Origin of the sequence: Marinomonas algicola (genome assembly GCF_014805825.1) — a bacterium.
Classification (GTDB): Bacteria; Pseudomonadota; Gammaproteobacteria; order Pseudomonadales; family Marinomonadaceae; genus Marinomonas; species Marinomonas algicola.
On record NZ_CP061941.1, the window covers coordinates 2,018,505 to 2,076,175 of the forward strand.

At 40.2% G+C, this 57,671-nt stretch carries 52 protein-coding genes and 1 pseudogene (2 of these 53 cut by a window edge); 27 read left to right on the forward strand and 26 right to left on the reverse strand.

Going from position 1 to position 57,671, the window contains the following annotated elements:
- The 3 genes in view from topA to IEZ33_RS09170 are tightly spaced (at most 2 nt apart) and all read left to right on the forward strand, a layout consistent with a single transcriptional unit that may run on beyond the window.
- Positions 1 to 726: the end of a type I DNA topoisomerase gene (topA, locus tag IEZ33_RS09160; protein ID WP_191603345.1), read on the forward strand. 1,905 nt of this gene lie to the left of the window's left edge; only the last 726 of its 2,631 coding nucleotides appear in the window; the start codon falls outside the window, past its left edge; it ends in the stop codon at positions 724 to 726.
- On the forward strand, positions 723 to 1,190 hold the full coding sequence (locus tag IEZ33_RS09165) for a DUF6586 family protein (protein WP_191603346.1): 468 nt from the start codon (positions 723 to 725) through the stop codon (positions 1,188 to 1,190). The genes topA and IEZ33_RS09165 overlap by 4 nt, the downstream gene beginning before the upstream one ends.
- Positions 1,191 to 1,192: 2 nt before the next feature.
- Positions 1,193 to 1,477, forward strand: a complete 285-nt coding sequence (locus tag IEZ33_RS09170; protein ID WP_191603347.1) for a hypothetical protein — start codon at positions 1,193 to 1,195, stop codon at positions 1,475 to 1,477.
- A 69-nt stretch (positions 1,478 to 1,546) separates the two neighbouring features.
- Here IEZ33_RS09170 and lexA read toward each other — a convergent pair whose 3' ends face one another.
- Positions 1,547 to 2,167 carry a transcriptional repressor LexA gene (lexA, locus tag IEZ33_RS09175; protein WP_191603348.1) on the reverse strand — a complete coding sequence of 207 codons (621 nt, stop codon included), beginning with the start codon at positions 2,165 to 2,167 and terminating at the stop codon, positions 1,547 to 1,549.
- A gap of 68 nt (positions 2,168 to 2,235) precedes the next feature.
- Between lexA and dinG the strand changes: the two genes are divergently transcribed.
- From dinG to IEZ33_RS09240, 13 genes are all read left to right on the forward strand, one after another.
- Positions 2,236 to 4,365, forward strand: coding sequence for an ATP-dependent DNA helicase DinG (gene dinG, locus IEZ33_RS09180; protein WP_191603349.1), 2,130 nt, complete (start codon positions 2,236 to 2,238; stop codon positions 4,363 to 4,365).
- A 121-nt stretch (positions 4,366 to 4,486) separates the two neighbouring features.
- The gene (locus tag IEZ33_RS09185; protein WP_191603350.1) at positions 4,487 to 5,794 is read left to right on the forward strand and encodes a DEAD/DEAH box helicase; all 1,308 of its coding nucleotides are present in this window, start codon (positions 4,487 to 4,489) and stop codon (positions 5,792 to 5,794) included.
- Positions 5,795 to 5,853: 59 nt separating this feature from the next.
- Entirely contained in the window at positions 5,854 to 7,287 is a 1,434-nt protein-coding gene (locus IEZ33_RS09190) for a protein adenylyltransferase SelO (protein ID WP_191603351.1), read from the forward strand.
- 36 nt (positions 7,288 to 7,323) lie between these two features.
- A complete protein-coding gene (locus IEZ33_RS09195; RefSeq protein ID WP_191603352.1) occupies positions 7,324 to 8,355 on the forward strand; it encodes an NAD(P)H-dependent glycerol-3-phosphate dehydrogenase in 1,032 nt (343 codons plus the stop codon).
- On the forward strand, positions 8,348 to 8,626 hold the full coding sequence (locus IEZ33_RS09200; RefSeq protein ID WP_191603353.1) for a DUF4389 domain-containing protein: 279 nt from the start codon (positions 8,348 to 8,350) through the stop codon (positions 8,624 to 8,626). The genes IEZ33_RS09195 and IEZ33_RS09200 overlap by 8 nt, the downstream gene beginning before the upstream one ends.
- Positions 8,619 to 9,104 carry a phosphohistidine phosphatase SixA gene (gene sixA / locus IEZ33_RS09205; protein ID WP_191603354.1) on the forward strand — a complete coding sequence of 162 codons (486 nt, stop codon included), beginning with the start codon at positions 8,619 to 8,621 and terminating at the stop codon, positions 9,102 to 9,104. The genes IEZ33_RS09200 and sixA overlap by 8 nt, the downstream gene beginning before the upstream one ends.
- Positions 9,105 to 9,124: 20 nt before the next feature.
- The gene (locus IEZ33_RS09210; protein ID WP_191603355.1) at positions 9,125 to 9,985 is read left to right on the forward strand and encodes an alpha/beta hydrolase; all 861 of its coding nucleotides are present in this window, start codon (positions 9,125 to 9,127) and stop codon (positions 9,983 to 9,985) included.
- A 51-nt stretch (positions 9,986 to 10,036) separates the two neighbouring features.
- Positions 10,037 to 10,840: a DUF4892 domain-containing protein gene (locus IEZ33_RS09215; protein WP_191603356.1), complete on the forward strand. Its 804-nt coding sequence runs from the start codon at positions 10,037 to 10,039 to the stop codon at positions 10,838 to 10,840.
- A gap of 138 nt (positions 10,841 to 10,978) precedes the next feature.
- Positions 10,979 to 11,752 carry a hypothetical protein gene (locus tag IEZ33_RS09220; RefSeq protein ID WP_191603357.1) on the forward strand — a complete coding sequence of 258 codons (774 nt, stop codon included), beginning with the start codon at positions 10,979 to 10,981 and terminating at the stop codon, positions 11,750 to 11,752.
- Positions 11,753 to 11,825: 73 nt separating this feature from the next.
- Positions 11,826 to 12,731 carry a 50S ribosomal protein L3 N(5)-glutamine methyltransferase gene (gene prmB, locus IEZ33_RS09225; protein WP_206696927.1) on the forward strand — a complete coding sequence of 302 codons (906 nt, stop codon included), beginning with the start codon at positions 11,826 to 11,828 and terminating at the stop codon, positions 12,729 to 12,731.
- Between the two features lie 17 nt (positions 12,732 to 12,748).
- Positions 12,749 to 13,846: a chorismate synthase gene (gene aroC / locus IEZ33_RS09230; protein WP_191603359.1), complete on the forward strand. Its 1,098-nt coding sequence runs from the start codon at positions 12,749 to 12,751 to the stop codon at positions 13,844 to 13,846.
- Positions 13,847 to 13,976: 130 nt separating this feature from the next.
- Positions 13,977 to 14,276, forward strand: coding sequence for a hypothetical protein (locus IEZ33_RS09235; protein ID WP_191603360.1), 300 nt, complete (start codon positions 13,977 to 13,979; stop codon positions 14,274 to 14,276).
- A 156-nt stretch (positions 14,277 to 14,432) separates the two neighbouring features.
- Positions 14,433 to 15,350, forward strand: coding sequence for a LysR family transcriptional regulator (locus IEZ33_RS09240; RefSeq protein ID WP_191603361.1), 918 nt, complete (start codon positions 14,433 to 14,435; stop codon positions 15,348 to 15,350).
- 18 nt (positions 15,351 to 15,368) lie between these two features.
- On the opposite strand, the gene IEZ33_RS09245 is transcribed toward IEZ33_RS09240, so the two are convergent.
- The 4 genes from IEZ33_RS09245 to kynA all read right to left on the reverse strand — a co-directional run bounded on the left by IEZ33_RS09245 (position 15,369) and on the right by kynA (position 18,524).
- Positions 15,369 to 15,644 carry an Lrp/AsnC ligand binding domain-containing protein gene (locus IEZ33_RS09245; protein ID WP_191603362.1) on the reverse strand — a complete coding sequence of 92 codons (276 nt, stop codon included), beginning with the start codon at positions 15,642 to 15,644 and terminating at the stop codon, positions 15,369 to 15,371.
- A 65-nt stretch (positions 15,645 to 15,709) separates the two neighbouring features.
- The gene (gene kynU, locus IEZ33_RS09250) at positions 15,710 to 16,987 is read right to left on the reverse strand and encodes a kynureninase (protein ID WP_191603363.1); all 1,278 of its coding nucleotides are present in this window, start codon (positions 16,985 to 16,987) and stop codon (positions 15,710 to 15,712) included.
- Positions 16,988 to 17,013: 26 nt separating this feature from the next.
- Complete coding sequence (kynB, locus tag IEZ33_RS09255) at positions 17,014 to 17,676, reverse strand: arylformamidase (protein ID WP_191603364.1); 663 nt, start codon at positions 17,674 to 17,676, stop codon at positions 17,014 to 17,016.
- A 2-nt stretch (positions 17,677 to 17,678) separates the two neighbouring features.
- Positions 17,679 to 18,524 carry a tryptophan 2,3-dioxygenase gene (gene kynA / locus IEZ33_RS09260; protein ID WP_191603365.1) on the reverse strand — a complete coding sequence of 282 codons (846 nt, stop codon included), beginning with the start codon at positions 18,522 to 18,524 and terminating at the stop codon, positions 17,679 to 17,681.
- A gap of 340 nt (positions 18,525 to 18,864) precedes the next feature.
- On the opposite strand from kynA, the pseudogene IEZ33_RS09265 reads away from it, so the two are divergent.
- Positions 18,865 to 22,821: pseudogene (locus IEZ33_RS09265) on the forward strand (Dyp-type peroxidase).
- 109 nt (positions 22,822 to 22,930) lie between these two features.
- Here the strand turns inward: IEZ33_RS09265 and IEZ33_RS09270 are convergent.
- From IEZ33_RS09270 to IEZ33_RS09280, 3 genes are all read right to left on the reverse strand, one after another.
- Positions 22,931 to 23,779: a universal stress protein gene (locus tag IEZ33_RS09270; protein WP_191603366.1), complete on the reverse strand. Its 849-nt coding sequence runs from the start codon at positions 23,777 to 23,779 to the stop codon at positions 22,931 to 22,933.
- A 10-nt stretch (positions 23,780 to 23,789) separates the two neighbouring features.
- Positions 23,790 to 25,277 (reverse strand): SulP family inorganic anion transporter, encoded by a 1,488-nt coding sequence (locus IEZ33_RS09275; RefSeq protein WP_191603367.1) that lies wholly within the window; start codon positions 25,275 to 25,277, stop codon positions 23,790 to 23,792.
- Positions 25,278 to 25,988: 711 nt separating this feature from the next.
- Positions 25,989 to 26,474: a GNAT family N-acetyltransferase gene (locus IEZ33_RS09280; protein WP_191603368.1), complete on the reverse strand. Its 486-nt coding sequence runs from the start codon at positions 26,472 to 26,474 to the stop codon at positions 25,989 to 25,991.
- A 595-nt stretch (positions 26,475 to 27,069) separates the two neighbouring features.
- On the opposite strand from IEZ33_RS09280, the gene IEZ33_RS09285 reads away from it, so the two are divergent.
- Entirely contained in the window at positions 27,070 to 27,279 is a 210-nt protein-coding gene (locus IEZ33_RS09285) for a cold-shock protein (RefSeq protein WP_191603369.1), read from the forward strand.
- 464 nt (positions 27,280 to 27,743) lie between these two features.
- Here the strand turns inward: IEZ33_RS09285 and IEZ33_RS09290 are convergent, their stop codons facing one another.
- A complete protein-coding gene (locus IEZ33_RS09290; RefSeq protein WP_191603370.1) occupies positions 27,744 to 28,877 on the reverse strand; it encodes an OmpA family protein in 1,134 nt (377 codons plus the stop codon).
- A gap of 181 nt (positions 28,878 to 29,058) precedes the next feature.
- On the opposite strand from IEZ33_RS09290, the gene IEZ33_RS09295 reads away from it, so the two are divergent.
- Entirely contained in the window at positions 29,059 to 30,309 is a 1,251-nt protein-coding gene (locus IEZ33_RS09295; protein ID WP_191603371.1) for a tyrosine-type recombinase/integrase, read from the forward strand.
- Positions 30,310 to 30,345: 36 nt separating this feature from the next.
- Here IEZ33_RS09295 and IEZ33_RS09300 read toward each other — a convergent pair whose 3' ends face one another.
- The 3 genes from IEZ33_RS09300 to moaC are packed head-to-tail and all read right to left on the reverse strand — an operon-like array spanning position 30,346 to position 31,544.
- Positions 30,346 to 30,810 (reverse strand): molybdenum cofactor biosynthesis protein MoaE, encoded by a 465-nt coding sequence (locus IEZ33_RS09300; RefSeq protein ID WP_191603372.1) that lies wholly within the window; start codon positions 30,808 to 30,810, stop codon positions 30,346 to 30,348.
- A 1-nt stretch (position 30,811) separates the two neighbouring features.
- Complete coding sequence (locus tag IEZ33_RS09305) at positions 30,812 to 31,069, reverse strand: MoaD/ThiS family protein (RefSeq protein ID WP_191603373.1); 258 nt, start codon at positions 31,067 to 31,069, stop codon at positions 30,812 to 30,814.
- The gene (gene moaC / locus IEZ33_RS09310) at positions 31,056 to 31,544 is read right to left on the reverse strand and encodes a cyclic pyranopterin monophosphate synthase MoaC (RefSeq protein WP_191603374.1); all 489 of its coding nucleotides are present in this window, start codon (positions 31,542 to 31,544) and stop codon (positions 31,056 to 31,058) included. The genes IEZ33_RS09305 and moaC overlap by 14 nt, the downstream gene beginning before the upstream one ends.
- Positions 31,545 to 31,720: 176 nt before the next feature.
- On the opposite strand from moaC, the gene IEZ33_RS09315 reads away from it, so the two are divergent.
- Together IEZ33_RS09315 and trmJ are read left to right on the forward strand one after the other, a co-directional pair.
- The gene (locus IEZ33_RS09315) at positions 31,721 to 33,049 is read left to right on the forward strand and encodes a J domain-containing protein (RefSeq protein ID WP_191603375.1); all 1,329 of its coding nucleotides are present in this window, start codon (positions 31,721 to 31,723) and stop codon (positions 33,047 to 33,049) included.
- Positions 33,050 to 33,080: 31 nt separating this feature from the next.
- Complete coding sequence (gene trmJ, locus IEZ33_RS09320) at positions 33,081 to 33,809, forward strand: tRNA (cytosine(32)/uridine(32)-2'-O)-methyltransferase TrmJ (RefSeq protein WP_191603376.1); 729 nt, start codon at positions 33,081 to 33,083, stop codon at positions 33,807 to 33,809.
- 86 nt (positions 33,810 to 33,895) lie between these two features.
- Here trmJ and IEZ33_RS09325 read toward each other — a convergent pair whose 3' ends face one another.
- Positions 33,896 to 35,041: a M14 family metallopeptidase gene (locus IEZ33_RS09325; RefSeq protein WP_191603377.1), complete on the reverse strand. Its 1,146-nt coding sequence runs from the start codon at positions 35,039 to 35,041 to the stop codon at positions 33,896 to 33,898.
- A 41-nt stretch (positions 35,042 to 35,082) separates the two neighbouring features.
- Between IEZ33_RS09325 and IEZ33_RS09330 the strand changes: the two genes are divergently transcribed.
- The gene (locus tag IEZ33_RS09330) at positions 35,083 to 35,595 is read left to right on the forward strand and encodes a hypothetical protein (protein WP_191603378.1); all 513 of its coding nucleotides are present in this window, start codon (positions 35,083 to 35,085) and stop codon (positions 35,593 to 35,595) included.
- A 76-nt stretch (positions 35,596 to 35,671) separates the two neighbouring features.
- Here the strand turns inward: IEZ33_RS09330 and IEZ33_RS09335 are convergent, their stop codons facing one another.
- Genes IEZ33_RS09335 through IEZ33_RS09350 form a run of 4 tightly spaced genes read right to left on the reverse strand, consistent with a single transcriptional unit; the run spans position 35,672 to position 42,668 of the window.
- Entirely contained in the window at positions 35,672 to 38,407 is a 2,736-nt protein-coding gene (locus IEZ33_RS09335; protein ID WP_191603379.1) for a hsp70 family protein, read from the reverse strand.
- The gene (locus tag IEZ33_RS09340) at positions 38,407 to 40,155 is read right to left on the reverse strand and encodes an Hsp70 family protein (RefSeq protein WP_191603380.1); all 1,749 of its coding nucleotides are present in this window, start codon (positions 40,153 to 40,155) and stop codon (positions 38,407 to 38,409) included. Before IEZ33_RS09340 ends, IEZ33_RS09335 begins: the two co-directional genes overlap by 1 nt.
- Before the next feature lie 4 nt (positions 40,156 to 40,159).
- Complete coding sequence (locus IEZ33_RS09345) at positions 40,160 to 40,768, reverse strand: DUF2760 domain-containing protein (protein WP_240009676.1); 609 nt, start codon at positions 40,766 to 40,768, stop codon at positions 40,160 to 40,162.
- Complete coding sequence (locus IEZ33_RS09350; protein WP_191603381.1) at positions 40,761 to 42,668, reverse strand: ATP-binding cassette domain-containing protein; 1,908 nt, start codon at positions 42,666 to 42,668, stop codon at positions 40,761 to 40,763. The genes IEZ33_RS09345 and IEZ33_RS09350 overlap by 8 nt, the downstream gene beginning before the upstream one ends.
- A gap of 229 nt (positions 42,669 to 42,897) precedes the next feature.
- Here IEZ33_RS09350 and IEZ33_RS09355 point away from each other — a divergent pair, with 229 nt between their 5' ends.
- The 5 genes from IEZ33_RS09355 (at position 42,898) to IEZ33_RS09375 (ending at position 49,373) form a co-directional block, all read left to right on the forward strand.
- Positions 42,898 to 43,998, forward strand: a complete 1,101-nt coding sequence (locus IEZ33_RS09355) for an efflux RND transporter periplasmic adaptor subunit (RefSeq protein WP_191603382.1) — start codon at positions 42,898 to 42,900, stop codon at positions 43,996 to 43,998.
- Positions 43,999 to 44,010: 12 nt separating this feature from the next.
- A complete protein-coding gene (locus tag IEZ33_RS09360) occupies positions 44,011 to 47,199 on the forward strand; it encodes an efflux RND transporter permease subunit (RefSeq protein ID WP_191603383.1) in 3,189 nt (1,062 codons plus the stop codon).
- Positions 47,200 to 47,410: 211 nt separating this feature from the next.
- Complete coding sequence (locus tag IEZ33_RS09365; RefSeq protein ID WP_191603384.1) at positions 47,411 to 48,178, forward strand: motility protein A; 768 nt, start codon at positions 47,411 to 47,413, stop codon at positions 48,176 to 48,178.
- A gap of 3 nt (positions 48,179 to 48,181) precedes the next feature.
- Positions 48,182 to 48,961, forward strand: coding sequence for an OmpA/MotB family protein (locus tag IEZ33_RS09370; protein WP_191603385.1), 780 nt, complete (start codon positions 48,182 to 48,184; stop codon positions 48,959 to 48,961).
- Entirely contained in the window at positions 48,951 to 49,373 is a 423-nt protein-coding gene (locus IEZ33_RS09375; protein ID WP_191603386.1) for a hypothetical protein, read from the forward strand. Before IEZ33_RS09370 ends, IEZ33_RS09375 begins: the two co-directional genes overlap by 11 nt.
- Before the next feature lie 46 nt (positions 49,374 to 49,419).
- Here the strand turns inward: IEZ33_RS09375 and IEZ33_RS09380 are convergent, their stop codons facing one another.
- The 9 genes from IEZ33_RS09380 to IEZ33_RS09420 form a co-directional block, all read right to left on the reverse strand.
- Complete coding sequence (locus tag IEZ33_RS09380) at positions 49,420 to 50,592, reverse strand: O-succinylhomoserine sulfhydrylase (protein WP_191603387.1); 1,173 nt, start codon at positions 50,590 to 50,592, stop codon at positions 49,420 to 49,422.
- Positions 50,593 to 50,672: 80 nt separating this feature from the next.
- Positions 50,673 to 52,181: an amidophosphoribosyltransferase gene (gene purF / locus IEZ33_RS09385; RefSeq protein WP_191603388.1), complete on the reverse strand. Its 1,509-nt coding sequence runs from the start codon at positions 52,179 to 52,181 to the stop codon at positions 50,673 to 50,675.
- A gap of 56 nt (positions 52,182 to 52,237) precedes the next feature.
- Positions 52,238 to 52,771, reverse strand: coding sequence for a CvpA family protein (locus IEZ33_RS09390; RefSeq protein WP_191603389.1), 534 nt, complete (start codon positions 52,769 to 52,771; stop codon positions 52,238 to 52,240).
- Positions 52,772 to 52,835: 64 nt separating this feature from the next.
- Complete coding sequence (locus IEZ33_RS09395) at positions 52,836 to 53,468, reverse strand: SPOR domain-containing protein (RefSeq protein ID WP_191603390.1); 633 nt, start codon at positions 53,466 to 53,468, stop codon at positions 52,836 to 52,838.
- 12 nt (positions 53,469 to 53,480) lie between these two features.
- The gene (folC, locus tag IEZ33_RS09400; protein ID WP_191603391.1) at positions 53,481 to 54,704 is read right to left on the reverse strand and encodes a bifunctional tetrahydrofolate synthase/dihydrofolate synthase; all 1,224 of its coding nucleotides are present in this window, start codon (positions 54,702 to 54,704) and stop codon (positions 53,481 to 53,483) included.
- Between the two features lie 4 nt (positions 54,705 to 54,708).
- On the reverse strand, positions 54,709 to 55,572 hold the full coding sequence (gene accD / locus IEZ33_RS09405) for an acetyl-CoA carboxylase, carboxyltransferase subunit beta (RefSeq protein WP_191603392.1): 864 nt from the start codon (positions 55,570 to 55,572) through the stop codon (positions 54,709 to 54,711).
- A 33-nt stretch (positions 55,573 to 55,605) separates the two neighbouring features.
- Positions 55,606 to 56,412 carry a tryptophan synthase subunit alpha gene (trpA, locus tag IEZ33_RS09410; protein ID WP_191603393.1) on the reverse strand — a complete coding sequence of 269 codons (807 nt, stop codon included), beginning with the start codon at positions 56,410 to 56,412 and terminating at the stop codon, positions 55,606 to 55,608.
- Between the two features lie 2 nt (positions 56,413 to 56,414).
- Entirely contained in the window at positions 56,415 to 57,626 is a 1,212-nt protein-coding gene (trpB, locus tag IEZ33_RS09415) for a tryptophan synthase subunit beta (RefSeq protein WP_191603394.1), read from the reverse strand.
- Positions 57,619 to 57,671, reverse strand: partial view of a phosphoribosylanthranilate isomerase gene (locus IEZ33_RS09420; RefSeq protein WP_191603395.1) — the final stretch only. It continues 565 nt past the right edge of the window; 53 of the gene's 618 nt are visible here — the last part of the coding sequence; its start codon lies beyond the right edge, outside the window; it ends in the stop codon at positions 57,619 to 57,621. Before IEZ33_RS09420 ends, trpB begins: the two co-directional genes overlap by 8 nt.

The following is a 57,671-nucleotide window of genomic DNA, read 5'->3' on the forward strand; positions in this document are numbered from 1 at the left end:
GAACGTTGTAAAGCCACAATTAATTTAACGCGCGGGGAAGAAGCGGTTGCGCTTTATGATGAGGAAGCTGAGTCAAAAGCACTTATAACGAAACGTCGTTGCTCAATCTGTAGCTCAGCAATGGACAGTTATTTGGTGGATGAACAAAGAAAACTTCATGTTTGTGGTAATAATCCAGCTTGTAGTGGCTATGAGATAGAGCATGGTGCATTTAAAATTAAGGGTTATGATGGCCCTGTTCTTGAATGTGATAAGTGCGAATCTGAGATGCAATTAAAAAATGGCCGCTTTGGGAAATATTTTGGTTGTACCAATGAAGAATGTAAAAATACTCGCAAGCTCTTGAAGAGCGGTGAAGCGGCTCCACCGAAGATGGATCCGGTCCCTATGCCTGATTTGATTTGCCTAAAAGTTGAAGATCATTATGTTCTAAGAGATGGCGCAACAGGCCTGTTTTTAGCGGCGAGCCAATTTCCTAAAAAGAGAGAAACAAGAGCGCCGCTTGTTGCAGAACTTTTGCCCTACATGGACCAAATTGATTCTAAGTATCATTTCTTTTCTGATGCACCGGTTGCCGACTCAGAAGGCCGCCCAGCGGTCATTCGTTATAGTCGTAAAACAAAAGAACAATACGTTATGACAGAAGAGAATGGTAAGCCTACTGGTTGGAAAGCGTTTTATGTGGGTAATAAGTGGGTGATTGAAGAGGGTAAAAAAACGAAATGAGCAACCCAAGTGAAGCGAGTGTGACAAATCAAAGGTTAGATGTTGCACGTCGCTTCTTAAATATGAAAAATGAAGCGGCTGAGTTTTGGATGGAAAGAGCGTATGAGTACTCTGCTCTTTTTCATCTCAAGAGTGCGTTAAACGGTTTGTTGCAAGAAGTTTGTGCAAATTATTCGTTAAAAAAAGAAGCGGATCTTTGTGTTCTTTTGGGTGCGGCAAAAGAAAAAGGTATGTCAATTCCTGTATTACAGGAGCTAAATGCTTTATCATCCGACCCCATTAGTTGGCTTACCTTGATGGAAAAAGACTATAATGTCGCTTTAGAGTGTCATTCTAAGTCGCCAACCGTTGTTTCAAGTAATGTTATAGTGAGTAGTCAAAGCTTAGAAAGTTCGATAACATTCTATTTAAAGTCAATATCTGATCTCGTATTGAGATATAGAGAAGAGTCCGCAGAGTATTAAGAATGAATGAAGCTTATTTAGAAATTGTTGAATTAGATAACGGTGATATTGTATTGCGCCCAGTAAATACAGAGGAAAATGAAACTTCAGAGCCGTTAGCTGTGTTAACTATTTCCGATGATACCAAGGCTTTTTTGCAGAACCGGTATTTCGACCTTGCAAAATGTATGTTTCATGCTGGAATTGATTTTGTCTACTCTGAAGACTTTAGTGACATGCCTGAAGACGATCAAGATATGCTCGATGAGTTTGAGACGAATTTGAGCGTGCCTTCAACTCTGCATTAGTATTCCTGCTTGCCCTTCACAAATACCTATTTATGAAGGGCAATAATGAAACGTATAGCTTGATGGAACTTATATATTTTGCCTGATAACGCCGACTGAAATCCCCTCAATAGCAAATTCAGTACTTTCTAAATCAACATGTATGTCGTTAAACTCTTCATTTTCTGCGATCAGGTGGACAATTTTTCCCTCTTGCTCGAAGCGTTTTACGGTAACTTCATCATCAATTCTAGCAACAACGACTTGACCATTTTTCACAGATTCTGTTTTATGTACGGCAATTAAATCACCATCTAAAATACCGATGTCTTTCATGCTCATCCCTGTAACGGATAAAAAATAATCTGCTTTGGGGTAAAACATCTCAGGAGGGATTTGAACATAAGAAGAAACATTCTCTTGAGCTAATATTGGGTAGCCAGCGGCCACTTTACCTATAATAGGTAATCCGAGCTCCGAAGGAGGGGCTTCTGGACTTTCTTCTATCAAACGCAATCCTCGAGACGCACCAGGTAAAATTTCGATAGCACCTTTTTTGCATAATGCTTTAAGATGCTCCTCGGCGGCATTAGGAGATTTAAATCCCAAATGCCTCGCTATTTCTGCTCGCGTTGGCGGAAAGCCATTTACAGAAATAAATTCGCGTATCATGTCCATTACTTCGGATTGTCTTTTTGTTAATTTAATCATAAGGCATCTGGTTGTTTGTACAGTTACTGTTATTATATACAGCTTTTAAAGATGTTCTCAATTAAATAATGCTATCAGATGAATTAAAGTCAAAAATACATGCTGCCTACAGGGCATCGTTGGCCGCCAAAGGTCATAAGCCGCGCTTAGGTCAGAAGCAAATGATTGCGACGATCGCGCGTACTTTGGGCAACATTATGCAGGGCTCAGAAGGTGAGCGCTTGGGTGAAAAGCATGTCGCTGTCGTCGAGGCTGGGACAGGAACAGGTAAAACCCTTTCTTACTGTTTATCGGCCATTCCTATTGCTAAATCAAATGAGAAAAAATTAATTATTTCTACAGCGACCGTAGCGCTGCAGGAACAAATTCTCCATAAAGAGCTGCCAGACCTGTTAAAGCATACGGAATACAACTTTAGTTACACCTTAGCGAAAGGAAGAGGTCGATACTTGTGCTTGAACCAGCTTGAAAGTTTTTTAGATGCCGAAAACCAAGTTATGGATGACATGTTCGCGGGTCTATTTGAACAACACCTTCAATCTGGTGATGTTAACTCGGTTCTCTATCAGGAAATGGACGAACACATTAAATCCGGTGACTGGAACGGTGATAAAGATAATTGGGAGGGTATTTTACGAGATGAGGATTGGAGAAGGGTGACCACAGATCATCAACAATGCACAAATCGTAATTGCGCAAACTTTTCAGCTTGCCCATTTTATAAAGCTAGGGCTGAAATTGAAACCGCCGATGTCATCGTCGCTAACCATGACTTAGTGTTAGCCGATTTATCATTGGGAGGTGGCGCTATTTTAACGGACCCAAGTGAGACTATATATGTGTTTGATGAAGGCCATCATCTTCCAGAAAAAGCCATAAATCACTTCCGTCATGAGCTGCGTTTGCAACAGAGTATTCAGTGGCTGAGACAGCTTGAAAAGAACTTGGTGAATCTTAAACAAGAATTGACTGATGAAATCAGCTTAACGGGTCAGATTTTATTGAAAATACCGCAGCAGATTCAAACTCTGGTTAATTTTATTCAATACGCCCAACAAGGACTTGCGCCATTTATTGCAGAAAAAAACCTAGACAGCGACAACACTGTTTATCGATTTGAATTTGGTGTTATACCTGAAGAATTGAGACAATTAGCTTACAGTCTTCAAACTGGTTTTCAAAAATTATTTAATAGCATTGAAAGCATTCAGGACGAGTGTAAAAAAGTAAAGCAAAATGAAGGAATGGGTCTGACTCAAGAAGTGGCCGATACTTGGTTATCTATCTTGGGTGTTGTTCTTGCGCGTTTAGAACAAGCAAAAGGGCTTTGGCAGCTTTTTTCCCTTCAGGATGATTTAACGTATCCCCCGAATGCTCGATGGTTGAGTTTATCAGGCAGTGGAATGGAACAAGATATAGAGCTTGGTGGGTCTCCCATCTTAGCGGCTCATACGTTACGACAACAGCTTTGGGAAAAATGCTATGCTGCCGTAGTGACGTCGGCCACATTAACGGCATTAAATACGTTTCATCGATTTAATATGAGAAGTGGTGTGCCTTATGAAAGCGAATATTTAAGAGTACTAAGCCCTTTTGATTTTCCTAATAAAGGTCAGCTCATAATTCCAAAAATGACCTGTGAGCCAACACAAGTAGAGCAACATACGACGGCTATTGTTGAATATTTAAATGATAGTATTAACCAAGATGGTGCTAGCTTGGTCCTATTTTCTTCAAGAAAACAAATGGAGGAAGTATCCTTACGTCTTGGAGCGAAATTACAAGCTATCATGCTGGTTCAAGGTGAACAATCAAAGCGTATTATTCTTGAATCCCATAAGAAGAGCATTGATGCGGGTAAGGGGAGTTTGTTAATGGGATTAGCGAGTTTTGCTGAAGGGGTTGATTTGCCAGGTAAATATTTGACCCATGTGGTTATCGCAAAAATTCCATTTTCAGTACCCGATGACCCAGTTGACGCCACATTGGCTGAGTGGATTCAAAAAAGAGGCGGTAATCCGTTTATGGAAATCACTATACCTGATGCTTCATTGAGGCTTGTGCAAGCAACGGGTCGTTTACTGCGTAGTGAAAAAGATGAAGGTAAAGTATGTATTCTAGATCGAAGATTGGTATCAAAACGATACGGGCAACAATTAATTAATAGTTTACCTCCATATCGCTTGTCAGTGGAATAAACAATTGGATTGTCAATTTACGTTTAAAGTGGGTTAAAGGTGTCTAAATCTACGTCATTTAGGTACACTTATACCAAATCAAGTTATTCAAATCATTTATAAAGAAGCAAATAGATTCCAAATGGAAAAACAAACAGTAGATACCCCATCAAAGCCAAAAAGAAGCCGTAGAACTTATTCAAAACCAAGTAAAAAACCGACAAAATCCACTGAATCAAATCAAACTAATACAAAAGCTTGGTCTATTGAGGATTTTCAGGTTGAGCCAGTGGAAGGGAAGTTGAGATTTCACGATTTAAATTTACCCGATCGAGTTCTAAAGTCCATCTCTGAAATGAAGTTTGAATATTGCAGTGAGATCCAAGCGGCCACGTTGCCACATACACTTCAAGGTTATGACATTATCGGACAAGCACAAACTGGAACGGGTAAAACAGCGGCGTTTTTGATTGCGATGATTTCCGACTTCCTTGATTATCCTGTTGAAGAGGAAAGAGGAGACCGTTTCGCTCGTGGCTTAATCATTGCACCAACGCGCGAGTTGGCTTTACAAATCGCGGAAGATGCGGAAAAGCTGACCTCAAACTCTGATTTAAATGTTATCTCTCTGGTTGGCGGCTTAAGTTATGAGAAGCAAAAGCAACAGCTTGATACAGAGCGTGTTGATATAGTCGTCGCAACTCCAGGCCGATTACTCGATTTTGCGCGTAGTAAAAAAGTAATGTTGAATAAAGTAGAAGCTTTGGTGCTTGATGAAGCAGATAGAATGTTGTCTATGGGCTTTATACCAGATGTAAAAAGCATTATCAGAATGACACCGCACAAAGAAAAGCGCCAAACCATGTTGTTTAGTGCCACTTTTCCAAAAGACATTCAAGCCTTGGCGACTCAATGGACTTATGTTCCTAAAGAAGTTTCTGTGGTTCCTCTTGAAACGACAAATAAAAATATCGATCAGGTAATTTACACCGTTGAGGCGGACCAAAAATGGGATGTGCTTCACCAGCTGTTGTTAGAAAAGCCCGGTGAAAGAACCATAATATTTGCCAATCGCCGTGATGAAACACGTGATTTATATGAACGCCTAAAAGAAGTGAACATTAATTGCGCCATGCTGTCTGGTGAAGTGGCACAAGATAAGCGGGTTAAAACCCTAAATGGTTTTAAAAATGGCAAAATTCAGGTGTTGGTTGCAACGGATGTTGCGGGGCGAGGAATTCATGTTGATAATATTGAATTGGTAGTGAACTATTCTCTTCCTGAAGACCCGGAAGATTACGTTCACCGAATCGGACGTACTGGACGCGGAGGAGAGCTTGGTCGCTCTGTAAGTTTTGCCAGTGAAGATGATGCGTTCTTAGTGCCAGAGATTGAAAAAGTTGTTGGTGAAAAAATTCGTTGTGAGTACATCGAATTAGAAACTAAATAACAATAAATTCTCTTTATTTCATAAAAAAATAAAGGAAGACTCATTGATTGGAGGCTGACATGATAAAACATGTTTTTTCACAACTTGGTGAGTCTTTTTATAGCTTTACCCAAGTTCAACCTTTACTAGAGCAGCGCCTTGTTGAATTCAACCATCAACTTGCTGATGAGCTTGGCATAGACATCAAGGATAAAGCATTAAAATCTCTTCTTAGTGGGAAATTTCATGATCCACTTAGTTTAAGTATGGTTTATGCAGGTCATCAGTTCGGTGGCTTCTCGCCACAATTAGGGGATGGTCGTGGCATTTTGCTCGGTGAAATTGAGACCGAAAACGGACTCGTTGATTTACACTTAAAAGGGGCCGGTTTAACGCCTTACTCAAGACGAGGCGATGGTCGAGCTGTTTTACGCTCTTGCATACGGGAATATCTTGCGGCAGAAGCCATGACGGCATTAGGCATTCCATCGTCCCGATCTCTTTGTCTTTTTGACAGTAATCAGGCTGTTTACCGAGAAAGGCCAGAGCCAGGAGCCATGCTTTTACGCACAGCAAAAACACACATCAGATTTGGTCACTTTGAGTTTTTTTATTACCGTAAGCAAATGGAATCGCTTCAAATCTTGATTGATTACACAATCGATCAGTACTTTCCCCATTGCCGTGCCGGCGATAACCCTATCAAATGTATGCTTATCGAGATTGTTGAATCTACGGCGCGAATGATTGCCCATTGGCAGTCCGTTGGTTTTCAACATGGGGTTATGAATACAGACAATATGTCTATTTTAGGGGAAACAATCGATTATGGGCCATATGGATTTATGGAAAATTATGACCCGAGGTGGATTGCCAACCATTCAGATCATGAAGGTCGCTATACTCTCGAAAACCAGCCGAGTGTGGGTTTATGGAATTTGAATTGTTTAATGAGAGCGTTTTCACATCACCTTTCTAAGGATGAGTTGATTGAAGTTCTTGGTCATTATGAACCTGAGTTGATGAGGCAATACCGCTTGTTAACTTACAAAAAACTTGGCTTAACGCTTGTTGATGAATCTGATGAAAGTTATGACGTTGATTTTGTTAGAAAACTCTATGTCTTATTAAAAAAAGAATCACTAGACTACACCTTATTCTTTCGTGCACTTTCTAATATGGCAAGTCCATCTGATTACTCTATTATATTGGATGACGTAGTTGATAGAGTCTCTATGTCCAAATGGCTTGACCTCTATGTTGATAAAAGACAAAAAGAAACAGTAGATTGGAACGATTCGAAGATTGAAATGTTAAAAATCAACCCCAAATTCATTCTAAGGAACTACCTTGCCCAACAAGTGATACAAGAAGCCGAGCAAGGTAATTACCTACCATTTCGTCGATTGCTTTATGTTTTACAGGCGCCTTTTAGTGAACATGTGGAATGTGAAGATTTGTCATTAAGGCCACCAGAATGGGCAAAAGATTTGGAAGTGAGTTGTTCTTCGTAATGCATTATTTAGTGAAAATTTAAGGAATATCCAAACATGAAGAGCAAATCAGTTTGTGTTCTCGGTGGTGGTAGTTTTGGTACCGCATTGGCAAACATCATGGCTCACAATGGTCATCAAGTCAGCCAGTGGATGCGCAATGAACAGCAAGTAGAAGAAATCAATTTAACGGGATTAAACAGTCGTTATCTACCAAATTCCCCTCTTCATAGAGAACTTTTAGCCACCACCAATTTAGAAAAAGCCATTTATGACAGTGATATTATTTTAGTATCCATTCCTTCAAAATCATTTGAAGACGTCATGAAACGAATTTGTCCTTGGCTAACACCTGAAAAAACGTTAATTAGTACAACGAAAGGGTTCAACCCAAATCGATTTGAATTAATGAGTGATGTCTTGGCTCGCAACGGTGTTACTCAGAAAATTGGCGTACTCAGTGGACCGAACTTAGCCAAAGAGATCGCGGCAGGGCAGTTAACAGGAAGTGTTGTAGCAAGTGACAGCGCTGATGTGCGAGAACAAATGATCGCCCTTCTGAAATCGACTACCTTTAGGGTTTATGAAAGTACTGATATGACGGGTGTGGAGTTAGCCGGCGCACTAAAAAATATTTATGCGATAGTGTGTGGCCTAGCAAAAGCCTTACAAGTTGGTGAAAATACAATGGCTATGATAATGACACGAAGTCTAGCGGAAATGAGCCGATTTGCGGTTCATTTTGGGGCCGACCCCATGACGTTTTTAGGTCTAGCTGGAATGGGGGATTTAATTGCAACTTGTTCTTCTCCTTTAAGTCGTAATTATCGTGTAGGTTTTGCTATTGGTTCAGGTAAAGAGTTAAATCAGGCGATCACAGATATTGGCGAAGTCGCCGAAGGTGTTAATACTTTGAAGATGGTTGTTGAAGAGGCGCAAAAACACAATCTTTATATGCCATTGGCCCAAGGTTTATATAAACTTTTATTTTCTGGAGCCACATTAGACTCGCTTATCAGTGGGCTTATGACAGGTGATCAGAAATGGGATGTCGAATTTGTAACTCAGCAGGAGAGTTCTAATGTCTAAACCAGGTTATACACAACAAAACTTTTGGATACGACTCATTTTCATGTTGTTGTATTGGGTAATACTGAATGTGTCTCTTTCTGTATTCGGTTTTTTAGTGCTAATTATGACTATTATCCGTTTCGGATCGCAACATAAACCAGCAGGAATTGTTGCTTTTCAATTCAATCTAACCGAATTTATTGCTCAAACGATGTCATTTCTTACCTTTAAAACAGAAGAAAAACCTTACCCGTTTACATCATGGCCTAAGGTTAATAATCATGACTGATAATATTAAGTCACTGTTTGTTTTACGTCATGGCAGTGCGCAATCTTCAGATTTTCAACATGATAATTTGCGTCAATTAACCCCAAACGGGGTGGATGAGATACTACTGACAGGAAAATATTTTGCCTCCTTAGGCGTTAAGTTGGATGCCGTTTATGTTAGTCCATATATTAGGGCTCAGCAGACAGCTGACCATTTTTTGCGAGAAATAGGACAAGATATTGCTATTGAAACCATTGATCTTATTACTCCAAGTGGTCGACCATTAGATGTCGCTATTTGGCTGTCTAATTTAAAATCAAAAAATGTCTTACTAGTCACCCATCAGCCGTTTGCTTATCAACTGGTTGATTTACTTTCTAATGCGCATCTACCAAATGATTTTTCAATGAATACTGGTACTTTAGTCTCTTTATCGGGAGAATTATTTGTCACAGATTGCTGTTCATTTAATGGCTTTTATTCGCCTAACGTCTAGACTTTTAAAGGTTATCGTTTATGCCAAATGAGATTCAATTTTCATTAAAACATACAAAATTGTCCGGTTTGCAGTGGCGTAAAAAAAACTCAGATGATGTTTGCGTTGTTGCCCTCCATGGTTGGCTTGATAATGCGGCCTCGTTTTCTGAGCTGGCGCCAAAAATTGAAAACCTATCTGTAACCGCGTTGGATCTGGCTGGGCATGGGTATTCTGATCATCGCCCAGATGGTGCTTTCTACCATCTTTGGGATTATGCTCTTGATGTTATTGAATATTTACATACACAAAAACAAAGCGTTTGGCTTGTGGGACACAGTATGGGCGGATCGGTTGCCATGCTTGTCGCCGCACTTGCTCCAGAAAAGGTTAGAGGGCTAATTGTATTGGATAACATGGGGCCCATTACAGAAGAGTCCCATACTCGAGTGGCGACCATGCAAAGGGCGATCCAGAGAATGTCTAAATTTAAAAAAGACAATGGTACTCGCTATCAAACCAAAGAAGACATGATATTAGCTCGGATGGATGGTTTTACAAAGTTAGGTTACTTTGCTTCCAGTAAGCTAATTGAAAGAGGGGCGCTAAAACACAATGATCAATGGGTTTGGCGTCATGATGGTAAATTAGGCTTTCCATCTCCCTATCGAATGGATGAAGAAAGTGTTTATAGTTTTATTGATAAAATAGTTTGCCCTACTCTTATCCTTATTGCTAATGATGGTATTTATAAAGATAAACCTGAAATAGTGTCATCTAGATCGAATTGTTTTTCTTGGGTTAAGCTAAAATGGTTAGATGGCGGGCATCATTTTCACCTTGAGCCTGATACCAGTAATGCCGTAGCCGCCGAAATTAAGCACTTTATCGATCATAATTAATTCACTGATCACCATAAACAGAACACGCTTCAATATTAAGGTTGGATGTGTATGTATGAGAATAAAACAATACCAATACTGCTGATGACTGGAATCATTTCGGTGTCCTCTTTTTTTTCAGTAATGAGCGCCGCGTCAACAATTTTGCCGTATCGAGAGGCCAAAGTTGAAAACACCGCCATTTTAAATAATCATAACTATGTCATTCCATTATCGAAAATACAAAGAGCGGGGCGGGGGTGGGCACCAGAAAAAGTGCTTGATGTTGATGCCCAAGTTACACGCTTCACCTTTAAAGTACCAAGAAGCAGTGATTTAGATGAAGTTTATCGTTTCTATCTCAACCAAATAAAACAAGCCGATACAAATGTTATTTTCGAGTGCAATAGTCGCAGTTGTGGTAGCAGTAATGCGTGGGCCAACAATTTTTTTAATGATTACCGTCTCTATGGCGCTGATGACAACCAATCTTTAATCGTCTTACAAAATAATCAGCTTTATTACGTCATGTATATAAATAGGCGAGGGGCGGGTGATGTTATGGTTCGAATTGACCAAGTGTCTCCAATAGTAGGCGCTATGATTAACCCATTCTTTGAACAACAACTCTCTGTGCTTGAGATACCGAAAATAAGACGATTTATTGAAGATAAAGTGGCAGGCGAGCGCTATTTTGCAGTCGTTACGGCTGATGCAGGAAGTCCTGTTGAGAGTTTCGAAAAAGCATCAGCCTATATTGATGAAGTAAAACTGGGGTTAGGGCAGAGACTGAAAACTGACATTGAATTTATTAATTTAGGCCGTTCAGATTTAGAAACCTACGGTGAAAGTAAAATTACTTTTATAAAGCGCTAGCTGTTAATGTTCAAAAACTTTTGTTTACGAGCGTGTGTTATTGCTTTTGATGCTTAAGGCTTTTACTTTTTTAAAAAATTATATAAGATAAAAAGAGAATTTTTTTTACTTTTTTTATCTTATTTGGACTTTACTCACATGGCTCGTAAGGCAAATATATCACGCGAAGAAATATTATTAGCTTGTTGGGATTTATTAGAGCAAAACTATTACCCTAATATCCCTAGGGTGGCGGAATACTTTCAAAAACGTGATGGAAGGAAATGTTCCAATACCACCTTGCTAAATAGCATTTCTGAATGGGAAGAGCAGTACAAAGAGCGTCAGCAGGTAAAGTTCAGTGATTTAGGCAATGCATTAAACCCCGTCTTTAAAAAAATAGAACGTGAATTTGTACAAGTTTTACAGTCTCAGCTTGATGAAAAAGTGGGAGAATTTGAACATTCAGAGCAACTTAAGTCTGATGCTGTAAAAGGGCGCTACCTTTCTTTATCTAAATCACTTGCAACACAAGCTGATCAATTGCTTAACGCAGAAGAAAAAGCAAACCTATTTGAAAAAAAATCCCATGAGCTCATGAATGATTTTCAATATATGAAACAACGATACGAGGACACATTATCCACGCTCTCAGTGTCTACTGAAAGCCTGCGTGCATGTGAGCAACAGTTAAAAGAAATTCAGTTAAATTTAGTACAGAAAGAAGTAGACCTAGTAAAGATTGAAAGTCGTTATTCAGCAATAGAAAATGAAAATAAACGGTTGATGTTAGAATTAACCATGCTTAAAAAGGATTTTGACCTTTTAAAACAACAAAATTCCGAATTGAGTAACGTGAATGAGCAAAAAGTCATTGATGTTCTTTCTGCAAAAATTGATAGCTTGAATCAAGGTGTTAGGAAGAAAGAATAGAGTGGCTATCAGATGCAGAATAGTATCAATACAGGGTATAATCTTTTTTTTGTTTTTCTAATAAGTGAATTCTATGAGTGTCAACCAGTCCGCCGTTCGTGATTTAAAAACCATTAAAGATTTTATTCGCTGGAGTTACAGCCGCTTTCTTAAAGCCGATTTGTTTTATGGTCACGGTACGGATAACGCTTGGGATGAAGCGGTGCATTTGGTTTTGCGAAGCTTACACTTACCTTTAGACTTTGAGCGTTCTATGCTTGATTGCACGCTGACTACTGACGAGAAGAAGCGAATCTTAAAGCGGGTTCATTTGCGTATCTCTAAGAGAGAGCCTTTACCCTATTTATTAGGTGAAGCGTGGTTTATGGGCTTACCTTTTAAAGTAACTCATGACACATTAATTCCTCGCTCTCCTATAATGGCCTTACTGGAAAATGAGTTTAGCCCATGGTTACCTTCTTATCCTTTACGTATTTTGGATATGTGTACAGGTTCTGGTTGTCTTGGGATTGTGGCCGCCATGGTGTTTGAAGATGCTCAAGTTGATGTGACTGATATTAGTCCTGCGGCCTTAGAAGTGGCGAAAGATAATAGTATATTCCATCAAGTTGAGTCACAAGTAACTATTATTGAATCCGATATGTTTGATAATCTTACCGAGAAAAAATATGATCTGATTATTTGTAATCCACCGTATGTTGATGCGGAAGATTATCATACGGCTCCGAAAGAATTTCATAATGAGCCACGATTGGCACTTACCTCTGGCGACGATGGTTTGGATTTTACCCGTAAGTTTTTGTCTAATGCGGCTAACTATTTAACAGATGATGGCATCGTCGTCTATGAAGTCGGCAATACGGAAGTCGCTCTTCAAGAAAATTATCCTGATGTCCCTTTTATGTGGGTTGAATTACCTGCGGGTGGCAACGGCGTTTTCATCTTAACGAAAGAACAGTTATCAAAATTTCATTTTTAAAAGAGTAACTATACGCTATGTCTGGTAATACATTTGGCACTTTATTTACAGTAACTACATTTGGTGAAAGTCATGGTCTAGCATTAGGTGCTATTGTAGATGGCTGCCCTCCAGGATTAGAGTTAACCGAAGCGGATTTACAGAAAGATTTGGACCTTCGCAAGCCTGGAACCTCAAAACACACCACACAACGACGTGAACCAGATCAAGTAAAAATTTTATCCGGTGTGTTTGAAGGTAAAACAACAGGCACCCCCATTGGTTTGTTAATTGAAAACACAGATCAGCGCTCTAAAGATTATGGCAATATTGAAGACACTTTCCGTCCTGCACATGCAGATTATACATACGATCAAAAATACGGTTTCCGTGATTATCGTGGTGGCGGTCGTTCATCAGCTCGTGAAACCGCAATGCGAGTTGCGGCTGGAGCCATAGCTAAAAAATATTTAAAAGTTCGATTTGGAATTGAAATACAAGGCTTTTTATCACAGCTTGGTCCAATTAAGCTGGAAATTAAAGACCTTTCTCAAGTCTATGAAAACAGCTTTTTTAGCCCTGATCCTGATGCAATACCTGAACTTGAGCAATACATGACGGCTTTACGCCGAGAGGGTGACTCGGTTGGGGCTAAAATTACCGTTGTAGCGAAAAATGTTATGCCCGGTTTAGGCGAGCCCGTCTTTGACCGTTTGGATGCTGACATCGCAAAAGCCATGATGGGTATCAATGCGGTTAAAGGTGTTGAGATAGGGGACGGCTTTGAGGTGATTGAGCAAAAAGGCAGTCAACATCGTGATGAGATTACGCCTGAAGGCTTTTTAAGTAACCATGCGGGTGGCGTACTTGGTGGTTTATCTTCTGGTCAAGATATTGTTGTGCATATGGCTCTTAAGCCTACCTCAAGCATTACCATCCCTGGTAAAAGCATTAATCGAAAAGGTGAATCGATTGATGTTATCACTAAAGGTCGTCATGATCCTTGTGTCGGGATTCGCGCCACACCTATTGCGGAAGCAATGTTGGCGTTAACCCTAATCGACCATGTTATGAGAGATCGGGCGCAAAATGCCGATGTGCACTGTAAAACGCCCATTGTGCCAGCTCATATTTAGGTCGACTTTGTAAAGAAAAAGCTCCGTATTATCGGAGCTTTTTTGTTTCCGTTAGGCGTTATTTTTATTGCTACTGCCATTGAGATATGGCATTTTATTTAAAAATAACAATAAACTATGGAGAAATCTAATGGCGCTTAAATTTGGAAGTCGTGAAGAAAACTTTGGCAGTGAGCTACAATGTCCTAACTGCGGCTCAAGTCATTTGCATCAAAAAATTGTTGATGTTTATGAAAGACATGAAGATGCGCGTACGGGGTTGCATGCTCAGATTAAAGACAATAAATCGATGACCGACGCAAATATGACGGATAACCCAAGTCCAAGAAGGCAAGGGATGTTAATTCATTTTAATTGTGAAGAATGCACTACGTCACCTATATTGAAAATATTTCAACATAAAGGCACTACTTACATGGATTTTCAATAATATCCATTGCCCATAGTAAATGTGCCATAGCTAGATGAAGTTTTACCTATGACACATTTCTAATCTTATTTCGCCTCAAAAGATATTTCTGCCGAATCACGTGAAAACATAATTTGATTAAACCACATTAAAATAAGTGACCCTTAGGAGTAGACTTTGGCCCCTAAAATTGGAATGCGTCATCTACAAATGATTCAAATGATTGCGCAAACAGGTAACGTCTCTGATGCCGCAACCATGTTGACAATTACCCAATCAGCGTTAAGTCATCGTATACGTGAAGCGGAACGTTTATTGAGTACCCCATTGTTTATAAGACGCAATAAAAAGCTGGTTCCCACGACGGCTGGTGAGAGGCTACTGCATTCAGCTAATGTTATTTTAAGTGAAATGGAAAAAGCAGAATTCGATATTGCTAAGTACTCAGCAGGAATAGAGGAGACTGTACGACTTGGAATTGATCATAGAGTAGGAAGTGACTGGCTGCCGAATCTGTTTCAATATTTTACAGAGCAAGTGCCGGCGGCTGAATTTGAGTTGGTTACCGAGCTCAGCCCAGACCCTTTATATTGTTTACGCAATGGTAAAATTGACTTATGTTTAGTGTCAGGTGCTAAACCACAAGCGGCTTTTAAGAGTCATTTGTTATTTAAAGATGAATTAGTTGTTGTGTTTTTACCTAATCACCCTTTTTTTCAAAAACATACGATTGAGGTAACCGACTTTCACGATCAAATTTACATTACTGACACCACAACGCCTGAATACCATCGTGAGTATGAGCAGGTCTTCAGTCCAAATAACAGTTTTCCTGAAAGAGTGATCCGAGTCGGTCGGTCAGACATGATTATCGAATTTATTAAATCAGGTAAGGGCATCAGTATTTTGCCTAAATGGACCTTTGAAACTTACCTTAAACAGTCGAATTTAGTCTACAAATCCATCGGAGAGGGGTTTTATATTGATTGGTTCATTTTTATGCGTAAAGATGAGGAAGATGGATCGGCAACAAACAAATTAGCTCAATGTATGATACACAGACTGTCTAGTTCCAATGATCAAGAACGAACATAAGAACTAGACACAATAAGATTAGTTACCAATTGAGAACATTGCTTCTAAATCGTGTTTAGAAAACGCTTGAAAGGCAATTAATGTTTCTGTTTTAACAATATTTTGATTATTAGCCATAGCAACATTGACTAAATCGGCTAATTGATCATTAGTATTAACACGACACAATGCAACTAAATCAAAGCGCCCACCGACAGAGAACACTTCCGTAATACCATGGGTATCAATCAAAGCTTTCGCTACATCATTCGTTTTTGAACGCTCGGTGTTAATTAAAATAATGCCAGTTACCATAATATTTTCCTTTATCATTACTCAAGTGAGAATTGTTTTTCAAGTTTATCAAGAAAACGGTTACTTTACGTTACTTTGCTTCTTGTTTTAAATTCAGGTCGATTCCATGTTTCATTTCGCATAATAGTATCTAATGCCTGCACCGTATTCCATAAATCGATAAATTGCACGTAAAGTGGGGCAAAACCAAAGCGGAGGATTTCTGGTGCTCTAAAGTCACCAATAATATTCTGATGAATAAGTGCTTGCATAATAGCGTAACCCTCTGAGTGTTTGTAAGAGACCTGACTGCCTCGTTGGCTAGGCTCTAATGGCGTGGCCAGTTCAAAGCCATACTTTTCGCACAAGGGTTCCATCAGTTTTATAAAGTGTTCGCTCAACGAAAGCGACTTTTCTCTCAATTGAGCAAAGTCCACCTGACACATTATATCAACACCCACTTCTAAAGCCGATGCGGCAATGACAGGCGTTGTTCCGCAAAGTGTTTTTTCGATTCCCGATGCCGCCTCATAATCGTCACTCATGGCAAAAGCATTTGCATGGCCGAACCACCCTGTTAATGGTTGCTGTAGCTTTTCTATGTGTTGCTCTGCAACGTACAAAAAAGCAGGAGCGCCGGGGCCGCCATTTAAATACTTATAACCACAGCCAACAGCAAGATCTGCGTGTGCTTTATTTAAATCAACAGGAACGGCTCCAGTACTGTGGCTTAAGTCCCACATCATTAATGCACCTTGATCGTGTGCCGCTTTGGTTATGGCAGCCATGTCCAGCATGGTGCCAGATTTGTAATGCACATGGGTTAGGCAGACTAAAGCCGTGTCTGAATCTATGTGTTGAGTGATCTCATGGCTTGGTACGGTGACAATCTCGATTTGTTGACCAATGAAGTTTTTTACACCGTTTAAGATATAAAGATCGGTGGGGAAATTACCTGGCTCTGTGACTATTTTCGTGCGACCTGGGTTGAGTTTGATGGCCGCTGCAGCCAATTTAAATAAATTTATCGAAGTTGAGTCACAGACAATGACTTCGTGTTCCTTAGCGCCAACAATTTTCGCGAGTTTACCCCCAATTCGTTGAGGCAAATTAATCCAGCTGTGAGTGTTCCAGCTGCGTATCAAACCGGTTCCCCATTCAGTGGAAATCACTTCTTGCATACGGGTCTTAGCCGCCGTGGGCAATACACCCAAAGAGTTGCCATTGAGGTAAATTAAGCCATCGGCTAATTCAAATTGTCCGCGAAAACTGGCTAGTGAGTCTTGTTTATCGCATTCGACAAAGTAAGCTTCGTTCAGTTCTGCATGGGTAGGAATAGATAAAGGCGTTGAGTTAAAAGGCATATTGTGACTCCTTACGAAATAGCTGTTTAAAGGGATTGCAGTAGGGCTCGAACCGGAGAAGAGTCGAGGCCTGCAAGCTTAAGTGGTGGAGCAATAAGTTGATATTCACCGGCAGACACTTCATCAAAAACGAGACCTTCTAAAATGGCCATGTTGTGACGCTTAATGGCATTGTGCGCATCTAATGTTTTGGAGGTCTGATGATCTAAAGAGGGGCTGTCTATCCCGACTAAACGACAGCCGTAAGACGCTAGCCACTCTATCACCTCGAAATGTAGGCTGATGAAGTCATCATCCCAAGTTTCGGCTGGGAAGGCCTGATAGGTTTTAAATAACACTCTTTCTATAACGGGTTGACTCACATCAATTAGATGCTGGCAAACCGATAAATCAATGGTCTTATTGTTAAAGACACAATTGGACAAATCAATGAGCTGACATGGGCCAATGTAAGTGTCGACTGACACATCTGAAATAGCCAGTCCTTCTGGATCATAATGAAACGGAGCGTCTGCATGGGAGCCAGTATGTGTTGAACATTGAAACAAAGACACATTAACAGGGCACTGTTCATCTATATGCCATGTGGATTGTGCATGATATTGGGTATCCCCTGGCCAGACAGGAATACTCGGTCTTAATGACTGGCTAATGTCTATGAATTTGGATTGATTACCTGTTGTCGTCATCGTTAAATCTCCGTTCTAACAGCCCAAAGCTCGGGGAAGAATTGCAAATCTAAGGCTTTTGTAAGATAACTCACGCCGCCAGTTCCACCAGTGCCTTTTTTATAACCGATAATACGTTCTACTGTTTTCATATGACTGAAACGCCAGCGCTGGAAGTTAAACTCAAGATCAACCAACTTTTCCGCTAACTCATACAAATCCCAATGGGTATCGGTGTCTTTGTAAATGGCGCTCCAAGCCGCTTGAACCTTATCGTTATGAACATAAGGATCTGAATAATCGCGTTTAATGACAGAGTCTGGAATATCGAATCCGCGTTTTGCGAGTAGAGTCAAGCAAACGTCATACAAACTGGGGTTGTTTAAGATCTTGGTTAAATGCTCAAAGTGTTTAGGGTTAGCTTTATGGGCATCAATCATGCTTTTATTCTTATTGCCCAATAAAAATTCCATCTCACGATATTGATAAGATTGGAAACCCGAGCTTTGTCCAAGGTCATCACGAAAGCTTGCATAATCCGCTGGAGTCATGGTGACCAGTACTTCCCAAGCTTGAATTAATTGCTCTTGGATGCGCGCTACGCGCGTCAGTTTTTTAAAGGCAGAGCTTAATTTTCCATCAAGGATATTGGCCGCCGCCGCATGTGCTTCGTGCAAACACAATTTTATCCAGAGTTCAGACACTTGATGAATCACGATAAACAACATTTCATCGTGCATACTTGAACGGGGAGATTGAGATTTTAAAATATCATCAAGATCAAGATATTGGCCGTAGCTAATATCTTGCTCCCAATGCACGTTTTCATCACTTAAATCAACAGACGCTTGGTAGGGACATTGCGACATAACGAGTACTCCAACTGAAAGACATGAAACTGAACTGAGTAGGAGTGTATATGGCTCATTAAATAAAATATACCTCATAAAAAAGGCTCTATTTATGAATTTAATTTGCATTATTATTGTTTCTAAAATGTAACAGCAAATTAAGACGTCATAACAAGCCTTAATTAATGAAGGAAACGGACGGCATTACTTTCCTCTACCAAAAGACTGAATTACTGTAATTGTGTAATGGGATGTACTATTTTGCCTTTTGGATTCCGTGTTAGCGTTTGTGAATATTAACACCATCATCATTTTGCAATTCGAGCTAATCAGGGTGCACAATATGAAAACTAGAAAAATGTCACATTCATCTAGAAACGAAGACTTCATTCAATTAAATTACGATGAAAGATTAAGGGCGATTTGGAAATACACGCAACGAGGCTTAGTATACCCAGCTCCCCATGCCATCTTTTCAACCATCCAGTTAAACGGGGAGGTATCGCGCTTAGAGTTAGCCGAATTGATGGCAAAAACACGAGGGCTAATACATAAAGAGCCTCATTTAAAAGATGGCCATTCAACCGTTATCATTGGTGTGTCCTTTCCCCGATGGCAGAAAATTTGTCAGACCGAAAATCTCACACCACCAAAAGGCATGCCGTTAAATTTGCCAAATCCAGGATCGCCTGAAGAATCAAGAGTTTTTAAACAGTCCACAGGCTCTTTTACCAACTCCAATGACGACCTATGGTTTCATATTAAAAGTGATTCCGCCGCGGCCTGTGATGCGCTTTTGCACTTTATCATGCAGGAATTTGAAGAAAAAATAGCGTCGATTGAAAGTCAATCAGCCGCGTCTAAATCCGAATACAATGACGGCCGTAAAGGCAAGGTATTAGGTTGTCGTTTTTCAGAAAATCTAAATAACCCGAGTGACCCTGTGTCCATAGCAAAACACACTATCACAGGAGTGGAAGACATTGAGCACTTAGGTTCATCTTATGTTTTGGCACAGCGCTTTGTGATTAACTGGGATCAAATTAACAGTATGTCTGAGGATCAAATAGAAGACATTATTGGGCGCAAAACAGACGATACTATTATTCCCTCAAGGGATCAGAGGTCACACATAAAAACCGCCAGAATGCAGGATGACCAAGGGAACAATACCCCTGTATTACGTCTCGGGCTACCATTTGGTAAGGCCATGACAAACCGCAATTCGCGGATACCAAAAGGCACCAGCGTGGCGGATGAGAAAGGCATATACTTCGCGGGATTTGCCAAATCAGTCGGTATTTTAGAAAACATCATGAACAATCAAATTGGCAGCGAAGCCGGTTACATGAATGATCGTTTATTTAACCACGTGAAATCCGATTTAGGAGGGTTCTTTTATATTCCGAGCGTACAAGATTTACTGCTTGAAAATAATCTGGGCTACCATAATGATTTTACCCAGTTGGATCAGGGCGTATGGTCTCGATTCCCGGGGGTGGATTGGTCACGACTGGACCGTCATTTTGACAAACGGTCAGCAAACGGTCTTATGTTCTACAATCATAAAAACTACCTCAATCGCATGGCAACCATGTCGGAAGCAGAAAAAGAGACATTTGGTTTCACACCACCTTCTGCACGTATTTTAAGTTTAATCGAAAATACTTTTTCTCTTTGGCAAGATAATTGGTATTTCAACCGTAAACAAGATGAAATTGCCTATGATTTAGCGCATTTTATGACTCTGTATCATGGCGAGGACAAACCGTCTGATATTATGTCTGAGTCTGTGATGATACGAAAAGGCTGGGCGACAAGATTGAGCCTGCACCTATTTTCCTCAGAGGAATATGGTTTTAGAGGCCGTAGAGTGAAACTAGAAGACGGCCGATTAATTCCTTATCCAGGACATGAGCCAAAAGAAGGCAGGGTTATTTATGGGTCAGACACCTTCAGACTGTCAGCGGAAGAAATTATTGTGGGTGCCATGCCGAATCTTAGTTTAGGAGAAGGCCGTTATGTCATGAAATATTTACGTGACGATGAACGTATCGATGGCTTTATCAACAATTTAAGCGAAGCGTCGGGCGTGGGTCATGTAATCCCAAACTATCAAAACGTCCTCAATTTTGGTTTAAAACACTTAATGGATAAAGCCAAATCACAAAAAGACGCTTGTCACGATAAAGTCAAACAAGACTTTTATCAAGCGGCTATTCTATCGTTGCAGGGCGTCAGTGAATATTGCTTACGTTATGCCGAATTAGCGCAAAAAATGGCGGCCTCACTTACCGCGGCTCAAATAACCGAAAAAAACAATTTGTTGTCTATTGAGGCTCGCATGAAAAAGCTTTCAACGGATAAGCCGGACGGCTTTGTGGAAGCGTTACAATTAATTTTCACTCTACACAATTGCTTGCATTTAAATGGTGAACCGACTGCCTTTGGCCGTATGGACCAACTGTTACAGCCTTTTCTCGATAATGACTCGATCAACCTTGATGAAGCACAGGAAGCGATTGATGCCTTCTATGTGAAATTAGACGAAAAAGTTCAACAAAACCGAATATTTATGGAAGACCATCAGCCTTTTGGTAATCTGGCCATGGGAGGCCGCTCCGGACCCTATCCGCAAGCGGCTTCCTTAGGGCAGTGGATCCAACAAATAACAGTAGGTGGAACGGTAGCCGATGGTGCAAATTATGGTGACAGCAAACCGGCTTATAATGAGGTGACCAAGCTCTTTATTCGCGCTTCAGCTCGTTTGCCTCTTAATGCACCTTGCTTGTCGCTAAGAACCCGCAAAGACATTCCTGAAGACATCCTGAATGAAGCCGCAAAAGCCATTCTGTCTGGAGGGGCTCATCCTATTTTACTGAATGATGAAAAAATCATTGCTGGGTTGCATCAAAGCGGCCAACACGTAGGGGGAAAAGACATTGAACACGTCACAGAGGGCGCTTGGAAGTCTAATGTCTCTTTGGTTTCTGCTCAAAACTACGCCTGTGATGGTTGTTATGAACCACAATTTCCTGGGGAAAATTGGTTTTCATTAGGGGGCTTTTCTACCTTAGACCCATTAGAATGTGCCATCAATAATGGAAAAACGTATCGATCCGCTGGTGATACGTTTTTATACGGATAAGTCGTCTCTTTAGCATTAGAAACAACGGATAAAATAGCGACATTTAAACGACTCTTAGAGCTGTATTTTCAGCATTTTAATTACCTGAATCGCAAAGCCATTCATGGTCAGCTAATGAGTTATGGTGCAAACAGCGCCTTTTGTCCTGCGCCATTGTTAAATAACTTTATGGATGGGTGCCTAGAAAAAGGCCAGGATTTTTACAGTGGCGGAACCATTTATAATATTTACGCCCCCTGCTATACCGCTCTCAGTACAACAATCAATTCCTTGTACGCCATTAAAATCATGGTGTTTGATGAAAAAGACGCGGTCACCACGTTACCCGAGTTATTGGAGTGCTTGTGTTGTGATTGGGGTCATAAGATGTCTGAACCCTTTATCAGCTCACTGGCGGGTGAGGGCAGAATCAGTGCTCGTGCCGATCGATTTAAACGGCTTCGAGAGAAGGCGCTCAGTTTGCCTCGTTATGGCCGTGGTCATTCTGATATAGACGCATTTGGTGATGAAATAGTACAAAAAATTGCCAACATCGCCGTAGAAACCTTCACTAAACCCTGGCCGCAAACACGCGCAACCATGGCGCATTTGACCAAGTCTTTCGGTAGTAAAAGGTTTCCATTTGGCATTCAAATACAACCAGGAGTCGGTACTTTTGAAAACCATGTGGCATTTGGGGTAGGCAGTGGTGCCAGTGCAGATGGCAGACGTAGTGGTGAGAGCATTGCGTCAGACTTAAGCTCAGCGCCTAGCCCATCGGATCTTGCCGTAAACCATCAAATCGCGGGGTTCCAAGAGTCGTTAGCCGGATTTAATGGTAAAGGTACAGAAAAAATGACGGATGGAGCGGCATCAGACTTCAATATTCCAGAGGACTTTCCCCATTCAGAGTTGGTTAAAGTGCTTGCGCAGTTTGCAAAAGGGGAGTCATCTAATATTTTAACCGTCACTGTGGCCAACCCTAAAACCTTCATCGAGGCAACCACACACCCTGAACAATATGATTTACTGCGTGTGCGAACAGGAGGTTGGACCAACTTCTTTACCTCTGTCTATCCGAACGTTCAGGCGGAACATAGGCGTCGACCCGTTTCCGTTGTTGGCACGCAAAATCAAGGTCAATCAGCGTCACAGAGTAAATGCCCATACTCATATAACAAGGTTTAGTCACACGTATATTTGATTTAATCATTAGTAGATAATACGAGCGACCAATAAGTAAATACAAACCTATTGGTCGCTTATTTGCCTTTTTAAATAAAAGACAAGAGGGCGACTAGCGAAGAATGACCAATGGCAAATTGGTATTTTCAATCATTTTAAGAGTGTTGCTACCGAGGAAAACATGAGCAATTTTAGAATGAGAGAATGCCCCCATTACTAACATATCTACGCTGCTTTTGATTTTATACTCCATCAAGGAGTCAAAAATATTGCCTTCTAACATACTTGATTTAACATCAAAGCCGTTTTCAGTAAGCAGGGCTTCTGTTTGCTTAAATTTTTCATCTAAATCACTTTGGCGATTTCTCACCGTTACTAGATGACATGTTAGATTATGCAACAGCCCGCCTTCAATAATACGTTTGACGGCTTTATCAGCATTCTCTCTACCGTCGTACGCCAACATAAAGCTTTTTGGTTCAGTAAAACCTTCATTAGCAATCAATACAGGAGTATGTACTTGACGAATAACTTGTTCAATATGAGACCCTAGCACCTTAAAACCATTGCCAACTTTACTTCCTGAACGACCAATGATCACTAGGCGAGCATCCGATTCTAGATCTAAAATGGCTTCAGAAATGTCTCCATGTCGCTGAATTTTTTCGATCGACTCACAGCCGTTTTCACTCGCTCTCGAATAAGAATGAGCGAGCATTTCTTTACCGACTTCTAAGGCTAACTTACTTCGTTGTTCGTCTAGTGCGGCCATCTCATTCAAAAGGGCCGTACGAGCACCAAAACCAATAGCGCCACTTAAATCTGTAGTAGAAGTGCCTTTTCTTTCAATCGCGTGTAAAAATAAAATACTTTTATTAAGCTTTTTTGACGCCCAAATAGCCGCATCACAAACATTATCGGAATAAACCGAATCATCCACGCATGTTATAATTTTATTCATTGTCATCTCCTTAGTGACCCGCCATTATTTTTTCAACTTCTGCAGGGTCGTTGTGGACACCAAATTTATCAACAATCGTTTCAGTGGCTTCACTCATTCCAATAATTTCTACTTCTGCCCCTTCACGTCTGAACTTTATTACTACCTTATCAAGTGAAGATACCGAGGTGATGTCCCAGAAATGAGCGTGACTTAAATCTATAATGACTTTATCAACGGCTTCTTTAAAGTCAAATGATTCGGTGAATTTTTCTGAAGAAGCGAAAAATACCTGACCGATAACTTGATATATACGAACATTTTCATTTGTCTGTGCCGGTTTAACCACCATTAAACGGCCAATTTTATTCGCAAAGAATAGGGTGGCCAACAGTACACCGACTAAGACTCCAAGCGCTAAGTTATGTGTTGCCACTACTACAATGACGGTAGCAACCATGACGATGTTCGTCGATAGCGGGTGATCCTTGAGGTCTCGAATTGAAGCCCAAGAAAAAGTACCTATTGACACCATAATCATAACAGCCACCAAGGCTGCCATTGGAATCTGCTTAAGCCAGTCATCAAGAAAAACAATCATAATAATCAAAAAAGTACCGGCGGTAAAAGTAGATAACCTGCCACGCCCCCCCGATTTTACGTTAATAATAGATTGTCCGATCATAGCGCAACCGGCCATTCCGCCGAACAACCCCGCACCGATATTGGCAATGCCTTGACCTTTACACTCTCTATTACGATCACTTTTTGTATCAGTAAGATCATCCACAATGGTGGCGGTCATCATGGTTTCAAGTAAACCAACAACAGCAAGGCCAATTGAATAAGGTAAGATAATCAGTAAAGTTTCAACATTTAAAGGTACATCAGGCCATAAAAATATAGGTAATGTATCAGGCAGTTGGCCCATATCGCCAACAGTACGAATATCTAAGCCTAATGTAATCGCGACCGCGGTGAGCACTAGAATACACACCAATGGAGAAGGGATGATTTTGCCAATAACAGGTAAATAGGGAAACAAATAAATAATGCCTAACCCTGCGGCCGTCATGGCATAAACATGCCATGTGACATTTGTTAGCTCGGGCAATTGAGCCATAAAAATGAGTATGGCTAGCGCATTAACAAACCCAGTTACAACAGACCTAGAAACAAACCGCATTAAGCTACCAAGCTTTAAATAACCTGCAAATATTTGAAACACACCCGTTAAAAGAGTCGCTGCTAATAAATACTCAAGCCCATGTTCTTTAACTAAGGTAACCATTAACAAGGCCATGGCACCGGTAGCGGCTGAAATCATACCAGGTCGGCCACCGACGATAGCAATAACAACCGCGATACAAAAAGAAGCATATAGGCCAACTTTAGGGTCAACGCCTGCAATAATTGAGAAAGCAATCGCTTCCGGTATTAGCGCTAACGCCACCACAATACCAGCAAGCAAGTCGCCACGTATGTTGGAAAGCCATTCGAGTTTCAATTTTTCAAGCATAGTAAACCTTATATTATTCAGCAAAACGTAAAAGTAATAGGTCAAATGAACAGAGAGACTCTATCAAGCCGTTGTTACACATCGACGATGTTGTGCATTAACCAGTTTTTTTCTAACAAAGAATTCCTACCGTAAGACGGTATAGTTTTGTCACGCAGAACGGCGACATTACGAGGGAAAAGCCTATGGTGGCGTAATTAGCAAAGTGCTTTACCTTATATTAGTGAGTATTTATTGAGCCCAGGATTTTACAGTAATTTGACATATAAGAAAATAACTAGTTGTCGTAACAAGGATCAAGCTTTGTCTTTGTAATAACCCTATATCAAATAGAATATAAATAGGCTGAATGTCAAAAGTGGTCTTGTGAATGAGATGGGCTGTGCGACTGGAAAAGAAGTCATATGATCCAGTTATGGGTGCTTAGAACAGGTAATTAAATCATCATCACTAGAATATTCATTTATAACAATACAATGACTTCAATGACATTAGGAGACATGACTGATTTCTGTTGTTGATGAGTGAGAATTATAGCGATAAACACAATGAAAGGTGCAGCTACACTATTTCCGATAATAACATTTATCGGAAATAGTGTGCTATTAATAGCACTACCAGTCTATATCAATCTTGTTATTCACTGTTGTCTTTTTATCGTTTTCAATTTCGACGGTGTTTACGTTTAAACCTAATAATGTCACAGCGATTTTAGCTTTGTAGCCATTTGTACATAACATAACTGTCTACATAGCCAAGTTGAGCGTGTTTGTATGCTTTAGGAATGGTGCCAACAATAGTGAAGCCAAGTTTTTCCCAAAGTTGAACGGCCACTTTGTTTGTTGATACGACACTATTAAATTGCATCGCCTCGAAACCATTCTCAAGTGCTTGTACCTGAGAGTGCTTACACATAAGGCGAGCAATACCTTTACCTCTGGCATCACTGGATACCATATAACCACAATTACAAATATGACGACTTGGTCCCATTGCATTTGCTTTTATGTAATAAATACCAAGCACCTTGTTTGACTCTATAAAAGCAAACGACTTCAATGGTTGTTTACACCATAAATCAAATGCTTGTTCCTGAGTCATATCAGAATTAAATGCGTACGTTTCTTGAGCTAGGATGATTTGAGAAAATGTTGGCCAAAATGATTCAAATTCTAATCTGGTTAGTTCTTTTATCATGAAACTTCCCTCTGGAAAAACGATTGTGTCTAATGATTGAGTTTCTGTTTAACGCATTATGATGCTTATAATGTTATTGCTTAAACATGAACTATGCATCGCCTATTAAATGCAAACCCAGATTGATTCAAAGGTTTTGTCATAATTTATCTTTTAAATTAATATTGTTCTACTATCAAGTGTGAAAAATAAGATAAAAAATGTAATAAAAATACTTATTTTATCTTATTTGGCTGAACTCTTATTTAGTTGATCCAGCGCAGTATTTGCCTTCTTCCTTCCTTTTCTCTGCCGATGCTATTGAGCTATAACCTTCGCTTTTTTACAAGTTCATCTAAAAAGAAATTATTGTGCATTTATTGATTAACGTATTTAGCTTAAACCTAGGTAGTTGAACATACCTGTTTTAACTCTTGTATAATTGATTTTTTCTGTTACTATTCTTCTAGGCTTGAGAGAAAGCCCTGTTTATTTGTCTATTCCTCGTTGTTATTAGTAATAATTCTCCGCGTTATCCTCAGTTAAATATCAATTTTCTTCTTGCTCAATCGTCTTCTTTCTGACGAATTTTTTATTAATTTCTAGGATATCTATTATGTCTAATACTACTACTGGTTCTGTTAAATGGTTTAATGAAACAAAAGGCTTTGGCTTTATTGAGCAAGAGTCAGGTCCTGATGTTTTTGCTCATTTCAGTGCAATCACAGGTGATGGCTTCAAGACTTTGGCTGAAGGTCAGCGTGTAGAGTTCACTGTTTCACAAGGTCAAAAAGGCCTTCAGGCAGAAAACATCGTTTGCATCTAACCGCTTTTAATTAATTCGCTTTCATGCGCATTAAATTTTCGCTCATATTTATTATGAGCGAAAACCTTTTACATTAACGGCAATCATACTTGAATCAACTTTCGTGCAACTTGGTCTTACACTAATTTAGTATTGAGCCACCCTTCCCTACGCGTAAATTCATCTTATCTTTTTTGACGTGCTTCAATACGTTATCTGCACAAACTCCGTTTACACGACAGCCGTACTTTTGGGCGTGATTTATCAAGAAAAAGTCTTTAGCCGCAAAAGGGGTTTATCAAGACCTAGATCACTTAAGTCAATTTTCCCATGATCGTGCTGTTTTTGCATTTGACTGAATAGTCATGGGAGCAAGTTAAACGGTCGAGTTGTTTTTTGTGTGTGTAAAGCCGTCTATAAAAAGGGTTATATATAAAAAAAGCGCAACCCATTTCTAGGTTACGCTTTTTAAAACGTGAGTGTAATTATTTAGCAATCGTTTTAACTTGAGCCGTTACTATTGAAATTACTCGACGATTCATAATGCGATTTTCTTCAGATGTATTTTCAACCAAAGGCTTACTTTCACCAAAACCTACAACGCTTATACGCTCTTGAGCAACATTAAATTCGTTAACCAAGATATCAGAAACCGCTAGAGCGCGTTTTTCGGATAAGGTTTGATTGTATTCCGCCTCACCTGTGTCATCAGTATGACCTTCGATCACTACATCAGTTTCTGGATATTCAGTAAGGAATTTGGCAATTCCTTCAATCTCACCAAAGTATTTCTGATCAACCACAGCGGAATTGATTTCAAAATTCACATCTAGGCGTGCTGTGTGAGTTTCGATCAATTCGATGTAACAACCTGTTGCATCCACCTTTGAGCCCATAGCAGAATCAGGGCAATCATCTAGACGGTTAATAACACCATCTTTATCATCATCCAATGCACAACCATTTAAATCTACAATGTCATTTGGATGTGAATCAAGGCATTGATCAATGGCGTCGTTAACACCATCTGCATCGTTATCAACTACGATTGCTTCTTGAACGGGTGCTGGTTCAATTCTCTTTTTTGTACCGCCAAAAGCATAAGTTAAACCAACAGACGTTGCTGTATCAATTCGGTCAGCTTCTAAACTGTCAATTAAACGAAAATCACCTCGTAAAGATAAATTAGAGTTCAAAGCATATTTAACACCAAAACCAGCGTTAAGAATCGGTTCATAATCATTTACATTGCTGGAGTATTCGTTATAGCCTAGACCAAACGCAAGGTATGGTGTTACATCGGCTTTTGTCTCTAAATGATAAAGAGCATCAATGCGAACTTGGTCCAAATCTAGATCTGTACCGGCTGAATTGTCAGTGTTTACATGAAGTAACATTAATTCAGCGGCCCAAGGACTATCAAATTGATAACCAAGCGCTATTGAAAAGATACCGTCATCTTTGACGTCGCGGCTGCCTGCAAAATTGTAATGGCCAACCATAGGAGAAACAGTAACACCTTCAGCCATATCTGAGGCGATTGCTTGTTGCGCTCCAGCTGTTGCCGCTATTGCAGCCATGGTAGCAAGGAACAATTTCTTAGGGCGAGTGGTAAACATAGTAAAGCTCCAATATCAGATTAACGTACTCATTCGAAATGATGAATACCTATATTCTATAAGGGCATAATACTCAATTTAAACCCTAAAGATAGTAATTATTGTTGTAATAATGACTATCTCATTGTATTAAATTTATCTAAGATACTGATATTCATTATTTTAATTAGTAAGTCTCATTATGAAAGCCCCTCTTGCCTTAATTGATAACCTAGACAATCTGCCGAACCCATTTACTCAATTCGAATCTTATGCTCAAAGTTGCATTGGAATGACGCCACTACTCAACCAGACCGACTACAAAAGGGATTATCAATTAGCATTATGCTTTATTTATAGCTATAACGGATCAAAAGCCACCTTTAACTCTTACCGTCGAGAGGTTGAAAGGCTTCTATTATGGTCATGGAATATTAAGTCGTCACCAACAACTCATTTAAGACGCGATGAAATAGAAGAATTTATACATTTTTGCATGTCGCCGCCTGCTGAGTGGATTGGCATTAAAAATGTTTCTCGTTTTTCAAACAAATTAGGGGCCAGGTTACAAAACCCCGAGTGGAGACCTTTTGTTAGTCATGTCAGCAAAATGAACTTTCGAAACGGTGATGCTCCGCTGACACAAGACTATGCATTGTCACAGGCCGCAATACGCGCAACCTTCTCTATTTTGTCGTCTTACTACGGCTTTTTAATGCAAGAAGACGCCGCGCAACATAACCCTGTATCGTTAATTCGACAAAAAAGTAAATTTGTAAAAAAAGAAGTCTCTCGTAAACAAGTGCGTCGTATTTCAAACCTTCAATGGGATTATGTTATTGAGACGACAGAAATTTTAGCGGAAGAAGATCCTCTTATGCATGAGCGAAGTTTGTTTATTATGAATGCACTTCTAGGTATGTATCTACGAATTTCAGAGCTAGTTGCCGATGAGCGTTCTGCACCTGTTATGGGGGACTTTATTAAAGATGCAGACGGAAATTGGTGGTTAAAGGTTCTATCTAAAGGTAACAAGGAACGCTTAGTAGCCGTATCTGATGATATGTTAAGTGCACTAGCACGATATCGACGCTTTAGAGGCCTTCCTGACCTTCCCACAGTAGCGGAGCAAACGCCTCTTATTCCTAAGAATCGGGGCAAAGGCGCCATGACAAGCACTAGGCAAATCCGCAATGTAGTGCAGTTTTGTTTTGATTGTGCCTATGCTCGTATGTGCGAAGATGGGATGAAGTCTGATGCAGAAGATCTTAAAGTAGCGACTGTGCATTGGTTGCGCCACACAGGTATATCTGAAGATGTAAAAATACGACCCAAAGAACATGTTCGAGAAGACGCTGGTCATGCCAGCATGGCAACAACAGACAAATACATAGATACGGAATATCGAGAGCGCCATGCTAGCAGTAAAAAGAAAAAAATTCGGCCAGATTAACCTTACGGGCTAATAAAGTAATAATGAAATTTTCTATCAAGCCCATCGCTCTAAGCTGTCTTGATCCTTTTTCTTAGCCAAAACCCACTGACCTCCATTTGCTGTCGTTTCTTTCTTCCAAAAAGCGGCACGGCTTTTTAGATAATCCATAATAAAATCACAGGCTAGAAAGGCTTCAGCACGATGTGATGCACTTACACCGACAAACACAATCTGGTCATTTAACGATAACGTGCCAACCCGATGAACAACGCTAATATCAAGCACAGCCCAGCGGTCACTCGCTTCTTCAATAATTTGACTTAAATTATGCTCGGTCATTCCTGGATAATATTCAAGTTCAAAGCGGCAATCGTCTGCACTTACTTGAGCTTGAGCGGAATCGGTAAACTCCCTAACAAGACCAACAAACATGACTACCGCTCCTGTCTTGTTTTTGACCTGAAGTTGCTCATACAATGCGTTAACATCAAAATCTTTTTCTTGAACTTGTAAATTCATATTAACCTCCTGTTACAGGCGGAAAAAATGCGATCTCTCTCACTGTTTCAGGATCAACTTTACTGCTGTCACGAGCAAATTCGTAATCAATTGAACATTGTATACCTTCTTCAAATAAAGGATCAGGGTTTTCTAGAGACGCATTAAGCTTTTGCTTGATTTCTTCTATGCTTGTTGGCCCTTGCAAATCAATCACCGCGTCACTCACGCCTAACGATTCTTTTAGTGAGGCAAAAAATACAACTTTAACTTGAGACATTATCTTTACTCCAATCTCCGCTTTTACCACCAGTTTTACTTGCTAAACCTAGCTCTTTTATTAATATTCCTTTATCTACGGCTTTACACATATCATATAAAGTAAGTGCCGCAATAGACGCACCTGTTAAGGCTTCCATTTCAACCCCTGTTTTTCCCGATAAAGAACAGGTGCAACTTACACGAAGTTGGGTTGCGGACACAACGTCGATATCTAAGGTAACTTTAGTCAACATTAATGGATGACACAATGGAATTAAATCGGCTGTTTTCTTACAGGCTTGAATTCCGGCAATTCGCGCCGTTGCGAGTACATCGCCTTTAGGCAGCCCTCCTTCCAATACATAGGTTAGGGTTTGAGCTTTCATCTCGACAATAGCAACAGCGGTAGCGGTGCGGCGGCTTATTTCTTTCTCAGTAACATCGACCATGTGAGCTTGGCCGTTTTCGTTTAAATGAGTCAGAGTTTTATTCATTCAGCTATCCTTTGTTCATTCAGGTAAATCAGGCATAATGCTATTGTTATTCTTCATGTTTCTAATTTTATTCGTTAGGAATTAGATTAACGCATGGCATTTTAATTGGCTTGGCGAACAATTACCATCAAAGGCTTTCTTTTGATCAAATACACTTATTATGTTGAATGGATTTTATGAGCTTAAGTAACGATTATCGGTTACTGGAGTTAGAGTCTGATGCCAATGAAGCTCAAGCGAAAGCATCCTACAGGCGCTTGGCTAAACTGTATCATCCAGACAAAAACCCTCACAGAGACACAACTGAAATCTTCCAAAACTTGCAAGTGGCTTATCAAAATGTCCTTAATGCCATACGCCAAGGTGTCATTGTACAAGATTGGAAAAACGTTGATTTTGATTTATCTTCATCTAATAAAGACTCCTCTCAATCTACCCCAAATGATGATTTACAATACGCCTATATAAAAGAAAGACAAAAAGCATACGATGAGCTGAAACGCAATTCAGCCAAGCATGAGCAAGCAAGACAAAATGCTATTCGAACAGCTCGAAATACACTTAATGAAAAACGTGTAAAAAAAATGTATGAAGAAGCATTTAAAGCGTCACAGGCAAGCGATGCTTTTAGACACTACACCGACAATCATCAAAGCCATACCAATGCAGATAGTCAAGTGGATGATTTTATTCATCAATATCAACCTCAAGGGGCCACTTACAATTATTCAGAATCATACAACGAAGACATCAGTATTGATTCAGCAACGGATTCTCACCCACCTTCTTACCCAATTAAGGGGGCCGCATTAAAAGCCGCTTTTCAGGCATTGGGTTATTTGGTTTTTTTTGCTCTTGGTATTTTTGGAACTTTATACTGGCAATCAGTCTATGAGCCGTTGACAGATTCACCTAAAAAAGAGGTTGTGTATGTCCCTGGAATTTATCCTCAATTTAGACAGGGCTTAAATTACACAGTAAAGCAGGCCAATTTGTATTTAGCGCCTGACACTGAATCAAAAGGTCAAATCGTCGTTCCAGAGGGTGTTGATGTCATTGCTTCACAGCTCACCAGCTCCGACTGGGTTGCGATACGTTATCAGGACAGAGCGGGATGGATTCAAGGCAAAAACCTAGGGTTTGGAAGTATTGAGCATGCTCAAAAAACTGGTTGCTATGGTCATCCGGGGCAAGCGCCCGATCATGGAGAAGTCTTTGGGCAGCATAAAGGCACAAGCCGACTGCGGATTTTAAACCCCTTAACAACACAAAGCCTGCTTACTTTTGAGTCCTATGATGGGTTCCCAACGTTCTCTATTTTCTTACATGTTGGACAACCGTTTGCGGCTAACTTCATACCTCGGGGGCAATATCGCTTGGTATTACAAACAGGTTCCTTGTATCATCGCGCCTGCAATCAATTTTTATTTAATAAAACCAGCAAAGTCGTTATAGAAGGCGTTCAATTTTCGAGCGCAGAACAATCGCTAACGCTTACTCAATAACCATCTAATATTAAAGAATTATCTCACGCCTATGTTAAGTAATATTCGAGTTGTCCTAATTAATACATTCCATCCCGGTAACGTTGGAGCGATAGCTCGAGCTATGAAGAATATGGGATTGAGTAGCCTTTATCTTGTTGATCCTAACGATTACCCTTCGGATGAAGCAACAAGTCGTGCTGCCGGCGCTGTTGATTTGCTAGAAAATGCAATCATCGTTAACACTTTAGAGGAAGCTATTGGTGATTGTAGTCTGGTCATAGGAACCAGTGCTAGGCATAGAACCTTCCAATTACCCATAATGAACGCCAGACAATGTGGTGAAAGTACGGTTCTGGAAGCCAAAAACCACGATGTAGCAATTGTATTTGGTAGAGAGAAAACAGGGCTTTTGAATGAAGAAATTGCCCAGTGTCATCGTCAAGTGTATATCGACGCTAACGATGAGTATCCCGTTTTGAATATTTCTCAAGCGGTGCAAATTGTTGCCTATGAAATATGGATGGCTCATGCCCAAGAAGAAAATAAGTTGCATGGTGATATCGAGTTACCAGAGTACCCGCTGAAAAACGAAATGGACTTATTTCATGACCATTTAGAAGAAACTCTTTACGATATTAATTTTATAATTAAAAACCATCCCGGCAAGGTTCTCGATAAATTGCAGAGATTTTTCCATCGGTCACGCCCTGAAAAAGGTGAACTAGGGATTTTACGAGGGATATTGGCGGCGGTACAAAGAGAAATCAGTAAGAAATAAGCTCTTTATTCATCATTGCTGTTACGTAAAAAGAAAGTGCAGTGAGTATAAAAAACAATCATTTTCTACTCACTGCCGTGATTTAGTTATTTTAGTAAGTCACTTGTCACAATATGATATAAAGGATACAAGGTATCTGCTCCAAGAATTTTCGAACGCTCAGGTGACCAACCCATTTCCTCGTCAGGCAACAGTTCATTGTCTTTAAATGGCATTTCCAAAGTCAATGAAAGGCAATTGAATTTTTCCGCTACCCAATTGCTGGCAATGGACATACTTTCATCACCAAACTGATCGGGTGCATACCCTTTTTCAACTTGAAAATCTGGACTGACAGCAAGAAAAATACCTTTGAAAATATTTTCGAGTTGCTGCATTCGGTCATCAAAAAATGGTGCGCCAGAGCAACCAGCCACAAAGTTCACGGGTAATTCCTCATCGCCGTGAATGTCTAAAAACACATCAACACCCACCTCTTCCATTCGTTGTTGTACACACAATACTTCCGGACTAAGTTCTTTGGTAGCCTTGTCCCATTCTCTATTTAGGTTGATGCCTTTTGAGTTCACTCTTAAATTGCCGTGAACCGCTCCATCAGGGTTCATATTAGGAACGATATAAAAACGGCATTGGTTCAATAATGACCTTGATAGAGGATGAGAGTCATCTAGCAACCTTTCCAATAACCCTTCAATAAACCATTCCGCCATGGTTTCACCAGGGTGTTGGCGTGCCGTGATCCAAATATTTTTAGCCAAGCCTTGGGTCTTGCTGATTTCAAGTAATGTTATATCGCGACCTTCAGCTGTTTCGCCTAAATGATCCGAAATGCAGTCTTCATTAGATACCGCCCAAGCAATCATATCTTGATGACGCTCAAAACTGTAAGGAGCAAAATAAGCATAATAAATACTGTCTTGCTCTGGCTCATGAGTAATGACAAGTTGCCCGTTTACATATTCAGTAGGCACTCTAAACCAATGCTCTCTATCATATGAGGCAACCGCTTGGTAACCATCCCAAGCATCTGGGTAAGCCGCATCAATTGCATTCAGGAAAATAATCTTACATTGATTCTCCATACCGCCTTGTAAACGGAAATAAAACCACTGGAGGAATTCAGAGTTGGTATCATTAGGAATTTTAACTTGAATATTATCAGGCTCATTTGCTTCAATTACGGTAATATTACCCCCATCGAATGCGCTACTGATTCTAATACGGTTAGTCATTCTTTCTTCCTTTACTTTAATACAGAATGTGACTTAATTTTATGTCAAGTTTACCTATATTTATTACGACTGTCGCTAACTCATCTGATGAGCCCATGTTTCCTATCTTATTTACTTGGTCAACACCGGATGCCCAAATTAAAGAAGTTTTGTTAACGCCTGATGATGCTTGGCTAGAAAAGGGCCATGTCGAAAACAATCCCCTAAATATTAACGAAGCACAGCTGTATGAATTCGGCTATGAAGCAAGTGATATTTTAACCGAATGGATAAAAGAACTTGATACCGACGAAGTCATTGCTTTAGATCCCGACTTAACCGCTCAAATGATCGAAGTCACATACGACTGTAAAGGGTTAGACCCTTCTTTTGAGGTGATCGGCGTCTACGATTGGTTTAGGCAAAGAGATGTTAATTTAAACGATGAACTAGAAGAATTTGATCTAACTGTACCTTTGCATTTGCTGCCGCCAGATGAACTCATTGCCGCACTATTACAGGTGGCTTATAAAAACGGTTTAATCGAACTGGTTCAAGAAGGTTCTGCTGAGTAGATAACATTATACCGATATTGGAGTGCTTAAAATCAGCACTTCAATATCGAATACCTCATGGGTTCTGGGCTTGTTCTTAGCCGGTACGAGTTGATTTTAAGTGAATTCCTATTGGCAAGGCTTCTCCTACAAAATCGTTCATATCGGAACCCGCTTCTTCAAAAGAAAGATCCAAACGATCCGCCCAATGAGTTGGGCACTTCTCTTTTAGTAATTTTTTCGAAACAAGCGCCTTTTTTGCTCGCAAGTTCTCTGAGCCTTTCTCATCTGATTGCGCCATTAATACAGCGGCAAGCCCTGCTTGCTTTCTTTTTTTCCAATCTTCCTTTAAACAAACACTTAAATAATGAATAGTAATGTCTTCAGGCAGGCAATAAGTAGCCTCCGCATACAATAGCTTTCTATTTGCTAAACGTCCTATAGCCCACCAGGCTGTATCCGATTCAGATGATTTGCTTAGGCGTTTTAAGAGTATGTCCGCGACCGACTTTTTGTTATCTATAGAGAGGGATTCAAGTCCACCCACTAAACGAATAAGGTCATCTCCTGCTCGAGTTTGCAGTTGCTTTTGCTTTTCTCTAGAACGCAGTGCGCTGGGAGAGAAATACATTAAAAACGAATCTAATAAGTTTTGCTGTTTTTCTTCTGACAGCCCACCGGCAATTCTTCTCCAAGCCGTCCAATACTGGCTCCATACTGAATTGTCATCAAATTGAGGTTTGCTTGATAATATGTTTGAGAAATTCTCTACACGAGGCATGTCATTATCAAAACCATAGCCTGGACGTAAACAAAACCCTGTTAACATCAACCATTGCCTTTCGTGCGCAGGGCTTTTATTTCTACCAGATTTTAAGCTTAATAATTTATCACATAGAGACCTTGCTGTTGCTAGATTCCACTCCTCTCTCGGTCCTAAAATAGCTTCCAAGCCATTGCGTAATTTTTTTATATCATCTTGCTTCTGTTTTGTCGCTTTAGAAAAACAACTCACCAATAGTTCTTCCGCCTCTCCTAGAGATCGATGGACCTTCATGGTGTTTTCTTCACTCTCCGGACCTTGCTGAAACTCATTGAATGTTAGTATCCATTGATCCGATTGATCCATTGCAGTCAACTGGATCTTTAAGGTACCGACTTCAGTGAGTTCCGCCGTTAGCTTGACATCTAATTGAGCAAGTTCACTTTTACTGCTTTCTAAGATAACACTTAGATTCGAAATATAATGTAATCCTTCTGTGGATTCCAGGCGGTGCTCTTTGTCAACGGTTAATCGATCATCCGCGCGATACAATGGAAACTGCACCGCCGTTCCTAAAACCACAGAGAAGGTGTTTGATAGAATAACACTTTCAGCGCGAGGATTGCCTTTTGGTAAAATACAGACAGAGGTGCCGTCAGCCATTTCTAAAAATAACGAATGAGCTGCACCACTTTCTATTTTTGTTGCCGTATTGACTAACCCGAAGGCATAATAGGCCGCCCCTTCAGCCACAGAAGTGTCAGGTTGATTGCCTTCACAAACATACAAATCATCGCCACACCATGTGCGTAATTGCTCAATAATACGTGATTTGATTTTGGGACTGTTAAATAAGCCACCATTGAATAAAACCGCATCAGGTAAAAACTGACCACAATGACGTTTAATTTCTTCAGCATGTTGACTGAGAAAATCGGCTAAATGAGCGTGAATAGAAGGGTCTTGCTCATAGGGTAAATTTAACGATTGAACGCCGTATTGCTTTTGCTTTACCTGCGTTTGCAAATCAATAATGGGCAAAAAACCGGTCTCAATTTGCTTTACTAAAAGTTCTCTCTCTACTTGAAACTTCTGAGCACCACCAATCAATCGACTACCAGAGCCAAGTACGGTTATCGATATAGACTCATCCGCATTGTCAGCCAGCAACGCCTCTTTAGCTAACCGCGTTTGTTGGACTAATGCAGCCAGTCGAGTACTTGAAAGCGAAGCGATTTGTTTAGGATCAAGTTGAAATGCTAACGCTTGGTCTACGTTGTCACCACCGAGCAATAAATGCTCACCAACCGCGATACGCTTTAAATGCAGTTTACTAGTCGCTATTTCATCCTTCGCTAATTGATTGTTTGCTAAGCTGTTAATAGCAACCAAACTGAAGTCAGTGGTACCGCCACCAATATCAATAACCAATAACATTTTTTTATCTGCCAATGCATCTGTATTGGCTTCTTTCGCAACCCAGTTATAGCAAGCGGCTTGAGGCTCTTCTAATAGGTACAAGTTCTCTAAGGCGTTTTTTTCTGCTGCTTCTAGAGTTAGGGCTCTAGCCTGTTCATCAAATGAAGCTGGAAGAGTAAGTGCCACCTTTTGATCAGATAGTGGAAAGCCTGGGAAAGTATGATTCCAAGCATTTTTTATATGATCCAAAAGAATAACCGTGGCGTTAAACGGTGATAATTTACGTTCAAAATCACTGCCCCAAGGCAAGATTTCAGACTTACGGTCAACACGATTAAAGCTTAGCCAGCTCTTTGCGCTCTGGACTAATTGCCCTGAACGTTTCTGACCAAGCTGAAGCGCACCCTGCCCTACCAAATTATTTGGATATTGGGTTTTCCAGGGTAATGTTACGCTAAGCTTTTCCTGTTCATCTCTCGCAAGAGTGTAAATGGAGCTCGGTAAATGCGTAAAAGACTGAACAGAACCGTCTTGCATACACTGTGGTATACTCAATATATGCGTCTGATCTGAAAGTGAATCATTGTCTATAAAAGAGACCACACAGTTGGTCGTCCCTAAATCAATGCCGACAAAATACCGAGCCTTCATTAGGACTCCCTTACTTGATATTCTAACGTCCAGGTTAATTCTGATTGTGTATCACAGGCTTCGATTAGCAAAATCCCAAGTTCTGATACCTTCGCCGTCAATACTACCCGAACAGATTCACCTAATGGGTAATGCCCTTCAAACAACCTCACACTGATTGGCGATAATTCAAAAAGAGTCGTAATTGCGAAGGAATTAACAACAGAACCAACTTCTTGAGGTTCTGATTGATTTGACTGAAAAAAACGAAATTGCACATCTTCACCAACGAGCAATGTAAATTCACTCGATAGTACGGCTTCAGGACCGCCTTCTTCCAATCCAAAAGGTGCCACACAAACGGCATCAATTGGCGTTGGCATACCTGGAATAGCAGGCATTGGGCTTTCGACACCAATGTAATAATTTGCAGCTAATCCACTTTTGACCTTAATCCCACCTTGAGCATTGATTTTAGAATAATAACTAGCCCCTTTGGCAACGGCATAATCTAAATGAGAAGACTTGAGCATGCTCATTTCATCGTTGTGCATTAATGTACTTAGGTGTTTTGCTAAGGTTTCAACGACAATCGGTGAGTTAAATACACCACCGTTAAGCAGTATTTTATTTGGCGTAGATTGGTTGGCTGTTAAAAATTCACTAATATGACGGGTAATAGCTGGGTCGGTTTCATACTCTAGATTAAGTGTACGAATTCCGCTGCGCGTTGTTTTTTGAGCGCGCTCACCTATATTAACTTCAGGAAAGAAGCCATTTAAAATCAGCTGATTGACCTCATCTCTGGTGAGACGGCTTTTTATACTATTGGCTAAAAGGCTACGGCCACGGCTAGGAACAACAACAGACACTTCATTAATGTCTCCAGCTGTTAGTAACGATTCCTTAGCTGTTCTACAAGCTTGAGTTAAGGCCGAAATTTGCCAAGCTTCAAGTTGCACGCCCTCATTCGCTAATTTGCTTGCTACGTGATAAGTAAGCGCCATGTCCATATTATCACCGCCCAATAAAATATGGCGACCAACAGCAATCCGTTCTAATTGCAAACTACCGTCTACATCAGCAACTTGAATAAGCGATAAATCCGTTGTACCTCCACCCACATCAACCACTAAAACTTGATCATTTACATCAAGAGAATTTGTCCACTTTTCCTGTTCAGACAACCATGCGTAAAAAGCCGCGAGGGGCTCTTCTATTAAACGGGCATTTAAGCCAATTTTTTTAGCCGCTTTTTCAGTCATCGCTCTCGCCGCCGGATCAAAAGAGGCGGGTACTGTGATAACAACATTCTGTTGTTGCATCGGTATACTAGGGAAGGCATGGTTCCACGCCTGAACCAAATACCCCAAAAGTCTTTCTGTTACGTTTGCAGGAGACAGCTTAGTGACTTCATCTAAGGCATCAACAGGTAACACATTTTCTTCTGCACTAACGGTTGAATGACACAACCAACTTTTAGCGCTCTGAACCAAGCGACCAGACGATTTTGCACCCAACTCTCTGGCGAGTTGCCCAATAATTAATGGACTGCTGCCCCACGGTAAAATCAAATCACTTTGTAAAAATTCACCTTCATGCGGGCTGTAGATAAATGAAGGTAGCAAAGGTAAATCCGATACCTGACCTGGGGAAATTAATTGCGGAATGGAAAATGAGTCGACTCTTCCTTCCGTCAACTCTTCTGAAGCATAAAAAAGCGCTGAATGAGTTGTGCCTAAATCAATACCAATAAAAACAGGTTGCATTTGATTATACCTCGACTTCAGCTGGCGCTAAGATTGATAGTGATGCCGTATTGGTAACTTGTGGAAGGTTAGTATTGGTTACTTTCCACCCACCATGAATTAATGTGCCGTTAAATGGTCCATTACCTTCAATACGACCTTCCAATCTAAACTCTTTTGGGTTGTAGCCATTTTCAATCGTAATACGTTGTCCTTCTGACGCATTACTTACTGACGTTATATCAAAAAATTGTTGCAGTGTTTTCGAACAACCTGCATGAATTTGTCGAGATGCTGCACCGACTTCTTCGTCAGAAAAACCTTCTAACGACTCCTTTAAAAAATCCACCAAACGCGCTTCTTGTTGAAATAGTTGAAGCAACTGCAATGCTCCATCAGAATTCAAAGACGCTAACGCAGGCATAGGAACTTCAATTTCTCTAATGGTTTCTACTTCTTCATAAATTATTTTCGGTTCAACTTCGTTCGCAAATAATTGACCTTCACTGACGAGAGTACAGCGAGCGGCATATTCACCACTACCTAGATATTTAAAAAATTGTGCAAAAGCACCAAAAAAACGCGGTATAAAACCGACAGGGGTAATTTGACTACTCATATCATTACTATCCATTCTGCATTTCTTCTAACTCTAACCAACGCTCCATTGATGACTCTAATGAAGCTTCTAAATTGGCCATTTCAGTAAGTGTTTTTTGTACAACTTCTTGAGGTTGTGAGTAAAAACCTGCGTCAGCGATAATTAATTGAACACGCTCAATTTCAGCTTCTAAATTCGCAATTTTTTCAGGCATTAAATCGAACTCACGTTGTACTTTATAACTTAACTTGCTTTTATTAGCGACTTTAACGGCCGCACTTTTCTCTTTTGCGGCGTCTTTGTTTGTGCTTTCTTTTTCGGATTTCGGCGTCATTCTTTCTACGGCAAATCGTCCGCCTTGGCGCAACCAGTCATTATAACCACCTACGTACTCTCTAACAGCACCAGCACCTTCAAACGCAATAACACTGGTCACCACATTATCCAAGAAAGCACGGTCATGGCTCACTAATAACAAGGTCCCATCGTAATTCATTAAGAGTTCTTCTAATAACTCTAGTGTTTCTACATCAAGATCATTTGTTGGTTCGTCCATCACCAAAAGATTGGCCGGTCTAGTAAAAAGTTTGGCTAACAAAACTCGGTTACGTTCACCACCAGATAGGGCTTTGATTGGTGTTCTTGCTCGCTCTGGTGGGAAAAGAAACTCACCTAAGTAACCAATAATGTGTTTATTTTGGCCATTTATTTCAATAACGTCTTTGCCTTCGCCAACATTTTCTGCAACGGTTTTCTCTGGGTCCAACTGTTCTCTTAATTGGTCAAAATAAGCAATATTTAACTTTGTTCCTTGCTTAACCGATCCTGAGTCTGGCGTTAATTGTCCAAGTAAAATCTTCAGGAAGGTACTTTTACCACAACCATTTGGGCCAACCAAACCAATACGATCACCACGAGAAACGACTAAATCCATTGGGTGCAAAATGACTTTATCTTCAAATCGATGGGCAACTTGGGTAAATTCAGCAACAAGTTTGCCGGATTTATCTTTAGTCTCAATGGACATTTTTGCCTTGCCTTGCACGGAGATTCGCTCAGAACGCTCTTCACGCAACGCTTTTAATGCTCTAACACGACCTTCATTACGAGTGCGGCGCGCTTTAATGCCTTGACGAATCCAAACTTCCTCTTCCGCTAGACGTTTGTCAAACAACGCATTTGCTCGCTCTTCTTCTTCCAATAGCTTCTCTTTAAATTCTAGAAAAGCGTGAATGTTTCCAGTAAACGAGATTAAATTTCCTCGGTCTAACTCTATAATGCGATTGGCTAACTGTTCTAAAAAGCGTCTATCATGGGTAATAAATAAGATTAACCCACGGAATTGCTGCAGTTGCTTTTCCATCCATTCGATTGTTGGTACATCTAAATGGTTTGTTGGCTCATCAAGTAATAAAACATCAGGTTCTGAAAGTAATGCTTGAGCCAGTATGACACGGCGACGCCAACCGCCTGATAACTCAGACATTTTTTTGTCGGCGGGCAAATCTAACTTTTGGATCATTTTCAAAACACGCTGCTCTAGATCCCATCCTTGAATCTGATCAAGTGTGTGCTGTATATCACTGAGTTCGTTACTGTGGTCATTATCAAAATCTTCTAATAATGCATAATAGCGTGTAAGCAAAGAATGTGCTTGCGGTGCGCCTTCGCTCACAACTTCTTTCACTAACTTATCATTTGCATTGGGTAATTCTTGGGGAAGTTGAGCTACCTTCATCCCTCCCTCTACTCTTATTGACCCTTCATCTGGAATAACTTCACCAGAAATTGTTTTTAGTAGCGTAGATTTTCCGGCTCCATTACGTCCAATAATGGCAATTCTTTCCCCTGCATCCGCAGAAAAACTAATTTTAGAAAGTAATGGGTTGTGACCAAATGCCACAGAGACTTGTTCAAGTGATAGCAAGCTCATAATTGACCTAAGTAAATGGATAATTTTAAAGGCGCATAATATAGCATCTATATGCAAGAAGGTTTAGACAATAAGCTTGTTCTGTTAACAAAAAGTGTCGTCTTTCTTGGGTTATTTACTATTTATCCTCGTTAATAACCTTTTATCGTTTCTCTATACCGTTTTTAGAACGAAAACAGTAGACTAGCTTAACGATTTTATAGTCTTGTATTTTTGATGGAGAACCATAATGGGGTTGAAGAGTAAAATTGGTCCAATAACGGCGGTTGTTATTACGGGAGCCGCTGTCTTCTGGATGGTATCTGGCGGTAAAGGCATTACCGTTGCTCAAGCGACAACGCCTGAAACAAACTCCTCAGAAACTGAAGTGAATGCGATAGCCAGTGAAACACCCGTTAATAAAAGAGTTCAGGCTAAGACCCTTATTGCCAAAAGTATTTCCGCCAGCCTCAGTCTCAGCGGAACCACACACTCAAGTGACTCGTTGAACTTGTTATCTGGTAATTCAGGTCGAATCAGTAATATCTATTTTGAAAAGGGCGACTTTGTTGAGAAAGGAAGTGTCATATTAAAAACAGACACTCGCTCTTTGTTGTCCGACATTGAGCAAGCACAAGCATTACTGGATCAAAAAAAACTTGAATATGATGGTGTGCAAAAGTTAATAAAACAAAAATTGTCTTCCGCCGTCTCTCTTGCCTCTGCAAAAACGGACGTGGCTCAAGCAAAGGCGTCTTTAAAACGTCTTCAAATTGATCTGGAAAACTCAAGTTTAATTGCCCCGTTTTCGGGTGTCTTAAATAGTTTAAACGTCACAGAAACTCAGTTATTACAATCAGGCGCAATGGTTGGTGAATTGGTTGCCGTTGACCCCCTCGTTATTAGTACCAACATTCCCCAAAAAGAAGCCAGCAAAATTCATTTAGGCGCCGAAGCCGAAATCATGATTAATGGTCAGATGGTCACAGGTAATATTAACTACATAAACTCGGTTGCTGATGCCGGTACTCGATCTATCAACGTAGAAATTGAAATACCGAACCCAGAAAACCAAATCCCAGCAGGCATCACTACAGAAGTGAACTTGTCGCTTCCTGAACAAATGGCCCATGGTTTCTCGCCAGCTTTACTGACGTTGGATGCGGATGGTCATACCGCCGTTAAAATATTAGATATTGATAATAAAGTCATTATAGCTCCAGTGACGATTGTAAAATCGACTCGTGAGCAAGTATGGGTAACAGGACTAGCGAAGAACATTAATATCATTACTGTCGGTCAAGGCTTTACTGAAGCGGGCGATATTGTGGAAGCGACTTTCGCTAATTAAGGAGTGTAATCTGTGCAAAGTTTAATTGAAGCGGCTTTATCGCGTTCAAGAACCGTATTAATGTTATTTGCTTTAATATTGGTTGCGGGTGTGGTTTCCTATATAGAAATAGCTAAAGAGAACAATCCTGATATTTCTATTCCTGTTGCCTATGTCTCCGTCACCCTTGAAGGCATCTCACCAGAAGACGCCGACAGTTTACTCGTTCACCCGTTAGAGAAAGAACTTAAGGGTCTTGAGGGCCTTAAACAAATCAGCTCTACCGCTTCTGAAGGTCATGCATCTGTCGTATTAGAGTTCGAATCTGGGACGGATATTGATCAAGCGATTATAGATACTCAGGACAAAGTGGACAGAGCCAAGAGTGAACTACCAGACGACGCTGAAGAGCCAACCGTCTCAGAAGTTAACCTTTCAACTTTTCCCGTATTAAGAGTGAATTTATCTGGCCATGTTGATTTTGCCGTATTAAGCGATATCGCGGAAAGACTCCAAGATTCAATTGAAGCCGTAACTGGTGTGCTAGAGGCTTCCATAAATGGTGATCGCGATCAACAGGCTGAAATCATTATCAGTCCTGCTCAATTAGAAACCTATAACCTATCCTTACCTGAGGTTATATCACTCGTTTCTCAGAATAACAGATTAGTTGCCGCTGGTACTATGGATACAGGTGCGGGCAGGTTCCCATTAAAAGTTCCAGGATTATTAAAAACCGAAGAGGATATATTAAATTTACCTATCAAGGTGGTGGGTGACGAAGTGGTGTTAATGCGAGACATTGCCTCGGGTCAGCTTACCTTTAAGGAACCGACAAGCTATGCGCGTGTTGGTGGTGTAAACAGCATAACCATGGGCGTCTCTAAGCGTGTTGGAGCAAACATAATAGAGACCATTTCAGCCGTAAAAGAAGTGATTAAAAGTGAAAGCGAAAGTTGGCCAGATGGCGTTGAATACAGTTTGTCTCAGGATGAGTCTATTCAGATAGAAACCTCCTTAAATGATCTATTTAATAACGTTGTCACTTCTACTTTGCTGGTGATGATTGTTATTGTTGCGACCTTAGGTATTCGTAGTTCGGTCTTGGTTGGTCTTGCTATACCGGGCGCTTTCCTAGCCGGGATATTAATTCTTGATGCGCAAGGCTACACCATCAATATGGTGGTACTTTTCGCACTCATTTTAAGCGTTGGTATGCTTGTTGATGGCGCTATTGTAGTGACAGAATACGCTGATCGTAAACTCGCTGAAGGTGCGTCTAAAAGGCAAGCTTATGGAGAAGCCGCAAAGCGTATGGCATGGCCAATAACCGCCTCAACCGCCACGACATTAGCCGTGTTTATGCCATTGCTTTTTTGGCCAGATATTGTTGGTGAATTTATGCGTTATATGCCAATTACCATTATAGCAACACTTTCTGCTTCATTGGTTATGGCGCTCATTATTTTACCAACTATTGGGTCAATTATTGGTAAAAAAGGTGCCTATACACCGGCCAAAATGAGAACCTTGCAATTAACTGAAACGGGTGACTTAACGCAGTTAAAAGGCTTCACAGGGTTTTATACTCGAGTACTTACTTCATTAGTGGAATACCCTTGGCTAGTGCTAATTTTTGCAATCGTGTTACTCCTCAGTACATTTGGTTTGTATGGTACCTTAGGTAAAGGCGTTGAATTTTTCCCAGACGTTGAGCCTGAAGTCGCCATGTTAGATGTGCGTGCTCGAGGTGATTTATCCTTGGATGAGAAAGACGCACTGGTTCGGCAAGTGGAAGCGATTGCGCTTACAAAAAGTGAGCTTAAAACGGTTATCACAACAACTTATAATACACCAGGTAACAATGCGACTCCCGACAGTATTGGCCGTATTACAATGGAGTTTGACGATTGGTTTGCACGACGTCATGCGAAAGACATCATAGCGGAAATACGCGAGCAAACACAAAATATCCCAGGCATTATTGTCGAGTCTGAAGTTCAACAAGGTGGACCTCAATCAGGCGCAGACATTCAGTTAGAATTAAGCTCAGATTACAGTGACGCATTAATCGCAACGGCCGATGTTATCGCTAAAAAACTATTAGAGCACGATGAAATTGTTTCGGTTAATGACGACCGATCATTACCAGGGATTGAGTGGCAAATTAATATAGATCGAGTACAGGCAAGCCGTTATGACGTTGATGTGGCAACGCTTGGTAATATCATTAAATTAGTAACGAACGGTATTGTTTTAAGTGACTTTTTACCGGAAGGCGCTGATGATCAAATTGATATTGTTTTACGATACCCGATCAATAATAGATCAATGGATCAACTTGATACGCTGACTATTCCAACTCAAAATGGTGCGGTTCCGATAAGCAATTTCATCACGCGCACAGCCGCGCCTAAACAAGGTGTTATTAATCGTGTTGACGGCAAAAAGACCATTGGTATCAATGCGGATGTGAAAGATGGGTTAGTAATAGATGAAGTGATCAAAGTTATTACGCGTGAACTGGATGCAGAAGGGCTACCACGTGAAGTTAGCTATCAATTCAGAGGAAACACGGAAGACCAACAGAAATCCATGGTGTTTTTAATGAAAGCTTTTGGTGTCGCTTTCTTCATCATGGCGATTATTTTAGTGACGCAGTTTAACAATTTCTTTCAGTGCTTGTTGATACTCAGTGCCGTGATCTTTTCTACAATGGGCGTCTTTATGGGTCTATTAATTAAAGGTGAGCCGTTTGGTATTGTTATGAGCGGCGTAGGCGTTATCGCACTTGCCGGTGTCGTTGTAAATAATAACATCGTACTGATCGACACATTTAACAGCTTGAGAAAAATGGGTATGTCAGTAAGAGAGTCAGCCATTAGAACTGGGGCGCAAAGACTTAGACCTGTCATTTTAACAACAGTAACAACCATTTTAGGCTTAGTACCAATGGTATTCCAGCTTAATATTGATTTGGTTAACCAGGCCATTAGCGTTGGTGCGCCCTCCTCACAATGGTGGACACAATTATCAACCGCTATTGCAGGTGGCCTTGCCTTCGCAACACCTTTAACTCTGATATTAACGCCCTGTTTATTAGTGCTTGGTTATCGCAGAGCAGAAAGAAAAATGCATTTAGCGAACAAGTCTGACGACTCTTTAGTAGTCACAGATGACCTAATTCGTCAAGAAGGTGATAATACTATTGCGAAAGTGTAATACAGCAAAATGTAAGGCATTTCAATAAATACAGACCTTTAGGGCCTGAAAGTCAATGCGTTGGTATTGTCTTCTAAGGCCCTTTTTCCATTAAACAAAACGCCTTTCTTATAAAATTTTCAATAAATTCATTAAAAAAACGTTTTAAAATGTTATATTGTAAATATAAATCAATTTTCAATACCGCATTCTTATTTAGGTGAATTAAATAATGGATTTTGCATCATTTGTTGGAATAATAACCGGTCTTTTCCTCATCGTTTCTGCTATTTTCTTGGGTAGCAGTGATATGTCTATTTTCGTCAATATTCCTGGAATGATGATAGTTATTGGTGGCACCATTGCTGCCACATTAGTTACCTTTCAATTTAAAGATACTGTATCAGCTCTTAGAGCATCAATTATCATATTTACCCAAGATAAGCAGAATCCACAAGCTATGATTGCAACCATGCTGCAATTAACTAAAGTAGCTCGCCGTGAAGGACTGATTGCATTAAGTCGAGTTGAAGCGGACTCACCCTTTTTAAAAAGAGCCCTAACCATGGCCTCTGATGCATCGGATGAGACCTATATTCGCAATACTCTTCAAGCAGACATTGATTCTCTAAAAATGCGTCACTATGTGGTTCAAGATGTGTTTAAAAAAATGGGAACCTATGCCCCCGCTTTTGGCATGTTAGGTACATTAATTGGCCTGATTCAAATGCTTTCTCAGCTGGATAACCCTGATACCATTGGACCATCGATGGCCGTAGCACTTCTAACGACATTTTATGGTTCTTTATTAGCTACGGTATTTTTTCAGCCAATTGCAGGTAAATTGAAGGCGAGAACGATTCTTGAAATACAGACACTTGAAATTATTCGTGATGGCACAGTGAGCCTCCTTGGTAGTAACAACTATTTAGCCGTTTATGAAAGACTGTCTTCTTATGTGCCGGCTCATCAACGTAAACCAGCAGGTATAGGGGAATAGTACATGAGCGACCCTTTATTTGAAGAAGATGAAGTCCCAACGTGGATATTTACTTTTGCTGATTTAATGTCGCTTTTGTTGGTTTTTTTTATACTGATGTATAGCCTGTCAAAAATGACAGAAACGACATTAGAGGCGGCCCTCTCCTCAATACAGATTGCACTTTCAAGTAATGGCGCAAATATCAATCAATCGCCTCGTTTTTATTCAGGAGGTGGTACCCAAGTTATAAAACCTGAACCGCCTCAATTAGCGGATAATCAAGACCTTACTTTCTCTGAAGAACCTATTGATACGGAAGAAAGAGAGCAGGTAAATGAAATCGCTAACGACATTGCGAACAAAATGATCTCTTCCAATTTATCGAATGCTGTATCTGTATTTGAAGATGGAGAAAAAATAACCATTCGAGTTGATGGACAAACTCTTTTTGATTCAGGAGACTCTCAGCTCTCATACGAAGCAGAATTTATCTTTAATAAACTTATTGATATATTTAACCGTTATCCTGAATACTCTATCAGCATTCAAGGTCATACAGATAACATTCCCATTAATACAGTTAAATACCCAAGTAATTGGGAGTTATCAGCCATTCGAGCGACAACCGCATTAAGATATTTTTTGGCGGCTGGATTTCGACCTGAGAGAATGACAGCCACAGGCTACGCAGACAGTATCCCTCTTGTGCGAAATGATACGCCTGAGAATCGTGCCATAAATCGTCGTGCTGAATTTGTTTTACAAAAGGATCCTGAGTTACAAAAATTATATGACAAATAGACCTGACTATCATATTGCTTATACGGCTCACAAAAACAGACGAATGGCTTTTCGAGCGCAACTAGAAAGCGAGACGTTTTCTCTATTATACCAAGGCGTTTTTTACCCGTGCCTGAGCATCAGTAATCAAGGTTGCCTTATCGAAGGAACACTTGATTCGGCCTTAGAAGTTATTAATGCAGAAATTTTGTATGAAAAAATTAAGATCGGCGAAATTAAAGGCAGAATTGTTCGTTCGCAAGATGAAGAAATGATGGCACTTCACTTTATTTCAATCAGTCGAGAAACAAAAGCGTTCATAGAAGAGTATGTTTTATCACTACAAAAGGAAGAACTTAAAATAGCGAGCATTGAAAAAAGAAAAGTAGAGGAATCCCGATTACTTCAAGCAGAAGAAAAATATAATAATTAGTCATAATAAGGAATCACGCAAATCCCTTTACGTGATTCATTGAATATTAAATAGAACTTAATGCATTTTCTAAATCATTAATAATATCTTGAACATCTTCTATCCCCACAGAAATACGAATTAGCCCCTCTACAATTCCAGCGTCTCTTTTCTGTTCGTCTGTTAGACGGCCATGTGTTGTGCTAGCAGGATGTGTCACCAATGACTTTGTATCGCCTAAATTACCAGTAATAGAAAGTAACTTTGTTCCGTTAATCACTTTCCAAGCAGCGTCTCTTCCACCTGTCACTTCAAATGATAACAAACCACCAAAGCCTTTTTGCTGCTGCTTTGCTAACTCATGATATTTGTGTGACGGCAAACCACCATAATTCACTTTAATAACTTTAGGGTGCGTCTCAAGCCATTCAGCAAGCTGCTGGGCATTATCTGAATGCGCTTTCATTCTTAGAGGTAATGTTTCTAAAGCGTTTAACAAAACCCAAGCGTTAAATGGACTCATGCAAGGACCAGCGCTACGCATAAAACCGGTAAATTCATTGATGATATTTTGACTTGAAATTAACGCGCCTCCAAGGCATCGCCCTTGGCCATCAATAAACTTCGTTGCCGATTGCATAACAATATCGGCGCCCTGTGTTATGGGATTTTGTAATGCTGGTGTGGCAAGTACCGTATCCACACAAAGCAAAGCATTTTTTTTGTGAGCAATCTTAGCCACTCTTGCTACATCCACCACTTCGTATAATGGGTTAGACGGTGTTTCAAAATAACAAAGACGGGTGTTATCCGTTACTTCTCTTTCCCAGGCTTCATAATCTGTAGCGTCCACATAAACAACATCAACACCAAATTTTTTAGTATAGGTATCAAAAAATTTAACCGTTGAACCAAAAATATTACGCGAACAAACTACCCGATCACCACTACTTAATAAACTGTAAGCCATTGTCATTAGCGCTGACATGCCTGAGCTTGTCGCAATGGCCGCGTCAGCTTTCTCTAATACAGCGAGCTTTTTTTCAAATAATTCTACCGTTGGGTTCGTGAAGCGAGAGTATACATTGCCATCCACATCACCAGAAAATTTACCGGCCGCCTCTTCTGCACTGCTATAAGCAAAGCTTGACGTCATAAATATTGCTTCGCTATTTTCTTGTTCAAGTGTTTGGCGTGTGCCGCTGTGAATTATGTTGGTTAAATCTCTGTAGTCTGACATCAATACTTTCCTTAACAATACTTAAATAAAAACGCCCAATAAAATTGGGCGTTCTCGTCTTTTCAACCCCTAATCAGTTATTAGAATGGGTGCATCATATCACTTGATTGCTGCGGTTCTTCACCAGATTTTTGAGCATCATTACGTGCTTTTTCTAAATTGTCTAAATATTGAGTATCAATATTCCCCGTAATGTATTTACCATCAAATACCGAGGTATCGAACTCTCTTACATTTGAATGCTTTTCATCTATACAGGCATCAATTAAGTCATTAAGGTTTTGAAAAATCAACTTATCTGCCCCAATTAATTCACAGATTTCATCTGAATTTTTACCATTAGCAATCAACTCTGTAACAGCAGGCATATCAATACCATAAACATTCGGGTAACGAACTTCTGGTGCAGCTGATGCTATATATACTTTCTTCGCCCCAGCGTCCCTAGCCATTTCGATAATTTCTTTACTCGTTGTACCGCGAACAATAGAGTCGTCAACTAATAACACCACTTTATCTTTGAATTCAAATGGCACTGGGTTTAACTTTTGACGAACAGACTTCTTACGAATTGTTTGACCTGGCATAATAAACGTTCGGCCAATATAGCGATTTTTAACTAACCCTTCCCTAAATGGAATGTTGAGTCTTTGAGCAATTTGTAATGCGGCTGTACGGCTTGTATCTGGAATAGGAATAACAACATCAATATCATGATCAAGCCATTCTTCTTCAATTTTCTCAGCCAGCTTTTCACCCATATTAATGCGAGCTTTATAAACAGAGATATTATCAATTACTGTGTCAGGACGGGCGAAATAAACATATTCAAACAAACAAGGTCGTGCCACTTTAGCCGGTGTACATTGTTTAAAATGAATTTGACGATTTACATCCACAAAAATGGCTTCGCCAGGGTTGATGTCTCTTTCGATTTTGAAACCCGCCGCATCAAGAGCAACGCTTTCAGAAGCAACCATATATTCTTTGCCATCAACAGTATCTCTTGAACCATAAATTAATGGTCTAATGCCATCTGGATCACGGAAAGCAAGAATGCCATAACCTGTAATAAGTGACACGACCGCATAGCCACCTTGAATACGTGCATATACGCGTTCTAAAGAGTTAAAAATATCATTAGCAGTTGGAACTAACTTACCCTCTTCATGTAATTCATGTGCCAAGACATTCAACAGAACTTCAGAATCTGAAGTCGTATTAATGTGCCTAAGGTCGTCTTCAAAAAGTTCTTGCGCCAACTTTTTTGTATTTGTTAAGTTGCCATTATGTGCAAGTGAAATACCATAAGGGGAGTTAACATAAAAGGGTTGTGCTTCAGCGGAACTGGATGTGCCAGCTGTTGGATAGCGGGTATGGCCAATACCTATTGTGCCAAGAAGTTTTTTCATGTGGCGAGTACGAAATACTTCACTTACAGATCCATTGTCTTTGCGTAAACATAACCTTCCATTGTGACTCGTAACCATTCCAGCCGCATCTTGTCCACGATGCTGAAGCAAAGTAAGAGCATCAAAGATGACTTGATTGACCATTGTAGTGCCAACTACGCCGACGATACCACACATTCTGTTATTCCTCGTGTTTTAGGGGAAAGACGATATTTAAATCGATATTCATTGTTTTAACTTTCTAAAACGCGGTCTATTAAAGTAGAGTCTATTACAGACTCACTTTTGCCTAACATATCCCGCGCCCAGTCTTTGAATAGAACCAATCTAGGAGTTAATTTAGATTCCTGCCAAAATTCATTTTCTGTTATTGCAGAACTTAAGCTCAGTAACGAAATGACGGCAATAACAATTAATGAGCCTCTAGCGAAACCAAATACCATACCTAGGATACGATCGGTGCTAGATAGCCCAGTAACGTGTACTAGAGACCCCAATAAATGACTAATTAGTGCACCAACGCATAAGCTGGAAATGAATAGAATAAGAAAAGAAGCAATGTATCTCACTTGATCATTTTGTATTTGATCGATTAAAAGAGATTGAAGTTGCGTAGAGAATTTTACTGAAATAGCAAATGCCATAGCCCAAGTTATTAAAGAAAACACTTCTTTTATAAAGCCCCTTCTAAGACTCAGCAAAGAGGAAACTAAAATAACAATAAAAATCACCCAGTCAAGCGTTGCAATCGAGCTTAATTGTTCCATGGAAGCCTCATACTAATTGACGTGGAAGTTTATCAGATGTGCTATTAATTCCAAATACATAATCTTAATTTTCTGAATACTTCACAATCAACCCCTTCAAACCAATGTCTTTTTTGATTTGATCACGAAACTGTTCGGCTTTTTCTCTTTTTATTTCAGGTCCAACATACACTTTATACAGTGAATTAGTGGTAATACTGTAAGCAGCATAATCCGCTTTGATTAATTTTTTAACGAGATTTTCAGCATTGTTCTTACTTTTGAAAGTGGCTATTTGTACAGACCAACGGGGCTCTTTTGATGCCGTTGGAGCGACTGACTTAGGCGTAGACGATTGCTCATTGGAACGTATTGTATTGGTTGCTTTAACGGTAACTTGTGGTTTGAAAATACCATCATCACTTTGCTTACTATGTTCTTCTTTTTTAACCGATGAAGTTGATACATTTGTTGTCGGTTCATCGGCTGAAGAAGACGGTTCAATTTCACTATCAGAATCATCATTTATACCAAGACTGGTAATAGGCTGTAAAGGCGCTACTTTGACGCTTGGGATGCTAGGAGCCGCTTCAATTTGAATCGTTACATCCAATTCTGGAGGTCTTTCACCGTCTAGAATAATAGGTAACACCGCCGCTGACACAATCACTAATATGATCACGCCAATCAATCTAAAACGAACTGTTTTATCAAGCATTAAATAAAGTCCCTAAGAGTTAACTTCTAAATAGTCTGCAACTGTATGAAATGAACCAAATACGACTATTGGGAGATCGTTCTCTAAGGCATATTTTTTTGCTTCTATAAACGCGGCAGATACAGATTCGGAGCATGATGAAGAAGGGAGATACTGTGCTAATGTCGATGCTTTTGCACCTCTAGGAACATGAAGATCGGCAAAGAACCATTTAGAAAACGAGTCGGCTAATATCTCAATAACACTTTGAAAATCTTTGTCTTCTAACATTCCACAAACAGCAATAGGCTGAACATTAAGCTTGTGTATTTGTCTTGCTAACTCAGAAGCCGCCTCAGGGTTGTGTGCCACATCAATAATGACATGTGGATCTGTAGAGACGTGTTGAAATCGACCTAATAGGTTAATGGAAGAAAACAGTTTATTGAGTTTTTCTTGTGTTGGCTTTAACTCTGAGTAAACGAGCGCAGCGATAACTGTTGCCGCGTTCTCTAACGGAAGTTTAGGTATATTAAGTTGTGAAAACTCAACCTCTTCATTTTTCCATGACCAGCATTCTTCTTGCTCATCAAAAGAAAAATCCTCATTTTTTTGTTTTAAAATAGCACCGATAGAAGAGGCATTAGATCGAATGGTTGCAGGAGGGCTAACCACACCACTAACAAGCAAGCAATTATCGCGCGCTATACCTGTTTTCTCTATGGCAATTTGATCAAGAGAGTCTCCCAACCAGTCTGTATGATCTAAAGCAATCGAGGTCACGATAGCAACATCAGCATCTAGCATATTGACAGAATCAAGACGTCCACCCAATCCCACTTCTAAAACCCAATAATCCAACTTTGCTTGGCTGAAAAGGTAAAAAGCGGCCAAGGTATTAAACTCAAAATATGTGAGTTCAATGTCCCCTCTTATTTTATCGATAACAACGAATGCTTCGCAAATTGAAGCGTCTGTAACAGGTTGACCATTAATCGCTATGCGTTCATTGAACTTTAAAAAATGAGGCGAAGTAAAAGTGCCAACAGATAAACCGTCATTAACAAAATAACCTGTTAGCATGGCGCACGTGGAACCTTTGCCATTTGTGCCTGCAACAGTAAAGACCTTATACTTAGGTCTATCAATATTTAATCTTTCTAAGACCAAAGAGCAGCGGTCCAGGCCTAATTCAATATTATTAGGATGCTGGCCTTCAATATAAGAAAGCCAGTCCTCAAGCGTTTTGCCTGACATTATATTAAGCGGCCTTATTGGTTAGCATAGATAAGATATTATAGAGCCGATCACGCATTTCATGCCTAGGAATGATCATGTCAAGCGCCCCTTTGTCTAACAAAAACTCACTGCGCTGAAAGCCTTCAGGCAATTTCTCTCGCACGGTTTGCTCAATAACACGAGGACCCGCAAAACCGATTAAAGCATTAGGCTCGGCCACATTTAAATCTCCAAGCATGGCAAGAGAAGCAGATACGCCACCGAAAACCGGATCAGTCATGGCTGAAATATACGGTATGCCTTGTTGTTTCATCTTCTCTAGCCCTGCACTTGTTTTGGCCATCTGCATCAATGAAATTAAGGCTTCTTGCATTCGTGCCCCACCACTTGCCGCAAAACAAACCAAAGGAATGTTTTTTTCTAGACAAACATTGACGGCTTGAATAAAGCGCTCTCCAACAATTGAGCCCATCGAGCCGCCCATAAAGTTGAATTCAAACGAAACCGCCACAACAGGCATTCCATTTAAGGTACCTTCCATCGCAATTAAGGCATCTTTTTCGCCTGTTGCTTTTTGGGAGCTGATTAAGCGATCTTTGTAGCGCTTTGAATCTTTAAACTTTAATTTGTCTTCTGGTTCTAATTCGGCGGCAATTTCCACGCGACCTTCTTTATCAAGAAAGATATCTAAACGTTTTCTGGCACTAATACGCATGTGGTGCTCACACTTTGGGCAAACATCCAAATTTTTCTCAAGTTCAGGACGGTATAGAACAGATTCACATTTAGGGCACTTCTTCCAAAGACCTTCTGGAACAGAACCACCCACTCGCTTTGACTCGCTCTTCATAATTGAAGGGACAAATTTATCTAACCAACTACTCATTATTTACTCCAGAAACCTTAATATACTTGCTACCTAAGCATCCATTGCTTGACGCATAGGTAATAAAATCTTATTTAACTCTTGTCCTATTTGGTTGCCAGACGCTTGTTGATTTTCAGCGATGCAATTCACTAATACGCTACCGACAATCACACCATCAGAACATTGACTCACCTTTTGAGCTGTTTCAGCATCACGAATACCAAAACCAACGCCAATAGGTAGATCTGTAATTTCTTTTAAGCTATCAACGTGTTTTTTCACGCTTGCAACATCCAAAGAGGCTGTTCCAGTAACACCCTTGATAGATACATAATAGACATAACCAGTGGCTAGATTACATATTTTCTTCGCACGTTCCATCGTTGTGGTTGGTGACAAAAGATAAATCAAATCAAGCTCATGTTCTTTGAAGAATTCTACTACATCTATCGCTTCTTCAGGAGTTAAATCAACTAATAAAACACCGTCAACTCCGGCATTTTTAGCGGCCATTGTAAACGCTTCATAACCAAAAAACTCAATAGGGTTTAAATACCCCATTAAGACAACTGGTGTAGTGTCATTGGTCTTACGAAACTCTGAAACAATATTTAATACTTTTCGAATACTTGTACCTGCGGCTAAGCTTCTTTCGCAAGCCAATTGAATAACAGGACCATCAGCCATTGGGTCAGAAAAAGGCATACCTAATTCAATAATATCTGATCCACTGTCGACCAAAGAGTGCATAATATCAACTGTGTGGTCTGGTGTTGGGTCTCCTGCCGTAACAAAAGGAATAAGCGCTTTCTTATTGCTCGCTTTTAAATTAATAAAGCATTGTTTTATTCGACTCATGACTACACCTTAATACCATCTAATTCAGCAACTGTAAGAATATCTTTATCACCACGACCAGATAAGTTAATCACAACAATTTGATCTTTATCCATAGTAGCCGCTAGCTTCATGCCATAGGCAATCGCGTGACTTGATTCAAGTGCAGGCATGATGCCTTCAAGCCGAGTAAGATCTCTAAAACCATCCATAGCCTCATCATCATTAATCGCGACGTAGTTTGCACGCCCTACATCTTTTAACCAAGAATGCTCAGGTCCAACACCCGGATAGTCTAAACCAGCAGAAATAGAATGAGTGCCAATGATTTGACCGTCCTCATCCGCCATTACATACGTTCTATTTCCGTGTAAAACGCCAGGACGACCTGCTGATAAAGGCGCTGCGTGACGCCCTGTTTCAATACCATCGCCGCCGGCTTCAACGCCATACATAGCCACATCGGTATCCGCAATAAAGGGATGAAACATACCTATCGCATTAGAACCACCGCCGACGCACGCGACTAAGGCATCAGGGAGGCGGCCTGCTTGAGTAATGCATTGTTGCTTTATTTCCCGACCAATGACGGATTGAAAATCTCTAACGAGTTTAGGGTATGGATGAGGCCCAGCCGCAGTTCCAATGATGTAAAAAGTATCGTCTACATTACTAACCCAATAACGCATGGCTTCATTGAGCGCATCTTTCAGTGTCTTTGTTCCGGATTCAACGGAAATAACTTCGGCACCAAGCAGCTTCATTCTGTAAACATTAAGAGACTGGCGCTTGATGTCTTCAGCACCCATAAACACTTTGCACTTTAAACCGAGTCTAGCGGCCACTGTTGCAGACGCTACCCCATGCTGGCCTGCACCTGTTTCGGCAATGATATTTGGTTTACCCATAAATTTTGCCAAAAGAGCTTGGCCAATCGTGTTGTTGATTTTGTGGGCACCAGTATGATTTAAATCTTCTCTTTTTAAATATATTTTTGCTCCGCCGGCTTTTTCAGTTAAACGCTCAGCGAAATATAAAGGAGAAGGACGACCAACGTAGTGAGCTAAATCACGGTCAAACTCAGCTTGAAAATCCTCTTCCTTTGAGAGCTTCTCGTATACCTTGGTTAAATCATCTAAGGCAGACATTAATGTCTCAGATACAAAAACACCACCAAATTGCCCGAATCGACCATGTTCATCAGGTAAGTTTGTAGAAAATTCTACTTTATCCACGTTTTACTCCTAAAATAAATTTTTCTAATTTTGTTTTGTCTTTAA

Coding starts and splice junctions, on each gene's coding strand:
- IEZ33_RS09165 (WP_191603346.1), top strand. CDS start 723: ATGAGCAACCCAAGTGAAGCGAGTGTGACAAATCAAAGGTTAGATGTT.
- IEZ33_RS09170 (WP_191603347.1), top strand. CDS start 1,193: ATGAATGAAGCTTATTTAGAAATTGTTGAATTAGATAACGGTGATATT.
- lexA (WP_191603348.1), bottom strand. CDS start 2,167: ATGATTAAATTAACAAAAAGACAATCCGAAGTAATGGACATGATACGC.
- dinG (WP_191603349.1), top strand. CDS start 2,236: ATGCTATCAGATGAATTAAAGTCAAAAATACATGCTGCCTACAGGGCA.
- IEZ33_RS09185 (WP_191603350.1), top strand. CDS start 4,487: ATGGAAAAACAAACAGTAGATACCCCATCAAAGCCAAAAAGAAGCCGT.
- IEZ33_RS09190 (WP_191603351.1), top strand. CDS start 5,854: ATGATAAAACATGTTTTTTCACAACTTGGTGAGTCTTTTTATAGCTTT.
- IEZ33_RS09195 (WP_191603352.1), top strand. CDS start 7,324: ATGAAGAGCAAATCAGTTTGTGTTCTCGGTGGTGGTAGTTTTGGTACC.
- IEZ33_RS09200 (WP_191603353.1), top strand. CDS start 8,348: ATGTCTAAACCAGGTTATACACAACAAAACTTTTGGATACGACTCATT.
- sixA (WP_191603354.1), top strand. CDS start 8,619: ATGACTGATAATATTAAGTCACTGTTTGTTTTACGTCATGGCAGTGCG.
- IEZ33_RS09210 (WP_191603355.1), top strand. CDS start 9,125: ATGCCAAATGAGATTCAATTTTCATTAAAACATACAAAATTGTCCGGT.
- IEZ33_RS09215 (WP_191603356.1), top strand. CDS start 10,037: ATGTATGAGAATAAAACAATACCAATACTGCTGATGACTGGAATCATT.
- IEZ33_RS09220 (WP_191603357.1), top strand. CDS start 10,979: ATGGCTCGTAAGGCAAATATATCACGCGAAGAAATATTATTAGCTTGT.
- prmB (WP_206696927.1), top strand. CDS start 11,826: ATGAGTGTCAACCAGTCCGCCGTTCGTGATTTAAAAACCATTAAAGAT.
- aroC (WP_191603359.1), top strand. CDS start 12,749: ATGTCTGGTAATACATTTGGCACTTTATTTACAGTAACTACATTTGGT.
- IEZ33_RS09235 (WP_191603360.1), top strand. CDS start 13,977: ATGGCGCTTAAATTTGGAAGTCGTGAAGAAAACTTTGGCAGTGAGCTA.
- IEZ33_RS09245 (WP_191603362.1), bottom strand. CDS start 15,644: ATGGTAACTGGCATTATTTTAATTAACACCGAGCGTTCAAAAACGAAT.
- kynU (WP_191603363.1), bottom strand. CDS start 16,987: ATGCCTTTTAACTCAACGCCTTTATCTATTCCTACCCATGCAGAACTG.
- kynB (WP_191603364.1), bottom strand. CDS start 17,676: ATGACGACAACAGGTAATCAATCCAAATTCATAGACATTAGCCAGTCA.
- kynA (WP_191603365.1), bottom strand. CDS start 18,524: ATGTCGCAATGTCCCTACCAAGCGTCTGTTGATTTAAGTGATGAAAAC.
- IEZ33_RS09270 (WP_191603366.1), bottom strand. CDS start 23,779: ATGAATAAAATTATAACATGCGTGGATGATTCGGTTTATTCCGATAAT.
- IEZ33_RS09275 (WP_191603367.1), bottom strand. CDS start 25,277: ATGCTTGAAAAATTGAAACTCGAATGGCTTTCCAACATACGTGGCGAC.
- IEZ33_RS09280 (WP_191603368.1), bottom strand. CDS start 26,474: ATGATAAAAGAACTAACCAGATTAGAATTTGAATCATTTTGGCCAACA.
- IEZ33_RS09285 (WP_191603369.1), top strand. CDS start 27,070: ATGTCTAATACTACTACTGGTTCTGTTAAATGGTTTAATGAAACAAAA.
- IEZ33_RS09290 (WP_191603370.1), bottom strand. CDS start 28,877: ATGTTTACCACTCGCCCTAAGAAATTGTTCCTTGCTACCATGGCTGCA.
- IEZ33_RS09295 (WP_191603371.1), top strand. CDS start 29,059: ATGAAAGCCCCTCTTGCCTTAATTGATAACCTAGACAATCTGCCGAAC.
- IEZ33_RS09300 (WP_191603372.1), bottom strand. CDS start 30,810: ATGAATTTACAAGTTCAAGAAAAAGATTTTGATGTTAACGCATTGTAT.
- IEZ33_RS09305 (WP_191603373.1), bottom strand. CDS start 31,069: ATGTCTCAAGTTAAAGTTGTATTTTTTGCCTCACTAAAAGAATCGTTA.
- moaC (WP_191603374.1), bottom strand. CDS start 31,544: ATGAATAAAACTCTGACTCATTTAAACGAAAACGGCCAAGCTCACATG.
- IEZ33_RS09315 (WP_191603375.1), top strand. CDS start 31,721: ATGAGCTTAAGTAACGATTATCGGTTACTGGAGTTAGAGTCTGATGCC.
- trmJ (WP_191603376.1), top strand. CDS start 33,081: ATGTTAAGTAATATTCGAGTTGTCCTAATTAATACATTCCATCCCGGT.
- IEZ33_RS09325 (WP_191603377.1), bottom strand. CDS start 35,041: ATGACTAACCGTATTAGAATCAGTAGCGCATTCGATGGGGGTAATATT.
- IEZ33_RS09330 (WP_191603378.1), top strand. CDS start 35,083: ATGTCAAGTTTACCTATATTTATTACGACTGTCGCTAACTCATCTGAT.
- IEZ33_RS09335 (WP_191603379.1), bottom strand. CDS start 38,407: ATGAAGGCTCGGTATTTTGTCGGCATTGATTTAGGGACGACCAACTGT.
- IEZ33_RS09340 (WP_191603380.1), bottom strand. CDS start 40,155: ATGCAACCTGTTTTTATTGGTATTGATTTAGGCACAACTCATTCAGCG.
- IEZ33_RS09345 (WP_240009676.1), bottom strand. CDS start 40,768: ATGGATAGTAATGATATGAGTAGTCAAATTACCCCTGTCGGTTTTATA.
- IEZ33_RS09350 (WP_191603381.1), bottom strand. CDS start 42,668: ATGAGCTTGCTATCACTTGAACAAGTCTCTGTGGCATTTGGTCACAAC.
- IEZ33_RS09355 (WP_191603382.1), top strand. CDS start 42,898: ATGGGGTTGAAGAGTAAAATTGGTCCAATAACGGCGGTTGTTATTACG.
- IEZ33_RS09365 (WP_191603384.1), top strand. CDS start 47,411: ATGGATTTTGCATCATTTGTTGGAATAATAACCGGTCTTTTCCTCATC.
- IEZ33_RS09370 (WP_191603385.1), top strand. CDS start 48,182: ATGAGCGACCCTTTATTTGAAGAAGATGAAGTCCCAACGTGGATATTT.
- IEZ33_RS09375 (WP_191603386.1), top strand. CDS start 48,951: ATGACAAATAGACCTGACTATCATATTGCTTATACGGCTCACAAAAAC.
- IEZ33_RS09380 (WP_191603387.1), bottom strand. CDS start 50,592: ATGTCAGACTACAGAGATTTAACCAACATAATTCACAGCGGCACACGC.
- purF (WP_191603388.1), bottom strand. CDS start 52,181: ATGTGTGGTATCGTCGGCGTAGTTGGCACTACAATGGTCAATCAAGTC.
- IEZ33_RS09390 (WP_191603389.1), bottom strand. CDS start 52,771: ATGGAACAATTAAGCTCGATTGCAACGCTTGACTGGGTGATTTTTATT.
- IEZ33_RS09395 (WP_191603390.1), bottom strand. CDS start 53,468: ATGCTTGATAAAACAGTTCGTTTTAGATTGATTGGCGTGATCATATTA.
- folC (WP_191603391.1), bottom strand. CDS start 54,704: ATGTCAGGCAAAACGCTTGAGGACTGGCTTTCTTATATTGAAGGCCAG.
- accD (WP_191603392.1), bottom strand. CDS start 55,572: ATGAGTAGTTGGTTAGATAAATTTGTCCCTTCAATTATGAAGAGCGAG.
- trpA (WP_191603393.1), bottom strand. CDS start 56,412: ATGAGTCGAATAAAACAATGCTTTATTAATTTAAAAGCGAGCAATAAG.